Genomic DNA, 56884 nt, shown 5'->3' on the forward strand with positions numbered 1-56884 from the left:
AGAGATAATAAAAGGGTCGTTGCTGCGAGGGAACTCAAACGGGGCAAAGAGACATACATAAGCGAAAGGGCGTCCTGGAGGGGCAGCTCGTCTGTCGGGGCCAATATCGCAAGCGTAATACAAGCGAAGGCCGACTACTTTAGACAGAAACCACAATGAGGTGCGTGTCATTGTGCGACAGGAAGCTGGCTGCTGCGGACGATATTGTTCTTGTCTCATGCTCCATAAATGAAAAAGGCGGGTCGGATCCATGATCCGCCCCGCCTGTCTGAGAAAAGGTGAAGTGTTAGAAACCAGCCTGAATTCGGGCTGCAATAGAGTTTCCAGTGCGACCGTACAGGTTAGTCGCCTGCATGCTGCGGGACACGATGAAGTGGCTGTAATCCAGCATGAAGCGGAAATGACGGTTGGGGTACCAGTTCAGGCCACCCGTCCAGACAGTCTGCTGACCACCGCGGATGACATTGCTTGGATTGGGATCGTTCAGGTTGCTGTTGAGGTCGATCACGCTGTAGTGGCCAACAACTTCAAGAGCGCCCCACTGGTTGAGAGCAGGGTTGAACTCCTCAGAAGACTTGACGCCAGGGGCACCAAACGCGCCTTCCTTATAGTTGTACATGCGTGGGTCGCCGAGGATCGTGTAAGCTGCGGAGCCGTACCAGCCCTGGAAGCCAGCAGACTTCAGGCCAGCGCCAGAGCGCTGAACGCCAACATGATAGTACTCACCCTTGACGATCAGGCGCTTCCAGCGAACGCCAAGTTCAGGACCGGCAGCCCAGACCTGTGCGGCATTGCTGATCGTGCCCGTTCCAGCAAGGTTGGCTTCACCGATATCAAACTCGGGACGCTGACCAAAAGACGTGGAGCGGGAGCAGGAGGTGGTGCTCGATCCAGTGTTGCAGGCTACGCGAAATGCGGAAATGCCTGATACGCCGACGTGGACATCCCAGTCCTTTGTGGCAACCGGACGGCCCGCAACACGAAGTGTTCCGCCTGTCTGGCTGTCAACGGTGTTGCTGCTGCCGCCACCATAATAGGTGCTGCCATTGTCAGAGCCATTGCGGTGGCCCCATTCCTGGCCCGTGAAGTACCCTGCAACCCACCAACGCTTTTCATAATGCAGCCCACCAACACTGAAACGGGCATCGCCAGCAGCGATGTTGCGGACCATGTCGGTAATGCTCGGACGTTCAAGTGTGAAGAAGTCGTTGGAGCTCTCGGAGTCCTCTTCCGTCACGCGAGGCTGGAAGTAACCAGCTGTGAGGATCGTGTTGCGGAAGCCCGTGTAGTTCAGGTTGCCTTCGTACAGTCCGACATAACCGTCGTTATGGTTCGCACCAAAGTCAGGCGTGACGGCTGCAACCCAGTTCTTGTAGCGGAACATGAACGGAATACGCAGACGGCGCATGTTGGAGGTAAAGCTATTGAAAGCGCCACGGCTTTCACCACGGCGTGGGCCCGAATTAAAGAACCCGCCAAAGTCTTCATGGAATGCCAGGCCGATGGAGAGCGCATAAGCTCCATCAGAGGACTGGATGGTGGGGCGGCCTTTCGGGAAGCCGATTTTCACACCGCCGACAGTGACTTCTTCGTCCTGGGAGGTTGCACGCTGGAAGTCAGCCCAGGAGGTGATATCTGCACGATCTGACGCCGGGCGGCCACTGTCCGGACCACCTGTTCCCTGCCGCACGGTGATCAGCGGCGCTGTGGATTGCTGGTGTGAGCCGATGTAGCTGCTGCGCTGACCGTAAGGGTTGTTTTCAGCCTCTTCACGCTGGCGGGCAAGGACGGCTTTGGCCCGCTTGATCTCGTCGTTATGCTCTTTCTTCAGGGCATTCAACTGCGCCTGCATCGCGTGGATCTGACGTTCCATGATTTCCATCTGGTCAGCCGCGTGTGCCTGTCCAGCGAATATTCCAAGAGACATCAGGGTCGAAGTCGCCAGAAGAGCAGTTGTTCTTCGGAGAGAAAAAGTCATTGCCGTGGTGCGTCCTTGCATGAATGGCAGGTGATCCACAGCGGAGGTATCTGATTCCGTTTTTCGAAGAGTGGGAAGGTTTCATGACGGGAAAAAGACTCATTTATGACAAAGCCTGTCATCTCTTTGAAAATATGTGTCTTTTAGGAAAAGACGAATTTCCCCCGTTATTTAGCTCTTTTAGGGAATGAAAAATGGGTGTGATATTTGTGCATCAGGCCCTCTGAGCCTGTCATGAAACTATCATGAGGCTCCCCCTGTTTCCCTTGAAGGGCTGGGGCTAGTACATAACTCCGTTTACCAATGCCCGGTTAGGGATCATCATGATTAAGAACAAGCTTGCGCTTTTCGGTTTTGTCGCAATGACGGCCCTTGGTTCTGTCTCGCTGTCTTCCGCCCGTGCTGCGGAAATCACCGGTGCAGGTTCCAGCTTTGCCGCTCCCATCTATGGGGCATGGGGTGCTGGCGCCAAGACGCAGATCGGCGTCAACGTCAACTATCAGAGCGTCGGCTCCAGCGCCGGTCAGGATCAGGTTATCGCCCGTACCGTCGACTTCGGCGCTTCGGACAAGCCGATGGCTGGCGATCGTCTGGCTGCTGAACACCTGTATCAGTTTCCGACCGTGATGAGCGGCATTGTCGTTGTCGCTAACGTTCCTGGAATCGAGCCAGGCAGCCTGCGTCTGGACGGCCCGACGCTTGCTGCCCTGTATGATGGCGAAATCACGGAATGGGATGACGACCGCATCAAGGCCCTGAACCCGGGTCTGAAGCTGCCGGAAACGGACGTTGCGCCGGTTCATCGCGCGGATGGTTCCGGCACGAGCTTTGTCTTTACGTCTTATCTGTCCCAGGTCTCCCCTGAGTGGAAGCAGAAGCTGGGTGCTGGCACGTCAATCGCATGGCCGGGTGGCTCTGGCGCTCGCGGCAACGACGGTGTGGCAGCAATGGTCAAGCAGACCGAAGGTGGCATCGGTTACGTCGAGTATTCCTATGCTGCACAGAACCATCTGAATATTGCCCAGATGAAGAACCATACGGGTGCATTCGTGTCCCCGACGCTCAAGAGCTTCGTGGAAGCTGCAAACGCTGCTGACTGGGTTCACGCTGATCATTATGCTGTGAACCTGCTCGACACGGCTGGCGCAGGCGCTTGGCCTATCGTGACTGCAACATTCCTTCTGGTTCCGACGAACCCGAAGGATGCAAAGGCAGCCAAGGCCGTTCGTGACTTCTTCGCCTGGGGTTTCCAGAACGGTGACGCGGACAATGCCCGCCTTGATTATGTTGGCCTTCCGAAGAGTGTGAAGGACAGCGTGCTGGCTGGCTGGGGGAAATAATCTTCCAGTCTTCCCTGTTTTCCTGATCGTTTCTGCTTTTTCGGGGATGGTCAGGGCGCATAAAAAGGCGTTGAGTACCGAAACGGGCTTCTCTTTAATGAGGGGCCCGTTTTCCTGTTTATCGCCCTGCCATGACGTGGTGTACTTTTGTCCACTTCCTCCACCCCTGATGCTCCTGTAACGACCCTTTCGCCGGTCGTTCGGATTTTGATCGGTCTTATTTTCATTCTCGGACCGGTTTCGACAGATATGTATCTGCCAGCATTTCCCATGCTGGAACATGATCTGGGGCAGGGGGCGGGTTCAGCCCAGTTGACGCTAACAGCCTGGCTCGCCGGGTTGGCGATCGGGCAGTTTACACTCGGCCCACTCTGTGACCGCTATGGACGTAAATTACCGCTTCTGCTGGGGCTGGTGGTCTATGTGATTGCGTCTGCCCTGCTGGCCGTGGTCACAAACTTCCACCTGTTCTGCATTCTGCGTTTCATCGCGGCCATGGGAGGGGCGACAACGTCGGTAGCGCCACGAGCCATGGTGCGGGACGTTGCCACCGGGCCGGCTGGTGTGAAGCTGATGTCCCAGCTGATGCTGATTTTTGGTCTCGGGCCGCTTCTGGCACCTTCCATCGGCAGTTTTCTGCTGGATCTGGGGGAGTGGAGACTGATCTTCTGGGTTGGCGCAGGGTTCGGAGTGTTGCTGTTCATTGGAACGTGGTTCCTGCTGCCAGACACGTTTCCACCAGAGAAGCGGTTTGCGCTTCCTTTTACAGGAGTGGTCACCCGGTACTGGGGGCTGATTACAGAGCCGCTGTTCTGCTCTGCCGCCATGGTTGCGAGCTTTGGCACCTTTACGATGTTTGCCTATCTTTCCAATGCCCCGGCTCTTTTTGAAGGCATTCTGCATTTTTCGCCGCGTCTGTTCGCCATCTTCTTCGGGCTGAACGCGGTAGGCTTCGTCATTGGATCACAGATCAATGCACGGATGGCGCAGCGCTTTCTGTTTACCAGAGTCATGGAATACGGAATGCTAGCTGTTCTGACTTTCACACTGCTTGGTGTGCTGGTTTGTTCGCTGGGGCTGGTTGGGCCGCAAAATCCCTGGATACTCTGTATCCTGATCTTCTGTACGACGTCGTCGCTCGGATTTGTCGGGCCAAACGCTGGTGTTCTGGCCCTGACGCATCACGGGCATCAGGCAGGAGCAGCATCTGCCCTGATTGGTACACTGAACTGGACCATCGCAGGAGGTGCAGGCGTTTTAATGGCGCTGCTACCGTCACACTGGATCGGGTCCACATCAGTGGGCATGATGATCGGAATCATGGGCTGCTGGATCAGCGACTTGTGGCGTCGTCGTCTGGATCCGAACTCCTATTTATCCGTTCGTCACTGAAGCCCTGCTCGCGAGGAGCCAAGGCGTGACCAAAGGCTGAATGTCAGCCTTTGGAAGAAACGCGGTCAGCTGCAACAGTAGCGATCATCAGAGCGCCGATAACAGGCACGAATGCGACCATTGAGAACTGGGCGAGAAGATTGGTTGGCAGGCCGATCAGGTGGATCAGGGTCATGGACGTCATGGAATTTTTCTCCGTTTTACTTGCCGTTGATGGCGTGGGACGGGAGAAACTCCAGAAACCACTTTCAAAGCAACAAATGAAGATGCGGGATCAGACCTGCGTTTAACGCATAAATCCCTGCCAGAACTTTGCTGCAATTCATGAAATGCACTCCCCTGACCTGAAGCAGCGATTATTTCACGTTTCAGTTCAGGGGTGTTCTATTGTCGCTTCCCTAACAATTTAGGGTATCAAAATTTGGGAACGAGCAAATTCGCGCAATAAAATTGCGCGAGGCCTCAATTTTTCTTGGGGGACGAAAGAGAAAGCCCGTCGCGTCGTAGCCCGTGCCAACTGAGAAGCGTGTCCGCCAGAAAGAAGAAAAGAGCGCCAACAGTGCAGGCTAGAGCTATGCCGAAAAAGGCTAGCAGCCATGTGGATGTGCTTGCATCGCGCAGCGAGCCGACGAAAAGAGCCATTGCCGCGCCGCAGGTCGAGGCCCCGCCGATGGCGTTGAGCATGATGGCTGCGTCCAGAACAAAGATTCGCCGATGGAGTCTGAGCTCGTGGGCTGCCAGCCGTTCCGGTGTATAAAAAGGGTCTGGCGTATCGGTGTCGGAAGGTGGGGCGGCCAGTTTTTTTCGCACGTCTTCTAGGTGGTCTGCCACACGGGCAAGACGTGTGTTGAAAACGTTGATCAGTGTTCCAATGCCAGAAAGCATGAAAACTGGCGTCAGTGCGACTTGAATCAGATGGGCGGCGCTGTCGACCGCATCGGGGTCATAAGAAACAGGAAAAGGCATACCGCTCTCTATACTGTATCTTCCAAGAGCGAAAAGATGGCGTGCTCTGGAAAACATACCCCCGGATGGAGTAGGGAAAGACGACCATTTTCAGAGATGCCTGTCTTATGCCGATTTATTCCCGTCTATTGCGCTCCGCCTGTGTGATGCTTGGCCTGGGGATTGGTATGGCTCCGCTGGCATTCGGGCAGGCCGTGATGCATTGCTCGGGAACGGCGGCACAAGTTGAATTCGCCTGCCACACCTGGACGGAGATCGACCGCTCCGTTCATGGCGGTACGGATACTATTATCATTCCCGTCGGCGGGACGGAGCAAAGCGGGCCTTACATGGCTGTTGGCAAGCACAATGTGCGGGCGCAGGTTCTGGCTGACGAAATCGCCAGACAGGCCGGGCAGACGTTTGTGGCCCCCGTCATTGCTTATGTGCCGGAAGGTTCAACCTCCCCGCGAACCTCTCATATGCGTTTTCCGGGAACAATTTCCGTGCCGCCTGCCGTGTTCGAAGGAATGCTGAAAGGTGCCGCTGAAAGCTTTCGTGTGCAGGGTTTCCGGAAAATCGTTTTTCTCGGAGATCATGGGGGCTATCAGGCGTCCATGGCGCATGTGGCCCAGGAGTTGAATACGCGATGGAAGGGTCAGGCAGCAGTTCTGGACCTGCGCGATTATTATGAAGTTATTCCCCATCAGTATGCTGATGCCCTGAAAGCGCAGGGCCATGCAGCAGAAGTGGGTATGCATGCGGAGCTGAGCGATACGTCCCTGATGCTGGCCGTGGATCCGTCCCTGGTCCGTCAGGAAGCGCTTCGCACCGCTCCAAAACCCAGTGTAACCGATGGCGTTTATGGCGGGGATCCGCGCCAGGCTACGCCCGGACTGGGACGTATCGGCACAGAGATGCAGATACGCACCGCTGTAACGGCACTTCAGTCCTTCAACAGGAGCCATCCATGAATTTCAAGACCCCCCTTCTGGCGGCGCTGACGCTGCTGGGAGCCTCTGCGGCGCACGCCCAGACCACGGCTCCTGCGGATGCAAGTGCACCGATTCCTGTGCCTCCGGCCCCGGCGGCTCCAGCAGCTCCGCCAGCTATGGTGCCTGTCTCAGCGCCAGCACCTGCTGTCGCATCTGTTCCTGTGGCCGCTCCGGTTGCTTCAGATGCGGTGCAGACCATTCCGGGCATGCCAGCCGTGATTGATCCGCACAATATTTATAGCGAGACCACGTCGTCCCATATTTCCCCGGCGATTGCTCATGATCCGGCGCGGGTTTATGTCCCGAATCTGCGTGGAAACAGCGTCTCCGTTATTGATCCGGTGTCTTTTCAGGTTGTGGATACCTACCCCGTTGGTCGCTCCCCGCAGCACGTCGTGCCGTCCTGGGATCTGCGGACGCTGTGGGTGACCAACAACAGTGAGGGACGTCCGGATGGCTCCCTGACGCCGATCGACCCTGCGACCGCAAAGCCCGGCGCAAATATCGCAGTAGATGATCCGTACAACATGTACTTCACCCCGGATGGCAAGTACGCGATCACGGTAGCTGAAGCCCACAAGCGTCTTGATTTCCGCGACCCGCACACGATGGAGCTAAAGGGATCAGTCGAGACGCCGGAGTGCAAAGGCGTCAATCATGCTGACTTCTCCATTGACGGAAAGTACGCGATCTTTACCTGCGAGTTTGGCGGTTATGTTGCCAAGGTCGATACCGTGAACCTGAAGATGATCGGTATGCTGAAGCTGTCCAAGGGCGGAATGCCGCAGGATATTCTGACGGCTCCAGACGGGCATAAGTTCTATGTTGCCGACATGATGGCTGACGGTGTGTTCGTCGTGGATGGTGACTCCTTTACGGAAACCGGCTTTATCCCGACGGGTATTGGCACGCATGGCCTGTATCCGAGCCGTGATGGCAAGGTCATGTATGTGGCGAACCGTGGTTCCCATCGCATTCACGGCAAGCGCGGTGGTCCGGGTGGAGTGTCAATCATCGATTTCGCGACGGACAAGGTCATTAAGACCTGGATGATTCCGGATGGTGGCAGCCCGGATATGGGGAATGTCAGTGCTGACGGCAAACTGCTCTGGCTGTCTGGTCGTTTTGACGACGTGGTTTATGCCATCGACACGGATACAGGTGCTGTCCGCAAGATCCCTGTTGGAGCAGAGCCACATGGCCTGACCGTCTGGCCGCAGCCAGGCCGTTACAGTGTGGGTCACACTGGCATTCTGCGCTGATGTGAGATGAGCGATAATAGAGACGTCAGTTGATCTCTCTATTGTTGAAAGCCCGGCAGAGATGCCGGGCTTTTTTATTGCGGAGATCAGGGCGTCTTTGTCTGCGCTGGCGTTTGGCCGTTGTCGTTTCTGGTTTCACTCCGCGGGATGCTGGGCGCTATAGGCGAAGTCTGTGAGTGTGAATCAATTAGGATCCCTTCGATAGGGCGTCCTGGAAAGATGCTCTGCGTGTCGATCTGATATGAGGCGCATGATGTGCGCACGAATACTTGCAAGCATTTTGCTCCCGGATCCGGTAATGTCCGGAAAGACATGAGAGAAAAGGTGACTCGAAGATGTTGATTGCTTCGATGTTGTGCTTCACTTTGACAGTTATTGCAGGCGTATGGCTCGGCCTCTGCGTTCTCCGAAGCAAGCGTCCGTTGAAGGCTCTGTTGCCAGTCCATGTCGGGTTTGCCCTACTTGGCGCGGTTTTCATGATTGTCGCACTGGCGAATGGTGACAGCCGACTTATGCTGAATGTCGCTTTAGCCGTGGCCGTTGCTGCCTTTGGTCTTCTCATGGGATGGGCAAGGCGGCGGGGCTATGTGATTGCCCCGCTCTACATGTGCCATATTCTGCTGGCAGTGATGTTTTACCTGTCTCTGGTCAGCTTTACGCTCTTCCCAAACTTTTAAAACGCCTTCTGTAGGAATCAGGCTTTCTCAGGTGAGGGCTGAACGGTCCGCGGTCCTGTGTCGTTGGCGACCTTGAACTGCATGGTGTTGCCTGGCGGTGTGGTGGTGTAAGCCGTCGGCGTATAGAATTTGACGCCTTCTTCCGCGAAGCGGTTGGTCACGATACGGTTGAATTCGCGTTTGACCTTCCATTTCATCATCGGCGTGGTTCGGATGCTACCAATCAGGGTAGCGCCTCCGCTGTCGCTCTGATCCACGCCCAGATCTGTGTAGTCGGACAGGATCATCGGCCCGAAAACCGGATCAGCACGCATTTCTTTGACGGCTTTTTCCATGATCGCAGAGACGCGTGGCAGGTCTTCCGACAGATCAAGCTGCTGCTTGATGACGATCTGGTTGTAGCCGCGCGCCGTGTTGGCAATGGAGGACACGGACGAGAACGGAATGATGTGCAGATCGCCTGTAATGTCTCGCACCTTTACAGTCCGGATTGACAGGTTTTCCACGGTTCCCGAGACGCCGCCTGTCGTAACCCAGTCACCGACCTGGATTGCGTCTTCAACGAGCATGAAGAAGCCCGTGATGAAGTCCTTCACCAGACTTTGGGAACCGAAAGCGATGGCTGCGCCAAGGATACCTGCACCGGTCAGAAGTGGCGTTACGTTAATGCCGATCTGCGAGAGTGTCGTCACGGCAACGATGATGATGATGATGGCCAGAAGAACGGTGCGGATGATTGGCATCACCGTACGCAGGCGGGTTGCTCGGGAACGCTGGCCTGAGGTCTCGAAAGACGAGAGCTGCCGGTTCAGCATGATGTTGACCATTTCCCAGATTGCAGCAGCCACAGTCGCTGCAATCAGCATCGTCAGTGCGGTATCCATCAGACGACGGCCCAGGGCGTTCTTGATGAAGAAGCCGAAGGTTGGCAGGCCCCATGCTTCTGTGATGGCAACCAGTGTGAGAAACAGAATGGCCCCCGTTAGCACCATGCGTGCAACAGGGTAGTATCGGTCAGCGCGTTTCTGAAGTTCCGGAAACCGCTCCACAAGCTGTGGATTGACGCGGAAAAACCGGTCTTGAAGCCCATAGGCCAGAACCGCACCCAGACGGGACGCTACCAGCACACCGATCGTGACGCCTGTCGTTTTGAGAATCCAGGCGTAGCCGCCCTGCAGATGGGCTGCCCAGACAATCCAGAGGGAAATATCCAGGAACATGGCAGGCACCCACCACAGGCGCGTGATGGCGGCAATAACCGTCCACATTCCTGTTTTCTTGCCAACGGTGCTGGGCTGGAGCGCATTGCTGACAATGTGACGGATGCGCCAGATGAAGGCGGCGATCAGCACGTGTTCAACAAGAACGACGGCTCTGATCATGGCATCCGTCCCACGGGGGGCCAGATTGAACTGTGCGCCAAGTTCTGAGAGGCAGATGACAATGGCGGGAGCCGCGACCAGTACGTTCCACCACCGTGTCACCATGAAGGCTGTCGGCGTGCTGGCTGGCAGGAGACGGATGGTCGGTGATCGTGGAGTGAGGCCCGTCTCGACCAGAAGGTAGAGTGTGCGTGCCCCGGCATATGAGTATGCGAGCGTCAGGATAACGTTCACCGTTCGCTCAGTCAGGGGCAGAACCAGCACCGCCAGACCTGCCAGAAGCAGGAATGCCATAACAGGCAGGGCTTTGAGCAAAAAGTGCCCCAGAGCGTAAGGAATACGGGACAGGAAACGGAGCGTCTCGACCTGACGTCTCTGGTCTTCTGCGCGGGTCTGGCTGGAGTTGCTGGTGGCGTCGGTGTCTGCTGGAAGAGGTGCCGGATCTGTCTCAGGGAGCGCCTGAATGTTCCGGACTTCCCGCGCCTGTGCCTTGAGCGTTAGGTTCTGGAGCGGTTTGCGCAGCATTAGCGCGATGGTCCGTTCAAGCCCCAGACCACATGCAATAACCAGCGCGGCAATTCCAAATGCATGCAGGATTGGCGCGCGTGTTTCTGCCGACAGCATCTGTGACCTGAACCAGTGACCGACCAGCCCCAGATCACTGAAGAGGTTCAGGAAGTTGTGCACATATCCCAAAGACTGCGTACGAACGCTTTTCAGACCGTTATCAATTTCTGGCGACACGTCCGGCATGGTCGCGGCCTTGGAGGCAGGGCTTGCCGCAGGCGTGTCTGTCTGTTTGACACCACGCGCCATGAGCGAGAGCGTGTGTGTGAAGCTGTCACGCTGTTTGGGGTCATTCAGAACATTCAGAAGCTGCTGGGCTTCCTGAGCCGACAGGGGAGCCGACGTGGGGCTGACTGTCGCCGCTGCGGTCTTTGCAGGTGTTGTTTCAGCCCAGCTGAAGGGTGTTGCCAGCAGGGCCGCCAGGAAAACTAGAAAGGCCATGAAGGAATGGCGTTTCTTTTGACGGGGTGTTCGTGACTGGACTGGCCGTGAAGGGGAACACATCGGTCTGAAATGTCCTTGATATGCCTTGAAGCTGGAGCATGTCCGCGCAAGGTGAGGTCTGTTCTGGCCGGGAGGGCCCTTTTCAAGCAGGAGTGCCACAGGATGAGGCCCTCTGTCCAAAAAGTGATGCGTTATTCTGCGGCTTCCAGTGAAGGGACTGAGGCCGCTGCCCCGCTTTCATTTGCCTCCAGCGCTGCCAGTGCATCTGCATGGTCGATCCCCCACAAGTAGAGCTGTTCAATGGGCTCGACGAAGACCTTCCCGAGAGATGTCAGGCTGTATTCCACATTGGGTGGCATGATCTGGTGGATTTCACGACAGACGAGTCCCTTTTCTTCGAGCTCTCTTAGTGTCTGGGTCATCATTTTTTTTGAAAGACCAGGAATGCTCCGCTGAAGGCGGCCGGGGCGTGAACTTCCTCCCAGAAGATGGAGCGTATGGAGGATCATGGTCGTCCATTTTCCGCTGAAAAGTCTCAGAACCCGGCGTGGCGCGCAGTCTTCGTCAAAGGGAGCCCGGCGATAGTGGGCTGGGAGGGAAGTTGTCATTTTTTGGGAACCTTTTGGTATCCAGGGCACAATATGGTGCCGTCTGGAACTGTTCACGCCAAGGGCTCAAATGGATGGCGAACTACTTTTCGGGAAAGGAGACCCTGATGTCCCGTATTGCTCTTGTTGTCGGATCAACTGGAATTGTTGGCCAGACGCTCGCGACGCGTCTCGTTGCCGAGGGCTGGACTGCCTACGGGCTGGCACGCCGGCCTCGACAGGACATGGCCGGCGTTCTGCCGATTGCGGCAGACCTGTTGGATCTGAACAATCTTAAATTGGCCCTGAAGGATCTGACGCCCACACACGTCTTTTTCTGTTCCTGGCTTCGTCAGCCTACGGAAGAAGAAAATTGTCGCGTTAATTCCGCGATGGTCCGCAATGTGTTTGAGGCACTTCCCGCGCCAGAGAGGCTGGAGCACGCTGCGCTTACAACGGGTATGAAGCATTATCTTGGGCCATTTGAATCTTATGCTTCAGGTGAGCCACCCCAGACGCCATTCCGCGAGGACATGCCGCGTCTGCCCTTGGCCAATTTCTATTACGATCAGGAAGATGTGCTGTTTGCCGCTGCGGAAAAATACGGCTTTTCCTGGAGCGTACATCGTCCCCACACCATCATCGGATATGCAGTTGGGAACGCGATGAATATGGGGAGCACTTTGGCTGTTTACGCGACGATCTGCCGTGAAACAGGACGTCCCTTCGTTTTCCCTGGCTCGCCTGTACAGTGGGATAGCCTTACCGACCTGACTGACGCCCGTCAGTTGGCCAGGCAGCTTCTCTGGGCGTCAACATCTGAAAGCGGACGGAATGAAGCCTTCAACGTGGTGAACGGAGACGTGTTTCGCTGGAAGTGGCTGTGGCCTCGCCTTGCTGCATGGTTCGGTTTGGAAGCAGCACCTTATCCCGGCCACGCGACAGATCTTGAGGAAACCCTGTCGCAAGATGGAGACTTGTGGGCGCAGATTACTGAGAAATATGGCCTGACCGAAAGTCGGATCGATCACCTGGCGTCTGCCTGGCACACGGACGCGGATCTGGGGCGTCCTGTCGAATGTGTGACGGACATGTCCAAGAGCCGTCTGGCAGGGTTTGACGGGTGGCAATATACTCCAGACTCGTTCTTTGATTTGTTTGAGCGCCTGAGAGCGGAGAAACTGATTCCCTGAGACAAAAACCATAAAACAGGATTTATTTAGTCCTGTTTGTGGAAAAGCACTGTTTTCTCAGACATAGAGTGTTATGCAGGCTGTCCTGTTTTGTCCTGAGGGAATGAGACTACCTTGCGTCGTGTGTTAAGTCTGTTGGCCCTGCTTGCAGCGGGGATATGTGGTCTTGGTGTCAATGGGGCCTCTATTGCAGCGGAAAGCCCTGCTGTCGTCTCAGCCAATGATACGGCAACTCTGGTTACTGACCGTGATTCCATCGGTCCGGACCAGTCATTGCGTGTTGGGTTGAGGCTGCAACTCAAACCGGGCTGGCACACATATTGGATTAACCCCGGAGATGCCGGGGACACTCCGACCCTCGATGTAACGGCGCAGGGCGGAGCAACTGGCAAGACTTCGGACATCCACTGGCCGATGCCAGTTCGCCTGAGTGAAGGCGGTCTCATGTCCTATGCCTATGTCGGAGATGTGCTGCTTCCAGCCAGTCTGACCTTGAAAGGGACTGGCGGGACTACACTTCATGCACATGCGGAATGGCTTGTTTGTGCCGAAGTCTGCATTCCTGAAAGCGGTGATTTTTCGCTGACACTGCCTGCGTCTTCCGGTCCCGCTCCTGAAGGCGCTCAGGCTGGTCTGTTTCAGGCCGCAGATGCGAAAATGCCGATTCCTTCTCCCTTCAAGGCGCATGTTTCTGCTGATGGTGTCCTGACGCTTGAAGGCAGAGGACTGTCTGCTACAGCAGTTTCGGAAGCCTGGTTTTTGCCGGAAGACGGTGGCCTGATTGATCAGGTTGCTCCGCAGCCGCTGAGCGTTGGCAAAGACGAGCTTTCTCTTCACCTGAAGTTTCTGAAAACTGCTCATCGGGATGCGCCGCTTAAGGGGCTGGTCGTGTTGAAGGATGAGGCTGGTCAGGAAAGCCCTATCCAGATTTCTGCTGAACAGACGGTGGGTCCAACCAAGGTAGAAGAAGCCGCAGCGGCGCCCGCACCTGGTTCCGCAGACGCCGTACCCACCGGTGCCGGTTGGCTCCGTGTGATGCTGTTTGCTTTTGTCGGCGGTCTGATCCTCAATCTCATGCCCTGTGTTTTCCCGGTTCTGGCCATGAAAGCCTTGTCACTGGCCAAGATGGGCGGCGTGGGGAGGCGTGTGCAGTTGCAAAGTGCACTGTTTTACACGCTGGGCGTTACAGGAGCATTCGCAGTTCTTGGTCTTCTGATGATCGGACTGCGCCTTGCCGGATCTTCAGCTGGATGGGGCTTCCAGTTCCAATCAGCGGGATTTGTGGTTGGTGTATGCTGGCTGCTGTTTGGCATGGCTCTGAACTTACTTGGCGTCTTTGAAATCAGCGCGGGGCGGTTAGGTCAGTTGCATCCACACGGTGCAGGTCATGCTGGCGACATGATGACGGGGCTATTGGCTGTCATCGTCGCGACGCCTTGCACGGCTCCGTTCATGGGGGTGGCCATTGCAGGAGCTCTGGGTGGCCCCGCTGTGATGGGTCTGCTGGTCTTTCTTTCCATGGGGCTTGGGCTGGCAGCTCCCTATGTGCTGGTGGCCAGTGTTCCGGGTCTTGCATCGCGGATGCCCAAGCCGGGAGCATGGATGGGTGTGTTGAAGCAGGCCTTGGCCTTCCCTCTTCTGGCAACCTGTGTGTGGCTGCTGTGGGTGGCGACAATTGAGCGCGGTGTGAATTTCGTAGTTGTGGCAGGCGGCGGTCTTGTGTTGCTGGGCTTTGCGGCCTGGATCTACGGCATAGGACAGCATCGTGCGATGCGGGAAGGTGGACGAGGCACAGTTCTCTTCTGCCGTGTTGTAGCCGTTCTGTGCATGGTCGTATGTGGGGCAGGCTTGTCCCGTAGTCTTGCCGAACCGGTATCTGCAACAGCGACGTCTCCTGTCACGTCAGCTGACAATCAAATTCAGTCGTTTTCAAGTGAGAAGCTGGCAGACCTTCGTGCAAAGGGAGAGCCGGTTTTTGTCGATATGACGGCGTCCTGGTGTATCACCTGCATGGTGAATGAACGGGTGGCTCTCGATGTGGACTCTGTCCGTAAGGCGTTCAGTGCGCGGCATGTCGCTTATCTCAAGGGCGACTGGACCAACAGGGACGCTGGAATTTCCGCTTACCTGAAAGCTCACGGGCGCGATGGCGTCCCTCTCTATGTTTATTATCCGGCGCATGGATCGGAAGTTGTGTTACCGCAGATACTGACGCCAGGTCTGGTTCTGGGAATTATTGGCCACTAAATTCTCAGCTCATTTTGATACAAAAAGCCCTGCTTCACATGTGAAGCAGGGCTTTTTTGTCTGACGGTCTTAACGATTTGTATGCTGCGGATCATCCTGTGGGTTCACATAGGTCATGGTAAATGGACCTGTTCCCGAAACCTGCACAATGGCGCCTTGTGTCCCAGCTTTGAGTGCGTGCGGAACATTGGGAGGGAGATGAACAAACCCTCCGGCTGTCAGGATTTTTTCATCGTTCGCTGTGATGCTCTCGCCAATGTAATGATGCACACTTCCTGCCAAGACCGTGAGCATTTCATCCATGTTGTGCGTATGGGGTGGAATGGTTGACCCTGCGGGCATCATAACACGCATGGTAAAGGGGCCGGGCTTGTCTGAGGCTCCATACAGGAAGGACATACGTGTTCCACTTGGGAACATGGGAGGCGCAGCTTTCCAGACAACATTCTCTCCGCCCTGAACGATTCGAATGTCGGCAGTCGTCTGTGCGAGGGCGCCGCTTCCTGACAGACAGTAGATGAGGGCGCTGGCAGAAAATATCCTGAGAAAAGACATAGGATTGTCCTTAGATGTTCTGGCTTATGCCTGCCCTTCCTAACGCGGTGTAGAGTTTGTCGTTCAGCATGCTGCTTCTGAAGTTATATCTCTGTCGGGTGTAGGAAGGTTTTTTCCACTTCTGCAATCACCAGTCTCGCGGCTCCGGAAAGTTGTCGCGCTTGGTCTACGCACAGAGCCAGGGTCAGTGGGGATACGTCCCGGTTCGAAATGGGGACAAAAGCCAGTTCGCCACTAAGAATTTCCTTCATGGCATCCAGACGACTAAGGATTCCCAGCCCGACGCCCTCCAGAACCAGTGACTTGATCATCTGGATATTATCTGAGGATGCTGCAGGCTGAACGCTGACATTGCTGTCAATTTCCAGAATTTCAATCTGCCGCTGCAGCGCAAGAGGCTGCTGGGGCATAACCATCGGATATTCAGCACAGATGCTGAAGCGGGCGTCCTTGTGGTGGGCAATCGGATGGTCGGGAAGACAGACGAAGCCTAAAGGATAATCGATATGGGTTCGGACCAGCAGGCCACGGGCCTGTGTCGGATTCAGGAGAAGCGCAAAATCAACGTCTCCGCTGATGAGGGCCTGCTGAATGACAGCGTTATCCAGAACGTGAGTGCAGATTGTGATGCCTGGATGGCTTTTTCGGAGATCTTTGAGAATGCGTGGCAGAAATCCGGTCGTCAGAGCATCTGGCAGAGCGATGTCCACCTGTCCCCGTCTCAATCCGCGCATATCTTCCAGTTGCGTGCGGACTTCCTGCATCTCCCGCGTCCACTGCTTGCCTTTGGTATAAAGGAGTTCGCCGGCAGCGGTCAGTCGCAAGCCGCTGGGCAGCCGTTCGAAGAGGGGGGTGCCGAGAGCTTCCTCACCGTGCAGGATCTGACGATCGATGGCAGATGCCGCAATCCGCAGATGTTCAGAGGCCTTCCGGATCGAGCCGTATTGGGCAACGGACAGGAAGTAGCGAAGGAAGCGGGAAAAAACCGGCATGGGATACGCTCTTTTTTCGAGAACGGCAGGGACGTTTTTCTGAGATATACGAGATTACCCCTCTATGAAACACTTCAGAGCGGCAGGTGAACCCTGTCATTTTGACATAGGAAGAAACTCTGGTCATTTCTTATGAAAGACCACGATCCTGTGCCTGTTCTTTAGGATAAGATGCTCATGACACGTTCCTCCTCCCCGACTGACGGCCTGGCCACCCTTTCGGCGCAGGTTCATGAGGATCTGGCGAAGATCAGGTATGCGACGGGGAACTGGAATATTCCGGTTCAGAAAGATGGGGAAGATGTTCTGGATGTTGCCATCATCGGCGGCGGCCAGGGGGGGCTGACGGCCTGTTTCGGATTGCGTCGTCAGGGTGTGACGAATGCACAGGTTTTTGAGCGCGCTGCGAAGGGCGGGGAAGGCCCTTGGGTGACATTTGCTCGAATGATCACGCTGCGGACGCCAAAGCATGTGACGGGGCCGGATCTGGGTGTGCCCAATCTGACGCCACAGTCCTGGTATGAAGCCCGGTATGGCAAGGAAGCCTGGCAGTCGCTTGACAAGATCTCGCGGCATGACTGGCAGTCTTATCTGGACTGGGTGCGTGATACCCTGGAGCTGCCGGTCGTCAACGATCAGGAACTGGTTCATGTGGAGTGGACGGACGGCCTGCTGCGCCTGACCTTCCGGAACGCTGCAGGTGTTGAGACGAAGCGTTGGGCGCGTCGGATGGTTCTGGCTACGGGGATTGACGGTGGCGGAGCATGGTTTGTCCCGCCGTTCATTTCAGACAACCTTCCGAAGTCGGTTTATGCTCATACGCATGAGAATATTGATTTCGCCGCTCTGAAGGGTAAGCGGGTCGGCGTTCTGGGTGCGGGTGCGTCCGCTTTTGATAATGCTGCGACGGCGCTGGAATCCGGTGTGGGGCGTGTGGATCTGTGTCTGCGCCGTACGAAAATTCCGGCCATCAATCCGTATCGCTGGATGGAAAACGCGGGCTTTCTCGCGCATTTCTCGGAGCTTCCGGATCTGACCCGCTGGCGCTTCATGCGCTGCATCTACAATCTGAATCAGCCGCCGCCGCAGGATACGTTCTGGCGTTGCCGCAAGCATGAGAACTTCGCGTTCCATCCCGGTACGCCATGGAATTCTGCGCGGATGGATGGCGATGAAGTTGTGGTCGAAACGCCCAATGGCGAGATGCGCTTTGACTTCCTGATTATTGGTACGGGTTTCTCGATTGATCTGAAGCATCGTCCGGAAACGCAGGACTTTGCGGACTCCGTCATGCTGTGGAGCGACCATTTCACGGCGCCGGAGGGAGAGGAAAGCACACTTCTGTCCAGCCATCCGTATCTGGGGCAGCGCTTTCAGTTCCTGCCGAAAGATCCGGCCGATCCGAAGGCGCCGATGCTGGCGGCAATCTACAACTTTACGTTTGCGTCCATGCCCAGCATGGGTCTTTCCGGGGCGTCCATCAGCGGCATGCGCTTTGGCGTTGAGAAATTGACGCGCGGTATTGCGCGTGACCTGTTTGTTGAAGATGGCGAGAAGCATCTGGAAAGTCTGCTGTCCTACGACACGGAAGAACTGATCAGCCTTGATCCGCCAACGGTTTGAGGGGGGAGCAGCACAGATGAGCACCAACACCTATCCCCGTGATATGATCGGCTATGGCCGCACGCCGCCTGATCCGAAATGGCCAAATGGCGCGCGGATCGCAGTTCAGTTCGTCATCAACTATGAAGAAGGCGCGGAAAACTCGGTCCTGCATGGAGATGCGGGGTCGGAGGCTTTCCTGTCTGAAATGGTCGGGACGAAATCCATCGTGGGCGCGCGTTGTGCGCAGATGGAAAGCCTTTACGAATACGGGAGCCGTGCTGGGTTCTGGCGTTTGCATCGTCTGTTTGAAAAGGCTGGTATGACCACAACCGTGTTCGGTGTGGCCAAGGCTTTGGCGCGCAATCCGGATGCCGTAGCCGCAATGCAGGAAAGCGGCTGGGAAATCGCTACGCACGGTCTGCGCTGGATTGATTATCAGGACTTCCCAGAAGACGTAGAGCGCGAGCATATCCGTGAGGCGATTGCGCTTCATACGGAAGTAGTCGGGGAGCGCCCATTGGGGTGGTATCAGGGCCGCACCAGCCCGAACACGGCCCGTCTGGTCGTGGAAGAAGGCGGCTTTGTTTACGATGCCGATTCCTATGCGGATGATCTTCCCTATTACGATCGTACCCATGGCAAACCGCAGTTGATCTTGCCTTACACGCTTGATGCCAATGACATGAAGTTCGCGGCGCTCAACGGCTTTACCGAGAGCGAGCAGTTCTTCCGATATCTGCGGGATACGTTCGACATGCTGTATGCGGAAGGGGGGCGGATGATGTCTATCGGGCTTCATTGCCGTCTGGCCGGCAAGCCTGCGCGTGCGCTGGCCCTTCAGCGTTTTCTGGAGCATGTGGCGTCTCATGAGGATGTCTGGGTGGCATCCCGGCTTGATATTGCGCGGCACTGGATGAGTGTGCATCCGGCATGAAGATTTCCGATGTGAATGCCATGACGCCGGATGTTTTCATCCAGACGTTTGGCGGACTTTACGAACATTCGCCCTGGGTGGCTGAGGGGGCTTTGGCAGCGCGGTCATTTGCGGATGTGGACACCATGCTTGCGGCGTTTTCTGACGTTGTGCGGAATGCGGGCGAGGAGGCTCAGTTGGCATTGGTTCGGGCGCATCCTGAGCTTGGGCATCGCGCGGGAATTGATCCGGATCTGACAGCGGAGTCCGCATCCGAGCAGGCCTCTGCCGGGTTGGACCGTCTGACGCCTGCGGAATATGAACGGTTCAAGACGCTGAATGCGGCCTATGGGAAGGCTTTTTCCATGCCGTTTGTAATTTGCGTGCGCAAAGTTGCAGCGCCGGGTCAGGTGGCCAAGACGGTCATCATGGATGAAATGGAACGTCGTCTGGGCGGGACGCCCGAGGCGGAACTGAAGGAAGCCCTCTCGCAGATCGATGCGATTGCAGGGTTGAGACTGAAAGATCTGGTGGCATCATGAGCTCATTATCCACGCATATTCTGGATACGGTCTCGGGCCGTCCGGCAGCTGGGGTGTCTTTCCGGCTTTTTCAGGAAGACGCCGTTCTTTTCGAAGGCGTGACGGACCATGATGGGCGTTGCCCCGCCTTGCGGGAGATCCCGCTGGAACGTGGCACCTATCGTCTGGAATTCGAAATTGGTGCGTATTTTCGGGCGGCGGGGCATGTGCTGTCTGATCCGCCGTTTCTGGATATCGTGCCAATTGTGTTCGGTCTGGGTGAGGGCACGCATGCGCATGTTCCGCTGCTCGCTGCGCCTTATGGATATTCCACATATCGTGGAAGCTGAAACCTGATGGCGTCTGATACTTCTGCGGTTCATCCGGTTGATGAGAAGCTCCCGCTCTGGCGGTTGGGGGCTTATGGCTTCCAGCATATTCTTGCGTTCTACTCAGCCGCGGTGATTGTTCCGATCCTTGTGGCAGGGGCTTTGCACCTGCCACAGGAAACGCTGATTCATTTGATTGATGCGGATCTGTTCACCTGCGGGATTGCGTCCTTGTTGCAGTCAGTCGGGTTTGGACCGGTGGGTGTTCGTCTGCCGCTTCTGCAAGGTGTGACGTTTACGGCTGTTGGCCCGATGATCGCCATTGGGTCTGCGGTAGGCGGTGGAACGCCGGGGCTTTTGTCGATCTATGGATCGGTGATTGTGGCGGGGATCGTCAGTTTGCTCATCGCACCATATTTTGCGAAGCTGGTTCGGTTTTTTCCGCCTGTGGTGACGGGGTCGATCATTCTGGTGATTGGGCTAGCGCTTTTGCCGGTGGCTGCCAATGACATCGTGTCTGGCCATGGACCGGGCATGGTGCAGGATCAGGTTCCGCTGCGGAGTCTGTGTTACGGGCTGGGAACACTGGCGAGTATTCTGCTCGTACAGCGCCTGTTTCGTGGCTTCATTTCAACGATTGCTGTGTTGATCGGACTTTGCATTGGTACATTGGCGGCGTGGCTGATGGGCGATGCCCACTTTGGAGGCGTGGCGTCTGCGCCGCTCGTGTCCATCACGCAGCCGTTTTTCTTTGGGACGCCAGCTTTCCATGTAGTGCCGATCCTCTCCATGGTGATCGTCATGGTCATCACCATGGTTGAGACGATCGGCAACGTTTATGCGACTGGCGAGATCGTCGGGAAAACCATTACCCGAGAGGATATCGCGCGGACGCTGCGAGCTGATGGTATTGCAACGCTGTTGGGTGGGGTCTTCAATTCCTTTCCCTACACCTGCTTTGCGGAGAATGTCGGCCTGGTTCGTATGACGGGCGTGAAGAGCCGCTGGGTTGTGGCGTCTGCGGCTGTCATCATGATGATGCTGGGGTGTCTACCAAAACTCGGAGCAATTGTAGCGGCGGTTCCGTTACCCGTTCTTGGCGGGGCCGCTCTTGCGATGTTCGCGACAGTGGCTGTGGTTGGTGTTCAAACCCTGACGCGGGTGGATTTCAACCGTCAGAGCAATGTCATCATCGTGGGAACCAGCATCGGACTGGGAATGCTCGCGACGGCACAGCCTCATATCTCCGATACATTTCCGATGTGGGCACAGATTGTCTTCGGAAGCGGTATTACTCTTGGGGCATTGTCCGCCATTTTTCTGCACCTGTTGTTCAACGTCCGTCGGACACTGGCTGTTGATCCGGAAGCAGAAATTGTAGTGGCTGATCTCCCAGATGAGAGAATTCTGATGGGGCTGCCTGTTGAGTCTGAAGGGCCGGTGACCGATGGGCGGCAGCGCAGATTCGGCTGAAGCCCTTCGGGTCAGATATTAATCCCGGCTGTGAACCTTCTGACCAGCCACATATGTAGCCTCGATGCTACGGTCATCGCCTAGCATTGTGAGGGCAAACAGGAGATCGGACAGGGTCTCAGCCGTCTGGGTCCGGATTTTCCCGAGAGGTGTTGCAGTAGGATCGAAGATACAGAGATCTGCATGCAGGCCGGGTTTGATGGCGCCAATATGATCCTCAAGCCCTAAAGACTGAGCACCTCCGGCGGTTGCCAGCCAGAGACCCTGAGCAGGATGAAGTTTCGTGCCTAACCCCTGAGCGACCTTGTAGCCGTCTGAGAGGACCTGAAGCAGAGACAGGGAGGGGCCAGCTCCCACATCGCTGCCAACGCCGACTTTGACACGTCGCTCGGGTTTCAAGGCATTGAATAGGGGGAATGACCCGCTGCCCAGAAACTGGTTGGAGCCGGGGCAGTGTGCGATGGAGCAGCCTGTATCATGGCAGCGCTGGAAGTCTTCTTCCTGTGCATACACAGCGTGAGCCAGAATGGCGCGAGGGCGCAGAAGCCCCGACTTGTTATACACGTCCAGGTAGGATGAACGGTCGGGAAAGAGTTCCTTGACCCATTCGATCTCAGACCGGTTCTCGAGCAAGTGCGTCTGCATGAAGAGGTCAGAGCGGGTAGCAAGGAGAGATCCAGCCAAATCCAGTTGTTCGGGTGTGCTGGTAGGGGCAAAGCGTGGTGTGACGGCGTACAGCTGTCGTCCGCGACCATGCCAGCGTTCGATAAGAGCGGCAGACTGATCGTAGCCTGTCTGGGCGGTGTCTCGCAGGTTGTCAGGCGCATTGCGGTCCATCAGGACCTTCCCTGCGATCATGCAGGTATTGAGGCGTTCTGATTCCTCAAAAAATGCGTCTACGGATTCCGGATGAACCGTGCAGTACACGGCGGCCGTTGTTGTACCGACGCGGAGAAGTTCTTTCAGGAAACTGCGGGCGATCTGGCGTGCATAGGTGACATCTGCGTAACGGGCTTCAGCAGGGAAGACATAGGTCTCCAGCCATTCCAGAAGCTGTTCCCCATATGAGGCGATCACAGGGAGCTGGGGATAATGGACGTGGGTATCGATCATTCCGGCTGAAATCAGCCGGTTTGGATAATGATCTACAGTGGTGCCATCCGGGATCTGGTGTTTCAGATCTTCCCATGCGCCAGCAGCGGTGATGATGCCGTTTTTGCAAAGAATCAGGCCGTCTGGCTGGTGCGTGAGTGCATCCATAGGGTCGACCGTAAAAGGGTCAGCATGGAAGGTCAGGAAGGGGCCACGGATTGCAGTATGCTCTGTCATGATCCTCTGGGTATCGCATAGCATTTCCGCTCTGGGAACGATCTGTCTTGAACGGGTGAACGTTTCTTTTAATGTCCAAAGATCTTGAGTCCATTTTAACCTTGGCACTGTTTTGTGGCAGACTGTGGAAAGTCTCTTTTCAAGAGATGAATTCAGGTTTGAACATGGTTTTGGACTTTTAATATTGAGCCTGCTTTTGTGGGTGCGGTGGAGGCGGGTTTCTGTCTCTGTACGGCCTGCGGGAACGGTTTGGAGACGCTTTTACTGATGTCTGATGTGACCTCTGTTTCTTCCCAGCCTGCAGAAACTGTAACACCTGCCTCCGGTCTTCCACAGGAAGGCGCTCCTCCTGCTGACGGTAATCCCGTGCAGAAGGAGGACGAGAAGAGCCCCTATCTGGCCATTCCATCTGTTCCCGTTGTGGAAGGAGGGCAGGGCGTCCGCTTTGACTTCAATGATGGTGCCCGTGTCATGGTGCCGGATATTGCCCCGGAACTGGGGCAATGGCATGTGAGACTATCGGACTATTCGACCGGGAATATTCTCTTCGATGCCCGTTTAAAAGGCGGCATGGTCTCATCCACCAAAAAGTACTTTGTTCCATTCCTGATCGATGTCTGGCTGGAAAAGCCTGACGGTACGCGGGAGGACATTCTGCACCACGAGCTATCCCTCACGGGAAGGCCTGTTTTGGTGCAGTTGCCTGTTGGAACCCTTGGAGACACGATTGCCTGGCTTCCGGCAGCTATTCGTCTTGCGCAGCAGACGGGTGCGAAGGTGTCCTGCTCAGTTGCAGATGTCATTCTGCCTCTGGTGAAAGAGGCTAATCCAGACATCACATTGGTCGGGCACGATGAAGCTCAGGCAAACAAGACGTTTACGTCCGCTTTCTACGCTTCATACAATATAGGTCTGTTTTTCACGGATACGGAGCTGACACATCAGCCAACGGACTTTCGGCATGTAGGTTTGCACCGGACTGCAGCTTATATTCTGGGTGTTGATCCCTGGAACGATAACCCTCCTGGCATCACAATCCAGGATGGGGATACCCCGCCTATTGAGGGGCCGTATGTGGTGATTGCGACGCAGGCCAGTACTCAGTGCAAGTACTGGAATAATCCGGCTGGCTGGCAGGAGGTAATTGGTTTCCTGAAATCTGCCGGATACCGTGTGATCTGCATTGATCAGAAAACGTTCCATGGAACAGGGTATGTGTACAATCATATTCCCCATGGCGCGGAAGACGAGACTGGCAGCCGCCCGTTGTCGGAACGTGCGCGTTGGCTGAAGCACGCCAGTTTTTTCATTGGTCTCTCCAGTGGGCTGGCTTGGCTGGCGCATGCCTCGGGCACACCTGTCGTCATGATTTCGGGCTTTACGCATCCGAATAATGAGTTCTTTACGCCCTATCGCATCATCAATTGGCACACCTGCAATTCGTGCTGGAACGACCCGAGACATCAGTTCGATCACAAGGATTTCTTCTGGTGCCCCCGCCACAAGGGAACGGAGCGGCAGTTTGAATGCACGCGTCTGATTACTGGATCGCAGGTCATCCAGACGGTGCGTCGCGTGATCAAGGATCGCGGACTACCTCTCGCAGAAGCAGCAACCGCCTCAGTCGCCTGAGGCCCAGGTTCAGGAGTTTTCTGGAATTGAAGGCGCGAGCCTGATATTGGCGGGAGCACATTATCACCTGATCGTGGGTCTGCCTGCGGTCGCAGAGCTGGATGGTTGCCCCTGTGTCTGATGCTCTTCCGCCGATCCGTATCGTCGCGCTTTACAACTTCACGCCGTTTGAAGACATCGTTGCGTTGCGCGGGCCTTTGCAGGAGGTCTGCGATCGCGAGGGGATCAAGGGCATTCTGCTTCTGGCACCAGAAGGTATTAACGGAACGATTGCCGGGTCAGATGACGGAATGGAGCAGGTTCTGGAGCATATTCGGGCGATGCCAGGATGTGAGGAGCTTGAAATCAAGGAGTCCCGTGCGCCGGAAATGCCCTTCCGCCGCATGAAGGTGCGTCTCAAGAAAGAGATCGTTACCATGGGGCAGCCGAATATCGATCCTCGCAAGGATGTTGGTCAGTATCTGGCACCGGATGAATGGAATGCTCTGATCTCTGATCCGGATACGATCGTGATTGATACCCGGAATGACTACGAAGTCGCGATCGGGACATTCAAGAGGGCTGAAGACCCCAAAACACGGTCATTCCGGGAGTTTCCGGAGTGGTTTCGAAACCGGCGCAAGGAGCTTGAGGCCAAAGGTCGAGTTCCAAAGATTGCCATGTTCTGCACAGGCGGAATTCGCTGTGAGAAATCCACGTCTTTTGTGAAGGCAGAGGGACTGGAGGAAGTTTACCATCTCAAAGGCGGTATTCTGAAATATCTGGAGACTGTTCCAGAGGAAGAAAGCCTCTGGGAAGGGGAATGTTTCGTCTTTGACCAGCGGGTTTCCGTGAAGCATGGTCTGGAAATCGGCAGCTACGATGTCTGTCACGCCTGTCGTCGCCCTGTCAGCGAGAAAGACAAGGCTTCTCCGATGTTCGTACAAGGCGTCTCCTGCCCCCATTGTCATAACGAACGGACAGAAGAGCAGCGCCAGCGATATGCTGCCCGTGAGCTACAGGAGAAGCTGGCGCGCCAGCGCGGGAAAGAGCATCTCGGTACTCAGCAGAAATAACTGCCGACCAGTTAGCTGGTAATTCTTCTTAGAAGGGAGAAAATGGATTGTTCTGGTGAGGATAATCCGGACCGCTGAGCGCTGATAATTGCTCTAATCTGGCTGCCGCCTCGTATGTTGATTGCCGCCGCGGGGTCTGCACCAGCAATACCCGATTGGAAAGGGTACGGCTGCGTTTTTTGCGATTACTGTTCTGGTGTCGCCTGTCGGGGGGCTGAATTTCTGGCTCCCGATCACTCTGGTCCGGAAGGCATTGTGACGACGGCCTTTGACACCTTTTTGTAGCCTGGCTTGCGTAGCGTCCTTTGTTGTCCTGAAGAGTGGGGCTCTTCAGGACTTGATCAGGAATCAGACTTTGGTTTTGTTGCGGGAGCCTGAGGGGCGGCCACGAGGTTTCTTGTCCGCCACTATTTTTGCCTTAGGCACTTTTGTCGTTTTGGCTGGGGTTCGCTCTGCTTTTTGGGGCAAGCTGGCGGCAATCATCGCCTGAGTGATTCTTTTGCCTGTAGGCTCACGGTGCTGCCTAACACCGGGCGCATCCAGAAGGGGAGCCAGGAAGCGGCCAGTATGGCTTGCTTTGCACGCAGCAATGTCTTCCGGTGTTCCTGCTGCTACGATCTTGCCGCCGCCATCACCGCCTTCTGGTCCTATATCGATCAGCCAGTCTGCTGTCTTGATGACTTCCAGATTATGCTCGATCACCAAAATGGTGTTGCCCTGATCAACCAGCGTATGCAGCACTTCCAGCAGCTTACGGACATCTTCAGTGTGCAGACCGGTGGTGGGCTCATCAAGAATGTAGAGCGTGCGACCCGTAGCCCGTTTGGCGAGTTCCTTGGACAGTTTGACGCGCTGGGCTTCACCGCCTGAAAGCGTGGTTGCCTGTTGGCCCAGGGCGACATAGCCGAGACCAACCTGCTGGAGAATGGCGAGGCGGTCCCGAATTCTGGGCGCAGCCTGAAAAAATGGCAACGCCTCGTCCACAGTCATGGCAAGCACATCAGCGATGGAGTTGCCGCGGAACTTCACTTCCAGCGTTTCACGATTATACCGCGCGCCTTTGCAGGTATCACAGGTGACAAAGACGTCAGGCAGGAAGTGCATTTCGATTTTCAGGACGCCATCGCCCTGACAGGCTTCGCAGCGGCCGCCCTTTACATTGAAGGAGAAGCGGCCTGGTTTGTAGCCGCGTGCCTTGGATTCCGGAAGTTCGGCAAACCAGTCCCGGATAGGGGCGAACAGGTCCGTGTAGGTGGCGGGGTTGGAACGGGGTGTACGGCCGATCGGAGACTGATCGATTTCGATGATTTTATCGAGGTTCTCTACGCCTTCCAGTCGGTCATAAGGGAGTGGAGACTGGCTCGATTTCATGAGCTGCCGAGACAGCGCTTTGTAAAGGGTATCCACGACCAGGGTAGACTTGCCGCCGCCTGATACACCGGTGACCGCAATAAAGGTCCCCAGCGGGAAATCGACGGTCAGATCCTTGAGATTGTTTCCTTTGGCCCCAACCAATGTGAGTGTTTTGTCCGAGGTGCGTCGATTTTCCGGAACTGGAATAAACTTCCGACCCGAAAGATAGGCACCGGTCAGGCTTTCTTTATTCTTGGCTACTTCCGCAGGTGTCCCGATGGCGATGACGTTTCCGCCCCGCGTGCCAGCACCAGGCCCCATATCGATAAGGTAATCAGCAGCACGGATGGCATCTTCGTCATGTTCGACGACGATGACAGTGTTTCCAAGGCGCTTGAGACGCTCCAATGTGCCGAGAAGGCGCTCGTTATCGCGCTGATGCAGGCCGATGGACGGTTCATCCAGCACATACAGAACGCCGGTCAGACCCGAGCCAATCTGGGATGCCAGCCGGATACGCTGACTTTCACCCCCAGAAAGTGTGGCCGATCCTCGGGAAAGCGTGAGGTAGTCCAGGCCAACATCATCGAGGAAGTGCAGGCGATCCGTGATTTCGCGAAGAATGCGGCGTGCGATTTCCGCACGTTGTGGGGTGAGGGTAACCTCAACACCGGAAAACCAGTCCAGTGCCTTCCGGATCTGCATATCTGACGCTTCGGCGATGTTCAGGTCATTGACCTTTACGCAGAGGGCTTCAGGTTTCAGGCGTGCGCCATGGCAGGTGTGGCAGGGCTTTTCTGACTGATAGCGCGACAGTTCCTCGCGGACCCACATGCTATCTGTCTGCGCCATGCGCCGCCGCAGGTTTTTGAGCACGCCTTCAAAGGGCTTCGTAACGGTATGGACCTTGCTGCCATCACGATACGGAATGGCGATGGCCTCTTTGGAACCATACAGGATCAAATTCCTGGTTTCGGCTTTCAGGTCTCGCCATGGCGTGTTCATAGTATCGCCGCAATGGCGGCCAAGGGCTGCAAGAGTCTGGTCATACCAGTCCGTGCTGGCACCACTCCAAGGGGCAATCACACCTTCAGAAAGTGTCAGCGTATCGTCACTGACAATCAGGTTCTCGTCAAAATGGGTTTCCGTACCAATACCATCACAGGTGGGACAGGCGCCCATCGGGGCATTGAAGGAGAACAGACGGGGCTCGATCTCCTCAATCGTAAAACCTGAAACAGGGCAGGCGAAACGTGAGGAGAAAACGATGTGGGCGGGGGCAGCTGTTTCTCCCGCACGCCTGACTTCTTCCGCGTAGGCGAGACCGTCGGAGAGTTCGAGGGCTGTCTCAAAGCTGTCTGCCAGACGGGATTCGAGATCAGGTTTGACGACAATCCGGTCCACCACGACTTCGACATTGTGGCGGGTCTTGCGATTGAGTTCGGGGGCTTCGGCAATTTCGTAAAGCTCACCGTCAATTTTGACGCGCGTGAAGCCCTTGCGAGCCAGGTCTGCCAGTTCGCGTTTGCAATCCCCTTTACGGTCCCGGACGACCGGCGCCAGCAGCATGAGACGCGTGCCTTCAGGAAGCGCCATGACGCGATCTACCATCTGGCTGACCGTCTGGGCTTCAATAGGGAGGCCGGTTGCGGGTGAATAAGGAACACCTACGCGCGCCCAGAGAAGGCGCATGTAGTCATGGATTTCCGTGATGGTGCCGACGGTGGAGCGGGGGTTCTTTGAGGTCGTTTTTTGTTCGATCGAGATGGCCGGGGAGAGGCCCTCAATGGAGTCCACATCCGGCTTGCCCATCAGTTCAAGGAACTGGCGGGCGTAAGCGGAAAGACTTTCCACATATCGGCGCTGACCTTCGGCATAGATCGTATCGAAGGCGAGAGACGACTTTCCGGAGCCAGAGAGACCCGTGATGATCGTCAGGGAGTCACGGGGAATCGTGACATCGATATTCTTGAGATTGTGGGCGCGGGCACCACGGACACGGATCGAATGATTGTCTGGAAAGCTCACGAAAACCCCGAAGACTATGCAGAAAGTAGAATGTGAGATGGGAACGCATCCAAAGGGATGCTAGATCATTTCATAGATGGGCTTTCTGAGCCGCATGAAAAGAACAATTCGAGAATAAATGGTTGGTACGGAATGGCAGGTAGCGTCAATAAGGTGATTCTGGTCGGGAATCTGGGCAAGGACCCGGAAGTCCGGAACACGCAGTCAGGCGGGAAGGTTGTCAATCTGACGATCGCCACGTCTGAAACATGGAACGACCGTCAGTCCGGTGAGCGCCGCGAGCGTACGGAATGGCATCGCGTCGTCATTTTCAATGATCGCCTGGGCGATGTGGCTGAGCGTTTTCTGCGCAAGGGGCGCAAGGTTTACCTCGAAGGTGAACTGCGGACCCGTAAGTGGACCGACCAGTCTGGTCAGGAGCGTTACACGACGGAAGTAACGATTGATCGCTTCCGCGGTGAGTTGGTGCTCCTCGACAGTAACCGTAGTGGCGGTGATGAAGGCGGTGGCTTCGACGGTGGTGGTTCGTCCTACGGTGGCGGAAGTAACAACGGCGGCGGCTTTGGTGGTGGAAGCCGGAGCGGTGGCAGTGAAGGCGGCTTCGGCGGTGGCTCTCGGAGTAGCGGCGGTAGCGCAGGTAGCGCGTCGGGCAGTCGTGGCGGTGGCTGGGATGCTCCGCCAGATAACGATCTGGATGATGAAATCCCGTTCTAAGGGATTTTCCGGAGAACCGGGCTGGCAGTGTCAGTCCGGTTTTTTTATGCGCGAAAGGCCCGTTTTTAGAGCGACAGATGAAGGAACTGGTTGAACTTAGAGGCCTGATAGTCAGCGAAGGGTTCGCCGAGTTGAAAGCCTCGGGCCTTGTAGAGCTTTAGTGCGGGTTCGAAAGAGGAATTCTGGCCGGTTTCAAGGCTGAGCTTTTTCAGGCCCAGAGAGCATGCCCTGTGAATGAGATGATCCAGAAGAGTGCTGGCGATGCCCTGTCTTAAAAAATCTGGATGAGTCCGCATGGATTTGAGTTCACCGTTCTGAGCACTCAATCGTTTTAGCGCACCAATGCCAGCAATGTGACCGTGGTGATGGACAGTCCAGACCTCGATATCTGATGAGGTGAGAGCAGCCAGATCCAAGGCGAAGACGTGTCCAGCAGGGGTGTTTTCGTGCATTCCGGCAAGGTGAAAGGCCAAAAGGTCGCGTGTTTCTTGGTCGGAAAAATCGGCTGGGCGGAGAGTGTAGTTCGGGTTCATAGGGTGGAATCCGGAGTGGCCGTGCTTCTGGACAGAATGACGAGTTTATAGCCCGCATGAGCTGTCGGGATGAACGTTGTTTGATCGTAGTGGAGAAGGCCTTGTGTTGGATGCTGAAAGCTCCGTTGCCCTCCTTCTCTGGGGAGGACGCTCTGGTCTTCCCAGAAACGATTAAATTCCGGACTTTCTCTCTGAAGGGTTGAGACAAGTGTCTGAAAAGGTTCGGTACGGGCACTCGAAACTGTATCGGCCCGAAATTCGGCCAGAAGCCGCTGGGCGCGGGTTAGCCAGTCCGTAAGGAAAATTCGGGCATTGGGGTTCAGAAAAACATAGCGCAACTGATTGGTCTCTGAGCTGTTCAGCCAGGCATCGAAAAGGATTTTGGCTGCGGAATTTGCGCTCAGAACATTCCACAAGGGATCGAGCAAATAAGCAGGGCTGTAGATCTGTTCCGGGAGGCTGAGCAGTGTGGCCGGTGCAGTTGGCGCAGTGTGATCCTGCTGAGGGTCTCGCAGTTCTGCCAACGTGAAAAGGTAGCGTCTTTCCGTCATGGACAGTTTCAGAGCCGTGGCAATGCGCGACAGAGTGGCGGACGAGCATGAGACGTCGCGTCCCTGTTCCAGCCACGTGTACCATGTCGTGCTGATCCCGCAGAGTTGAGCTGTTTCCTCGCGGCGTAGCCCTGGGGTGCGTCTGCGTCGTAATGGAGTCAGCAATCCTGCTTCTGACGGGGGAAGCCTTTCGCGGTGCGTGCGAAGAAACAGACCAAGAGTTTTACGGCTAGACGTAGGCATGGTGCAATTTATACCATGATAAAATAGGATCTTATACCTGACTGTTTGTTGTCTGATGATGATCTCCAAAGGAGAAAAATCAGATGGTTAGGCAGGCAGGACAATTTGCTGCGAAGCATTATGAAGACAGGGCATCATCTTACGTAAATAGCGTGGTGCATAATCAGGGCGATGATCTGGACGTGATGGTTCAGGCTGTTCAGGGTCGCGGGTTTGAACGTGTGCTGGACCTTGGCTGTGGCGGGGGGCATGTCAGCTATGCTGTGGCGCCACATGTCGGGCAGGTTGTCGCCTGCGATGTCACGGCCGGAATGTTGGCTGCTGTAAGCAGGTCCGCTCAAGACCGTGGCCTTGGCAACATTGTTGTTGAGCAGGGCGCCGCAGAAGCACTTCCATTTGAGGATTGTGTGTTTGACGCTGTTTTATGCAGGTTTAGTGCCCATCATTGGGAAGGCTTTGAGGCTGGTCTGAGAGAAGTGCATCGCGTTCTGAGGCCCGGAGGTCTGGCTATTTTCGGCGATGTTACCGCTCCTGAAGACGCTATGTCCGATAGTTGGCTCCAGACGTTGGAATTGATGCGGGATATCTCTCATGTGAGGGACTATGCCGTGACAGAATGGGTGTCTGCTCTCGGAAGATCCGGTTTTGTTGTGGATGGCCTGATGCGCAGCCGTTTGCGGATGGAATTTGAGAGTTGGGTATCGCGAACACGAACGTCGACGGAACGTGTAGAGGGCATCCGGTCGTTGCAGCGTGGTGCGCCTGTAGCTGTCCGTGAAAGACTGGAGTTGGAAGAAGACGGCAGTTTCCTGCTGGACGTGACCATTTTTCAGTCTCACAGGCCATAATGGGGTGGGTGTGGCATGTAGGCCGCGCATGGGCTATGCTGTGCGGACTGTATTTTAGCGTGGTGGACCTGTCTTGACCGAGCTGAACGAGCCGACTGATATTGTACCTTCCGATCGTCTTCCGGTGACGATCGAGGAGGAGATGCGCTCCTCCTATCTGGCCTATGCGATGTCGGTGATCGTCTCGCGTGCCTTGCCGGATGTGCGTGACGGCCTGAAACCCGTCCATCGCCGCATCCTGTACGCGATGCGCGAGAGTGGGTTTACGTCTGATAAGCCTTACCGCAAGTCTGCGCGTGCGGTCGGTGACGTGATGGGTAAATACCATCCGCACGGTGACAGCTCGATTTACGATGCCATGGTTCGTATGGCGCAGCATTGGTCAATGCGCGTCAAGCTGATTGATGGACAGGGTAACTTCGGTTCGGTCGATGGCGATAGCCCGGCTGCCATGCGTTACACCGAAGCTCGTTTGGCCAAGTCTGCGTCGTTCCTGCTGGATGATATTGAGCGGGACACGGTTGATTTTCAGCCGAACTACGACGAGAGCGAGCACGAGCCTAAGGTTCTGCCAGCGACGTTCCCAAATCTTCTGGTGAATGGCGCTTCGGGTATCGCGGTCGGTATGGCCACGAACATCCCGACGCATAATCCTGGCGAAGTTATTGATGCCACGCTGGCGATGATTGCCAATCCGGCGATTGAGCTGGATGAGCTGATGCAGATCATCCCCGGCCCGGATTTCCCGACCGGCGGCATCATTATGGGCCGGAGTGGCATTCGCAAGGCGTTTGAGACAGGCCGTGGGTCCGTTCCGGTTCGTGCGCGTGCTGAGATCGAGGAGATCCGCAAGGATCGTCAGGCGATCGTCATCACCGAGATCCCGTATCAGGTGAACAAGGCAACCCTTCAGGAGAAGATTGCCGATCTCGTTCGTGCGAAGGAAATCGAAGGCATCTCGGATATCCGGGACGAAAGTGATCGTTCTGGAATGCGCGTTGTCATTGAGCTGAAGCGCGATGCGACGCCGGAAGTCGTGCTGAACCAGCTCTATCGCTTCACGCAGCTTCAGACGTCCTTCAGTGTCAATATGCTGGCGCTCGATGAGGGCAAGCCGCGCACGATGGGGCTGATGGACGTTCTGCAAGCGTTCATTCGTTTCCGCGAAGACGTCATTCTGCGTCGCGCACGCTTCGATCTGAACAAGGTTCGGGATCGCGGGCATCTGCTGGTTGGCCTTGTGCTGGCTGTTGCCAACATCGATGAAGTGATCGCACTGATCCGTTCTGCCCCGGATGCAGCAACGGCGCGTGAGCTGCTCATGGCACGCGAGTGGGATGCGAGCGAAGTTGTGCCGTTGCTGGAACTGATCCAAGACGAAGGCAATGTCATTTATGATGGCAAGGTTCGCCTCACAGAAGCGCAGGCTCGCGGTATTCTCGAACTGCGTTTGCAGCGTCTAACTGGTCTGGAACGTGAGAAGATCCAGGGTGAGCTGAGTGAAGTGGCGGCCAAGATTGCCGACCTGCTCGACATCATTGGCAGTCACAGTCGTCGCATGGATGTCATGCGCAATGAATTGCTGGCGGCTCGGGCTGAAATTGCCACCCCACGAATGTCGGAAATCTCCGATGCGCTGGGCGATCAGTCTGACGAAAGCCTGATTGAGCCGGGGCAGATGGTTGTGACCATCACGCGTGACGGTTTCATCAAGCGGACGCCGCTTGAGATGTTCCGTTCGCAGAACCGCGGTGGGCGTGGTCGTACGGCGTCTGGCCGTCGTGGCGATGACGTTATTATTCGCAGCTTCAATGCCCATACCCATCAGTGGGTGCTGTTCTTCTCTTCGGGCGGCAAGGCGTATCGCACCAAGGTCTGGCATCTGCCGGAAGCGTCTCCGACGTCCAAGGGGCGCGCGCTGGTCAACCTGCTTCCAGAGCTTGGTTCGGACGCTATTACAGCGGTGCTGCCGCTGCCGCAGGACGAGGAGCTGTGGGAAGATCTGCACCTCACCTTTGCGACGGCCAGCGGCAATGTTCGTCGTAACCGCCTGAACGACTTCCGGAATATCCGGGCGTCCGGTCTGATTGCGATGAAGCTGGATGAGGGCGATTCCCTCATTGGTGTGGCGACGTGTCGTGAAGGTCAGGACGTGTTCCTGGCCACGAAGAACGCGCGCTGTGTCCGCTTCCAGATCACCGATGATACACTGCGTGTGTTTGCCGGCCGTGGCAGCTCGGGCGTGCGTGGTATCCGCCTTGGTGATGGGGATGCGGTGATTTCACTGTGCATCCTCAACCATGTGGATGCCAGCGTTGAAGAGCGTGCGGCCTATCTGCGGATGGCCAATGCAAAACGTCGTGCCGAGAATGCTGCGTTGGCAGAAGGTGCTGAAGAAGAGGTGGTGTCCGGTGACGAAGACACTGTGGAGATCGCTGGCGATCTGACGCAGGAGCGCTTCGAGGAGCTGGAACAGCAGGAGGAAATTCTTCTGACTGTGACGGATGGCGGGTTTGGCCGTCGTTCCTCTGCCTATGATTATCGTGTGTCGGGCCGTGGCGGTCAGGGCATCACGAACATGACCTTCTCGGCCAATCGTCGTGGCAAGGAAGTGGTTGGGACGCTTCCGACTCTGGATGGCACGGATGTCATGCTCGTGACGGATACGGGTCGTCTGATCCGTCTGCCGGTGTCTCAGGTGCGTGTCATGGCACGTCAGGCCAGTGGTGTGACCCTATTCCGCCTGAATGACAGTGAGACAGTGATCTGTGTCTTCCCGGTTGTGGAAGATGATGGGGAAGAGGGCGACCTGATCGAAGGGGATGTCGTGGCAACGCCGGACGGTACAGCGCCTGTTGATGGCACTGTGACGGACGGTGAGGCTTCTGTGGGTGACGCAGCCCCTGATGCCTGAGTGGCAGACTGATCCGCGTGTCGGGTTTTATCCCGGCACGTTTGATCCGGTGACGTTCGGTCATCTGGATATTATCGACCGTGCGTCCTCTCTTTTTGACCGCCTGCTGGTTGGTGTGGCGGTCAATGAGGGGAAACAGCCGCTTTTGACGCTGGAAGAGCGTCTGGAGATGATGCGGCAAGAGGTCTCGAAATTGCCTCATGCTGACCGGATCAGGGTTTTGGGGTTTGATACCCTATTGGTCGATGCCGTACGTAAGGCTGGCGCAGGGACGGTTGTGCGCGGCCTTCGCTCTGCGGGCGACTTTGATTTTGAGAGCCAGCTTTCCGGTGCGTTGCGTCGTCTGGCGCCGGAAATTGAGACGGTCTTTCTGCTGTCTTCTGAAGGGCATCGCACGACGGCCAGTCGGATTGTGAAGGAAATTGCCCGTCTTGATGGCGATATTTCCTCCTTTGTCAGCGAAGATGTTGCAAGTCTCGTCTTGTCGAAACTGGGTCGAAGGGCGACATAGGAACCTTCATTGATTTCTGGAAGGTTCCAAGATGTCTGAGACCGCAGTACCCGACGGCAACAAGCTGGTTTTCGAACTCAAGAGCGGCAAGGTCGTCATTGAGCTGCGCCCTGATCTGGCGCCGCTGGCTGTGGAGCGTCTGAAGCTTCTGGCGAGCGAAGGTTTTTACGACGGTGTGAAGTTCCACCGTGTGATCGAAGGCTTCATGGCACAGGGCGGCGATCCGACTGGCACAGGCACCAGCGGTAGCAGCTACCCGGACCTGAAGGCCGAGTTCACGGACAAGGCAAAGTTCGAGCGTGGCACACTTGGCATGGCCCGTACGATGGCTCCGCACTCTGCAAACAGCCAGTTCTTCATCATGTTCCAGGATGTGCCGTCTCTGAACGGTCAGTACACGATCGCTGGCAAAGTTGTTGAAGGCATGGAGTATGTCGATCAGATCAAGCGTGGCGCTGGCTCGTCAGGCGTCGTTAAGGATCCGGACACCATCGTTAAGGCTTATGTAGAAGCCTGAAGCTGTTTGGGCTGTTCTGAGTGTCTTACGGGCCCCTCAGGCAGCTTGCTGCTTGTTCTCTGGTGTTCGCAGGACAGTCACTCCTGCGGCATCATGAGGGTAGGGCGAGCCGCATTGAGCGGTGTAGCGCTCTGAAAAGGCCTCGCGTTCGAGGCGTTCACAATAATCCAGATATTTGATCAGGGCTCGCTCGGCACGCGGAGTGCGGCCGTAAATGCGCTTGTAGTGCTTCCACAGGATCAAGGCGTTGACGGACCAGGCATCATAGACGTGTTCGTTCAGGCGTCTGCGAATGGATGCTGGAAGCTGGTCGAATGCATCCCACTCGTTCCCCTCAAAGCGTTGCCAGATTTCATGCCGTACAGTGCGATCGTTTAAGGCGGAGTGATTAGTCAGGTTGCTATTTTTGGAGCGCATACGGGGGGCTTTTTCAGGCTCTGAATCGGTAGTATTTAATACGTTATAACATAACTAAAAAAATTCTAGTGCTGTTTTCCGGCTGCTGGAGGTTGACCTCCATAGTGGTTGTGGGGTAGCCATCCGCTCGGATGAACCGGTAGCTCAGTTGGTAGAGCATTCGACTTTTAATCGAATGGTCCTGGGTTCGAGTCCCAGCCGGTTCACCATTTTCCTTTTAGATCAAATATGTTTGGAAAACTTCGCCTAGGGCGAAGCATATTTGATGATGGGCTCCGTTAGCCCTGCGCCATTAGCAAGCAACGCTTTCAAGCTAATGATTTCGTCCCAAGCCAATATGCGATGTCAGCCTCACGGCACGAAAGAAGCTTTGCCACGGAGTTGGTCCGCACAGCGTGGTTTCATTTTTTTCCGGATGCTGAGTGCTTTATCAAGATGCGTCAGATGGGCATCCATGATCTTTATGGCATCTTTTACCTTGTTTTTGCGGAGTGCGCTTACAAGTCGACGGTGGTTGTCGCAGGATTGCTGCGCGTCTGCCTTGGATTGATACAAGGTGGCGATCAGCACGATCCGGGTTGTCAGTTCTTCAAGAATGTTGGCCAGAATAGAATTCCCAAGCGCTGCGGCAAGGTGAACGTGGAAGTGGCCTAGAAGGTAGCTCCGACGACCCAGGTCATTCTCATCGATGGCACGCTGTTGCTCCAGGACATGTGCTTCGAGCTGCTTGATCATCTCTGCACTAATATTTTTCTGAGTCATGAGAAGACCGATTTCAACAGATCGGCGTGCTTCGATTGTTTCCCGGGCTTCTTCGACGGTAGGTTCAATAACGAACCAGCCTCTTCTCGGTGAGACTGCCACAATGCCTCGGCTACTGAGGCGCATCATTGCTTCTCGCACTAGTGTTCGCGAGACCCCGAAGATCTCGCCCAGGTCTTTTTCTCCCAGCCGCTCTCCTGGTGAAATCTCTTCAGAAAGAACGGCCTGTATGATTCTGTTCTCGATGACATTGCTGCTGGCTGGCTGCATCGATTTTTTCCGGTCTTCCATGGCAGCTTTTATGCGCCTCCTTTTTTAAGGGAACAAGCACAACAGAAGATCCGAAAAAGGAATATTCCGGCTTCGATTATTTTTAATGTGGAACAAGAACGGTTTGTATTCTATCTGGTATACAAGATTCGCCGACATGGTGAATTGCGACACATCCTGACTGCTTCACATCGCCGATCTGGAAATGCCCGATGTCCCTTGTTTCGCCCTGCCGCTCCCATTCTGCTCTCTCGTTGCGCGTCACGCTTCTGTCCACAGCTCTTCTGTCCTGTGCAGGAAGCGCGGATGCTGCTGTAGTGGCAGCGAAGCGGAGCTTGCATCCCATTGCCAAACATGGCTCTGGAACAGTACGGCATCGTACAGTTGATGCTTCCGCGGCGAGTAATGAGGTCGTTCACGTTAATGCCCGACGCGGTGTGACGGGTGCAGGCCAGCACGAGGCGCATTCTGAAACGGTACTGTCCCGTCAGGAGCTTCAGAACCGCAACGTCCGTCAGTTGACAGACATCGTTCGTGTTGCGCCAAATCTGACTATTCAGCCGTCTTTCGGAAGCTCTGCACTGAACTTTGCATTGCGCGGTGTCGGGCTGATGGATTTCACCCAAAACAACACCCCGTCTGTCATGCCGTATGTCGATGGTGTGGCCTATCCGGTGAGTATTATGACGTCGGGTATGCTGTTTGACATGGATGACATTTCTGTTGCGCCTGGTGCGTCCGGTTTCACGCATGGACAGTCCACCACCGGGGGGGAGATTAATTTCCATACCGGTGATCCTACCCCAGAGTTTCATGCGGGCCTGACGGAAGACATTGCCAGCTATGGTCGCAATCGGGTCGAGGGGTTTGTCTCCGGGCCAATTTCCAAGTCGGTTTCGTTCCGTTTGGCAGGGCAGTCCATGACGGGGGGCGGCTTCCAGCACAATTCGCAGGGCGAAGGGTACGGCAACTCCAATATCGGAGCTCTTCGCGGCAAGCTGCGCTGGAAAATCGACGCTACATCGACACTGGACATTGGTGGGCACTGGACGACGGACCAGTCCGAGACGTCTTCGGGGCATAATTTCTATAACAGCTACGGCGTTCCTGTGACGTCGGATATCATGCAGACCGAATGGGGACTTGATCCGCGGTTTGCGAAAATTATCGGTATCAACGGAGCCAATCAGAAGCCAAGGGAAGACAATATCTTCTGGGGAGCGAATGTCCGCTATACGAAGGACTTCAGCTGGGGCCGGTTATGGACGCTGAGTGCTTTTGAAGCTGTCGACGAGCATGAACTGACCAATCAGACGAACTCGGTCGCGTCCTATGGCAATATGTTCCGCAATAACCAGACGAATGTCTTCTCTCAAGAAGTTAAGCTTGAGTCCCGGGATCCGCATGCTCGCTTCCACTGGGAAGTCGGCATGTATTACAGCCGTGCACGGATGGCGCAGAATTTCTGGTATGATTCATCTGACCGCCCTGGGACGACACCGCTGAATGAGACGTCCTATCGTCAGAATCAGCAGAACTTCAATCAGTATGTTCAGCTTTCATATCGCATTCTGCCGAAGCTGACCCTGATCGGGGCGATCAGCCATGAGTCGGACGACCGGCAGATGCTGAATGTTGTCAGTGCTGATTACGACCTGAATACGGGTGCCAGAACGCATGTGCAGAACTTCGGCAATTCAGGGGCACTGACAAATCAGTTCGCTGGACGTGTCGGGGCACAATACCAGTTCAATCCCAGCGTGATGGGCTATGTCATGTTCTCGCGTGGCTTCAAGCCAGGGGGATTTTCGGCCAACATCACCCAGCAGGCCAGCCAGCTAAAGCCGTTCAAGGCCGAGCAGGTTCTGACGTATGAGGGTGGTTTCAAAACGATGCTGTTCAACCGGCGTCTGCGCTTCAATGCAGCCGGTTTCTATTATGATTATCGGGACCAGCAGTTGCTCGGGACCATCCTTGTGCCACCGTACGGTGTGCTGGGCGGCTACGTAAATGCACCGCGCTCCAACATTTATGGCGCTGAGTTCGATATGGAAGCACATCCGTTTCATGGGCTCGTGCTGACACAGAATTTTGGATACCAGAACGGCTCTTACTCGCAGTTCCAGAGTTTGAATCGCAGTGCCACAACCGCCCAGTTTGCCTCAACGGGTGTCTGGTCGCCTGTGAATACGAACTATAATGGCTACAACATGGGGCTGGCCAATCTGACTCTTTCAGGAGCGGCTACCTACACCTGGTCCATGTTCCATGACTACAAAATGACTTTTGACGTCGATTATAATTATCGCGGCGCACAGACGCAGCCGCAGCATATTGGAGATGGCGGGATCTACCGTGCTCCGGCCTATTTCCTTGTGAACTCGTTCCTGACGTTTGCGGCGCCGAAACAGCATTGGTCTGTATCGGTTTATGGGCAAAATCTTGCTGATCGCCGTTACTGGCTTTCTGGCGGGACGCAGGCCACTTTCTATGGTGTCATGCCGGGTCTGCCACGTTTCGTAGGCGCAAAAATGAACGTAACGTACTGAACGAATAGTCAGGACCTGAGCCGGAGCGCAGAACCTCTAGCCGGCGTCAGGTTTCCTGAAGGAACGACGGGAAGAAGGTCTGGATGACGAGCAATACGAGCCTTTCGAAGGATGCGAAACGCAGGTTTCGTCCAGGGATTTTCTCTCAGGTTGTGGTTGCAACTCTGATCGGGATTCTGGTTGGTCTGTTCGCCCCGCATGTGGCAGGGCAATTCCGATGGCTCACCGATCTGTTCCTTCGTCTGATTCTGATGGCGGTCGGCCCGCTGCTATTCTGCATTGTCGTGACGGGTATTACGGGTGCGGGATCGCTAGGTGCTGTGGGACGACTGGGGTTTCGGTCCCTGATTTATTTCGAGGGTATGACCACGCTCGTCCTGCTGCTGTCGGTTGGGGCAGCAATGCTTATTCGGCCCGGACAAGGACTGACTTTTACACCCAGCCCTGAGGATGCCCATATCGTGGCATCCTATGCTGCGAATGCTCACCTTCTGCACGGGCAGGGTTTTACCGGGTTCATCCTGAGTCTTGTCCCACGGTCTCCGGTTGCGGCTTTCGCCGAAGGGAACATTCTCCAGATTCTGTTTTTCGCTATTCTGACAGGATGTTGCCTGAGCCGGATTGGTGACGCTGGTGCACCTGTTACACGCCTGATTGAAAGTCTCTCGACGCTTTTTTCAAGAATGATGCGCCTGATTATCGCTCTGGCACCGCTAGGAGTTTTCGGGGCTGTTGCGACGACGGTAGCAGAGTACGGACTGGATGCCATCGGTCGGCTTGCGTCGTTCGTTGTGCTCTATTTCGCAGCTATTGCAGTTTTCATTGTTGTGCTTCTGGGTGGCTGCCTTTTGGCGTGCGGTGTTCATCCGTGGCGCTTTGCCCGTTATTTCCGTGAAGAGATCCTTATTGTCACGGCGACGACCAGCTCTGATTCAGTTCTGCCAAGCATCATGGCAAAGCTCGAAGCCATGGGCGTTTCCAGGCAGGTGGTCGGGTTGGTCGTTCCTGCCGGGTATTCGCTCAATCTGGATGCACTATCGATCTATCTCGGCTTTGCCATTGTGTTTCTGGCCGATGTGACTGGAACGCCTCTGACGCTGACGCAAATGCTCTCTATGTTGGCGACGGCACTGATTACGTCCAAGGGGGCTCATGGAGTTCCGGGGATTGCGATCGTCGTTCTGGCTGCCACGTTGGCTGCTGCTCCTTCCATTCCGCTCTCCAGTCTTGTGCTTCTTCTGGCAGTAGACTGGTTTATCGGAATTGCCCGGGCTGTTGGTAACCTGGCAAGAAACTGTGTTGCTCCTGTTGTTATGGCGGCGTGGACTGGGGCGCTGGATCGTGAGCAGGCCCGACATATTCTGGCTCCCCGTGCGAAAATTGAGCTTCCGTCATGAGCAGCATGACAAAGCTTTTGTATTATCCGGAAGCGTTGCTGTCTGAGCGTGTTCACGCGTGTCTGGTGGAAGCCGGAGCGCAGGATGCAGACGCCGAAGCCACGACCCGGGCCTTGCTTCATGCGTCTCGTATCGGGGTCGATAGTCATGGTGTTCGGCTGGTGGGCCATTATGTGCGGCTTCTGCGGTCTGGTGGTGTGAATTCTCTGCCTGTTCCTGTCTTCACCAGAACAGGGCCGGCAACTGGGCAATTGAATGCTGATGGCGGCCTGGCTCATTCTGCGGCCTATCGCGCCATGGATGAAGCCGTGGCGTTAGCTCGGGGTGCTGGAATTGGCGCGGTTGGAGTGCATCATTCCTCGCATTTCGGAGCAGCTGGCGCGTATGTCGTTGAGGCTGCAAGACAAGGAATGATCGGTTTGATCATGAGCAACTCTGACGCAGCCGTGTCCCTGTTCGGGGGCGCCAAGCCATTTCACGGAACAAACCCGATTGCGATGGCTGCCCCGACCAGTGGTTCTGATCCGTGGCTTATGGACATTGCGACGTCTTCAATTCCATTCAACCGCGTTAAGCTCTACCGCTCTCTTGGCTTGTCGTTACCATCAGGTGTGGCTGCGAGTGATGACGGACGACCCACACGGGATGCACAGTCAGCTGCGTTTCTTCAGCCACTCGGTGGGGAAGAGTTTGGTTTCAAGGGGGCTGCACTGGCTGGGCTTGTTACCATACTGGCAGGCGTTCTGACGGGGGCGGCACTGGACCCGGTTATGGTTGGCACTGATGAAGAGCAGAGCGACCGGAAGCGGCAGAACGTTGGTCACTTTGCAATCGCCATAGATCCAGCAAGGTTTATCGGCAAAGCGGCCTATGATCTTGCAATGGGCTCTTATCTCGATCTTTTGAGAGATGGCCCGTCCGTTAATTCGCATAACCCTGTTATGGCGCCGGGTGACCGGGAGTGGCAGGAAGCTCGAAAACGTGCCGAGATAGGGATTCCGGTTGATCCCGATACACAGCGAATTCTTGGCTTAATCTGAGAACATAACTTATTCCCGAAAAACAGTGATCGGCACGTCTTGGTTAGGACGTGCCGTTTTTTTTGGGGCGGAGAGGAGGCAGTTAAACCAAACTACACCCCTTCCCATGTCATCAGTTTGCGCCCGTGCTGCTTTTTTCCTGGTCCACTTGTCCTTTTGGTGGAGAAGGGGGCGAGATTGTGAGAAGGAGACACCATGGTTGCGCTCACTCCTTCTCAGAAAACGGCTCTCGATGAAATCATCAAGGCGCATGCTGAAAAGCGGCCTACGCATTTACTGACGGGGTATGCCGGGAGCGGTAAGACGACCCTGATGCAGGAAGTGGCCAGGCATTTCCTTCGTTTGAATGTTGTGACCGTGATTACGGCGCCGACACACAAGGCCACGGCTGTACTGCGAAGCAAGGTGGACAAGACCGTCGAGTGCCGGACCATCCAGAGCCATTTGAGCCTTCAGCCGTTATCTCAGGGGGGTAAAACCACTCTTGTCCGCGCGAAGCGCCCGCAAACCATTCCGGATGGCGTGGTGATTGTGGATGAGTGTTCCATGATTTCGCGTGAGCTGATGGGGTGGATCCGGGATCTGCTCAAATACTGCTTCGTGCTGTTTGTAGGTGATCCAGCGCAGCTCCCGCCGGTGGGGGAAGACGCTTCGCCGTCTTTTTCTGTTCCATCGACATCGCATCTTGAGACAGTGGTTCGGCAGGCTGCGGGGAATCCCATTCTGGAGGCTGCTACGATCATCAGGCAGAGTCAGGGTGGCGATGTGGACTGGAGCTGGGTTCAGGACGCCCGGAAAGGCTCCTCCGGGTTATTCGTTCCCAAGGATGTGGAAAGCTGGGTTCGCAAGGCCTTCACGTCTGATGCATTTGACGCGGACAATGATAGTTTTCGTTACCTGTGCTGGACGAATGACCGGGTTCATCAAGTGAACCAGATGGTTCGACAATGGCGGTATGGGGAGACAATTGATCGTCCCTTTATGCCCGGGGAACGTGCCGTCGCGCGCGCGCCTTTTAGTCGACAGAACGAAGACAAGAGCCGACAGCAGATTGCGACCAATGAAGAAGTTCTGGTCATGGATATTCAGGCGTCTCGTTTGTCGTACCGTTTTGAAGCCTGTGGATCTCTGGCGGCATGGATAACGGATTTACCAGCGTGGGAACTGACTGTGCTTACGCTGGCAGGAGAAGAAATTACCGCGCATCTGGTGCAGGATCCGCGGGATCTTCAGAATGTGGACCGTCGGCTGGTTCAGGAAGCCAAACAGGAGCGCAAACGCTGGCAGCAGCGGTTTGCGTTTCAGAGTGCGCTGCTTAATTTGCAGGCCATTTATGCCATGACGGTGCATACGTCTCAGGGCAGTACGTTCCGGAATGTTTTTGTGGATCTGGGTGACATCCGACGTCGGGCAGGAGGAAACCCTCTTGAGACCCAGCAGCTTTGTTATGTAGCCCTGACCCGCGCGAAGGATATGGTCTTTCTCGTCAATACTGGCTCTGCGAACTGAAGACTGACGGTTGATTTACTGAGATTTCCGTTGGTGAGCTCGAACGAAACAAGGAATAGGGCGATGCGGGTAAAAGTTGGTCTGGCTCTGGCACTTCTGATGGCTCTGGCTGCTTGCGGGCCGGATTATGGTGGACAGGGTTCACGCCAATATCGGGGAGATGGGTTCGGTAATACGGGTTCAGGTCGGAGCAGTTATGGATATCAAGGTGGCCCAACCTGAGAAGCGTTTGCTGGCCTGAGCGTCAGGCCAGCGCGTCCTGCACCAGTTTTTCCTGCTGCGCCGCATGTGCACCAGGAAGACCGGTTGCAGGAGAGGCAGCACTTTCACGGCCCACATAATCAGGGCGCTGTACCTTGTGACCGCACTCCCGAAGAGCGCGCTCGATCCGACGATCAACAAAAATCCAGGCACCATTATTCTGGGGCTCTTCCTGGCACCAGACAATCTGTTCAGCATCCGGATAAAGCTCCAGTTGCTGGATCAGGGCGTGATGAGGGAACGGATAGAGCTGCTCCAGCCGGATGATGGCCACGTCCGCGCAGGACTTCCGCGCCCGCTCGGCAGTCAGGTCATAGAAGACCTTACCGGAACACAGGATAATTTTTCTGGGGTTGGTAATGGTTTGCGGGTCTGCCAGGACTGGCTGGAAACGCGTGTGCGGCCCCATCTCAGCAAGCGCAGAAACGGCTTCCTTATGGCGAAGCAAAGACTTGGGCGTGAAGATGATCAGCGGCTTGCGGCAGCGGCGCGCAATCTGGCGGCGCAGAGCATGGAAATAATTGGCCGGGCTTGTGATGTTGCAGACGCGCAGATTGTTTTCTGCACACAACTGAAGAATGCGCTCTGGTCGCGCGGATGAATGTTCAGGCCCGCCACCTTCATACCCATGAGGGAGAAGGAGCGTCAGGCTGGATGTGCGAAGCCACTTGGTTTCCCCTGAGGCGATGAACTGATCCAGAATGACCTGTGCGCCGTTGGCGAAGTCTCCAAACTGGGCTTCCCAGAGTACCAGTGTGTCCGGGTCACCGAGGGAATAGCCGTATTCGAAGCCTAGCACCCCGAACTCGGAGAGGGGGGAATTCCAGAGGTGCAGTGGGGCCTGATGGGGGGCGATATGGGCGAGGAGCGTTTCTTCCCGTCCCGTTTCCTGATCAAACAGCACAGCATGACGCTGGCTGAAGGTGCCGCGTCGGCTATCCTGACCTGACAGGCGCACAGGATGCCCGTCCATTGATAGGGTGCCAAACGCAAGGGCTTCGGCTGTTGCCCAATCGAGAGGGCCACCGTCCGCGACGCCCTTACCGCGGGCGATAATCTGCCGTGCAAGGCGGGGGTGAACGTTCAGGCCTTCTGGAATAGTGCCGATGGCCTCTCCGATCATGCGCAGACGTTCCATCGGAACGCCGGTCATGGGTTGGATGCGTTCGGGTTCATCCTGGAGGCGGGTGGAATCCTGCGGTCCGTCCAGCCAGTCAGTTGCGTTTGGCCGGTAATGCTCGGAGGCTGCGAATTGCTCTTCCAGTCTTCTTTGGAAGTGCTGCCACATTTCCTCAACCTGATCCGACGTCAGAATGCCTTTACGGATCAGGGCATCGGCATAGAGGCGACGCGTCGTGGGGCGGGACTGGATGGCATGGACCATGGCAGGCTGGGTGAAGGCGGGTTCGTCGGTTTCATTGTGGCCATGGCGACGGTAGCAAACGACATCCAGTACGACGTCTGCGTGAAAATCGCGGCGCCATTCATGTGCCAGCAAGGCTGCCCGCGCGACCGCGTCCGGGTCATCGCCATTGACATGCAGGATGGGGGCCTGAACGGATTTGGCGATGTCCGTGTTGTAGACACCGGAATGAGCGTCGGATTGAACGGTCGTGAAGCCGATCTGATTGTTGATGATGACGTGGACGGTTCCGCCTGTGCGGTAGCCTTCAAGTTTGGAAAGGCCCAGCGTTTCATAAACAACGCCCTGCCCGGCGAACGCAGCGTCTCCATGGACAAGAATACCAAGATGGCGATCGCGGTTCTTGTCTTTTTCACGATCCTGATCAGCGCGGACGCGACCGAGAACAACAGGGTCTACGGCTTCAAGATGAGACGGGTTTGGCAGGAGGGAAATACGCAAGGTGTGGCCTGCGTGTTCCATCGTGGTGGCGGTGCCGAGATGGTATTTGACGTCCCCAGACCCTTGGATGTCATCTGGCTTGAAGGATGCACCAGAAAATTCGCTGAAAATTGCCGCGAAGGGCTTCCGCAGGATATTGGCCATAACGTTCAGTCGGCCGCGATGTGGCATACCCAGCGATACAGATTTTGCCCCATCGCGTGCAGCGGCATCGATCAGGGTCCGGAGGGCGACAATAACGCTCTCTCCACCTTCCAGACCAAAGCGGCGCATTCCCATGAAGCGCTTTTGACAAAACCCTTCAAAGCCCTCTGCACGGGTCAGGGCCAGAAGAATGCGTTCCGGCTCCATCGCTGGCGTCGAGGATGACGTCTCAAGCCGGTCAATCCACCATTGTCTCTGCTGTGGGTCCTGAATGTGCATGAATTCGGCACTTAAGGTGCCCGAATAGGCGCGGCGCAGGCGAGCAAGCAGATCACGGTCTGCGTCGGGTGGGCTAAGCTCAGGGATGTGCGGCGTTGGTGCGAGACCGAGTGGATCCAGGCGTGCAAAAGCGTGGCCGCGCAGACGATAGGCGTTTTTCAGGGCCTCAGCGCTACTGTCCGACGTGTCAGTTGTCGGACGTTCAGCACCAAGGGTTTCGAACAGGGCGGCGAAAGCTGGGTCCACGGACGCAGGATCGATCTGCCAGCGGGCATGAAGCTCAGCCAGATAGACAGTGTTTGCGCCGTTGATGGCATCGCGGTCGTCGCGGTGATCGCCCATGAAAAATCAGTCTCCAGTCACAGGGGCGCGAACTCTAGCCCATCAGAGCAGGTGGGGAAACGCATTTGGATAATGCATTCCGTGTCAGTCTCTAGATGGGGTGAAGAACCGCTTCATGGAAGTGATTCGTCTGTCGAGGGTACGTTTTGCCACAGGAGTTTCTGTCACATCAAAGGCATGGAAGGCCCCGGGGACGATCTCCAGTTCCACGGAGACCCCGCTTCGGATCAGTCGTTGGGCGTAGAGCAGGTCTTCTTCGAGAAACAGATCCAATGAGCCGATCATCATAATGACAGGAGGTAGCCCAGAAAGATCGCTGGCGCGGGAGGGCGCGGCATAGGGAGAAATATCGTCAGCGCCGGGCAGGGAGGGTGCGAGAAGAATTCCCCAGGCGTAAGTGTTACTGGCGCGCGTCCAGACGAATTCGCCTGCGACGGGAGAGGGGTTTGCCTCGTTGTCGATCGTTCGGTCATCCAGCATCGGATAAATCAGGTTCTGAAAGAGAATGGCTGGCCCATTGCGGTCTCTGGCCAGCAGGCAGACAGCCGCCGCAAGATTCCCGCCTGCGCTTTCTCCGGTAACGGCGATCTGATCGCGGCGGATACTCAGGGCGTCAGCGTTGTCATGAATCCAGCAGAGCGTCGCGTAGGCATCTTTAATGCCACCAGGAAAAGGTGTTTCTGGTGTGAGGCGGTAATCCGGGGAGATGACAAGGCAGTTAAGATCCTGGGCGAAGCGGCAGAGCTCGGCAGTGTTCTGTTCGGGGCGTCCAGCGCAGTGACCTCCACCATGGAAGTGCAGCAAAACCGGACGTGGCGTGGAGCTTGTCTCTTTAGGTTGAACGGCCAGAAGGCGGATAGTTCTGTCGCCCTCAGGGGGGACAGGGATGTGACGTTGTTCAACAGTAACCTGAAAATCTTCAGCTTTCTGAAATGCTTGCGCGGCGCGGTTCTCAAGGGCGTTTCTCAGGTCCGGAAGTGTTTCTGGTGTCAGGTCAGTGGCAGGAAACTGGTTTAGGGTCGGAAGGAGTTCCGGAAGGACAAGTCGCGCTGTATTCATGAGAGCATTCCTGAAAAATGGGAAACCTGATCTTTTGGTGGCTTCAACGTCTGCCTGAAGGGGAGGTTTGAGGCATCATGTTTTAAGGTAGAGCGAAGTTTGCCATAAAATTGCCGCAACTTTTGAGCGACACGCAGCGTCATACAGGCAGTGCCTTCTGGCAGTTTCTGGAAATTGCGAAGGACATGTCGAGGAGTTCAGCTCATGCGTGCTCTGCTTGTCTGTCTATTTTTGACTGTCACGACCCTTATGACTCCGGATGCTTCGGCTCAGGGTCTGGAAAGTGGTATGCTGTCCGTACGGATGAGACTTGCTGAAGATGCAGGGATGTCTGGTGTGGATCGGCGGTTGATTGTTTGTCGGATCAATCCGCGCCTGTTGCATACGGTCTGGGTTCCGAACGTGAAAGAACCGCGTCAGCCGCAGGTTTGCACGGGCGGTGCTAACCGGCTTGGAGCTGGATATGTCCGCTATCTGTCAACCAGCCGCGTTTCAAAGGCGCAGAAGCCACTTCGCGGGTAAGTTTCTTTCGTGAGAGTTGGTGTTGGCGTTTGTGGAATAGGTCTTGCCGGGTCGTTGGGGCAGGGCTAGCCTCGGCCACTATGTCCAACATTTCTCTCGATTATGATGCTCTGGCGCATACGCCGATTGCGGAGAAGCCTTTCCCGCATGTGGTTGTGCCGCATTTCATCAGCAATGATGATCTTCAGTCCATTGTGGCTGATCTGCCGGACATGCAGTCCGGCGGATCTTTTCCGCCGGAGGCGCTGGAGCTTACACCTCGTGTGAATAGCATGATCGAGGAATTGCAGGGTCCTTTGCTCAAGGACCTGATTGCGGAGAAGTTTGGCCTGGACTTGGCGGATGCACCGACCATGCTGACGGTTCGTGGTCGGACGCGTGAAAAAGACGGGCGCATTCACCGGGATTCCGAAGCCAAGCTGGTTACCGTGTTGCTGTATCTTAACCCGCGAGACGAAGACTGGTCTTCGCGGGATGGGTGTTTGCGTCTGTTGAATGGCCCGGATGATGTCGAGGACTATGACGTCGAAGTCACGCCGGCTGAGGGAACGCTGCTGGTGTTCCCTAATGGTCCGACAACGTGGCACGGACATCGGCAGTTTATCGGGACGCGGTATGCGATCCAGCTCAATTATATGGCAACGGGCCGGAAGGCTCGGTACGAACTGGGGCGGCATCGTCTTTCGGCGCTGGTCAAGCGCCTGCCTTTCGTAGGCTGATTTTTTTACAAGGGAACGGAAAACATCATGGGTTATCGGGTTGCGGTTGCGGGCGCCACGGGAGCGGTGGGGCGCGAGCTGCTGCGGATTTTGGCAGAGCGTAATTTCCCTGTGGACGAGGTCGTGGCACTCGCGTCGCCGCGCTCTGTCGGACGGGAAATTTCCTTTGGCGACAAGGCAGTGCTGAAGGTTCAAAACCTTGAGACGTTTGATTTCAAGGGGTGGGATCTGGCGCTGTTTTCGCCGGGCGGAGAAGTATCGGCGATTTATGCGCCGAAGGCTGCCGCTGCGGGTTGTGTCGTGATCGACAACACGTCCCATTTCCGTATGGAGCCTGGTATTCCTCTGGTGGTGCCAGAGGTGAATGCGTCTGCGCTGAAAAAGGCGCGTCGCGGAATCATCGCCAACCCGAACTGCTCAACGGCGCAGATGCTTGTCGCGCTGAAGCCACTGCATGATCTGTTCAAGATCAAGCGGATTGTCGTCTCGACCTATCAGGCCGTTTCCGGTGCGGGCAAAGACGGAATGGACGAACTGTTTGGGCAGACCAAGGGCACCTTCGTGAACGACCCGCCGACGGTGGCTCAGTTTACCAAGCAGATCGCGTTTAACGTCATTCCGCACATTGATCGTTTCATGGAAGATGGAGCGACCAAGGAAGAGTGGAAAATGGCGGTTGAAACCCGCAAGATTCTGGATCCGGACATTCAGGTTCTGGCGACCTGTGTCCGTGTTCCGGTTTTTATCGGCCATTCCGAAGCGATCAGCATTGAGTGCGAGAAGCCGATTGACCTGAAGAAAGCTCGTGAGGCTCTGCGCAAGGCTCCTGGCGTCATTCTGCGCGATGTACGCGAAGACGGCGGCTATGTGACGCCGATTGAATGTGTCGGGGAGGATGCAACGTATGTGTCTCGCCTGCGCATTGATCCGACAGTCGAGAATGGTCTGGCACTTTGGTGCGTCTCGGACAATCTTCGCAAGGGTGCAGCACTGAATGCCGTGCAGATTGCGGAAAGCCTGGTTGAACAGGGTCTTTTGAAGAATGGAGCCTTGTTTCCTGTAAAGGAATAAGGGAGTTTTCTGAAGTTCTGGCGCGTCTGAAGGGAAACTTTCAGACGCCTTTTTTATGTCGAGATGAAAAGGGTCATTCGTGACTGTTCCCCGCACAGAAACGGTTCTTGAAGCCAATCAGACTATTGAACTTCTGCCTTTGAATTCGCTTCTGGGACGGCTGTTGGACTCTCAGAAAGAGGCCTTAGAGCGGGTCGGAGAGGCACTCCCGTCCATTGAAGCCGCAGTTGAGGCGAGTGTGCCCCGTCTTCAGGCTGGCGGTCGGTTGATTTATGCTGGGGCTGGAACGTCTGGTCGTATTGGGGTTCAGGATGGGGTGGAACTGACACCAACGTTTGGACTGCCCCCTGAGCGGCTGGTTTTGCTACTGGCTGGTGGCGCCGGTGCAGGGACGCAGGCTGTCGAAGGTGCAGAAGACAGGGAAGATCAGGCGCGCGTTGATCTTGGAGCATACGGGCCCACGCCGAATGACGTGGTCATTGGTGTCGCGGCGAGTGGCAATACGCCCTACACCTGTGCTGTTGTTGAAGCCGGGCGTGAGGTCGGGGCTTTGACAATTGGGGTAAGTGGAAACGCGCATTCACGTCTTTTACGCAGTGCTGAAATCGGGATCAGTATTCCGACGGGCGCTGAAGTTTTGGCTGGCTCCACGCGGATGGCAGCAGGGACGGCCCAGAAGGTTGCGCTTAACCTGTTTTCTACCGCTTTGATGACGCGCCTTGGGCATGTCTATCGCGGGCGTATGGTCGATATGCGAATTAGCAATGACAAGTTGCAGTTGCGTGCCGAGCGCATGGTGTTCGAATTGGCTGGGGGAACGGACGAGGAAGTTCGTGATGCGTTGCGGTTGGTTGGCGGTAATGTAAAGCGGGCAGTTCTTGTGAGAAAGGGGGTGTCTGTCGAGAAGATTGAGACGCTTCTTCAGGCGCATAACGGCAATCTGCATACGGTCCTGGCTTCTCTCTGAAGGTAAAAACCTGATGTCTTTCGAGAATATGCAGTGGGCCATTGGTCTCATGAGTGGCACGTCTCTTGATGGGGTGGATGCAGCTCTGGTACAGACGGATGGGGAGCGAATTGCTCAGTATGGGCCAGCCGTGACGGTTCCCTACGACCCTACTTTGCGGGCTCGGCTGCGCCATTTGCTGGATCATGCTGCACATCTGGCAGAAGATGATCCGGATATTCTGGCTGCCGAACGGGACGTGACGCTACGGCATGTGGATGCTGTTCGGGAGCTTATGACGCTGGCTCCAGATATTCGCCCTGATATCATTGGCTTTCATGGGCAAACTGTCCTGCATCAGCCGGAAAAAGGGCGAAGCTGGCAGATTGGTGATGGAGCGCTTCTTCAGGCGGAGTGTGGCGTCCCGGTTGTTTATGATTTCCGTGCACGGGATCTGGAATGTGGTGGTGAAGGCGCGCCATTGGTGCCCGTTCTGCATGCCGCACTTTTGGAAAGCGAGACGCAGTCTGTCGCTGTTCTGAATATTGGTGGCGTGGCAAATGTCACCTTGCTCGGGCCGAACACAGAGGGGCAGCGTCAGGTCTGGGCGTGCGATACCGGACCGGGAAATGCTCTTCTGGACGACTGGGCGGAGCGCCATACTGGCGTTGCGTGTGACGTCGATGGTGCGTTAGCGAGAAAAGGAAAGGTAGATCGAGCTGTTTTAGAAAACTTGCTGGCAATGCCGTATTTTCAGCGTGAAATGCCAAAGTCATTGGACCGTTTGAGCTTTCATGCTTCTGCCATGCAGGCCGTTGAAACGCTTTCTGCCGAAGACGGCGCTGCGACACTGCTGGAGTTTACGGTTGAAGCGATTGCTCGAACACCCATGCCAGTCAAACCCGCTAAGTGGTTTGTCGCTGGAGGGGGACGCCACAATCCGGTTTTGATGGAGCGTTTGCGCTCACGTTTGGGATGTCTGGGGTCCGTCGATGATCTTGGGTGGGACGGAGACGCACTGGAGGCCCAGTGCTTTGCACTTCTCGCCGTCCGTTATGTACGTAATCTTCCTTCGTCGTGGCCACAGACGACTGGGACGGAAAAGCCTTGTGTGGCAGGCCGGTCAGCACGCTGAGCGGTCTGCCTGTCTGCTCGGATTTTAGACTGATGCAAGTTCCGGCCAGCCCGTTTCCGGACGGTCCAGATGCTTCAGCAGTTCATGATCCGGGGTGTTCGTAAGATCTTTTGTCAGGCTTTTGAAAAGCTTCTTGGACGTTGGCTTGTCCAGGCTTTCACGGATGTCGTGAAGAGACTGTGCCGGAGCTATAAGAAGGATTCCCTCAACATTGCTGTCCTGTGCAGCCTTGTTGATGTGAGCCGCCAGATCTTTCGCGAAGTGCGTCTTGAGCTGCTCCTTCGGGCTTGTATGAGCAGCCTTGAGCGAACCTACATCCTTGGCTGCGTCTGAGCCCTTATGGATATCGAAGTTTTCGATGGTTCTGAGCTGTGAGCCTTCCAGACGAAGGAAACGGGCTTTTTCACCATCAGCGACGACGTAGATGACGGGGTCTTGGGTTGCCATTGTATCAGATCCTTTCCCGATCAATCAGATTGGTCAGGACCTAAACGTGGGCGGAGCGCTGGGGTTGCCCTTCCAGAAGGGCTTACTTCGATTCTTCAAGGCTTAGGATTATGATAAAAAAGGATATTTTTCAGTGGAGGTTATTTTTTTGACGTTTGGATGAATTTTTCTCTTGAATACCGACGGCGATATGATCACTCTCAGTATTGAGCCCACGGAAAACTTTCCCAGAGGGTTCAAGGAGGCAAATATGGCTCTGATGAATACTTTCATGCCGTATATCGGATCGATCGGTGCTGTAATGGCGGTGATCTTTTACAATGCTTCCCGCCGGGTTGAACAGCCAAGTCTTTCCTATGCACGTGTAAAGCGCCGACGATAGCGTCCCGAAAGGGACGCGCATCCCTCGGTTAATGTGTTTTTTCTCTTTCGCCATTTGTAGCCCTGTTTCACACTGAAGGGTACTATGGCCTTCTTTTTTAAAAAACCCCAACATGCCTCTCCGCCTCATGGACGGACAGGCATCCTACTTCTCAATCTCGGTACGCCTGATGACACCAGCTATTTGGCGGTGCGTCGGTACCTGAGCGAGTTTCTCTCCGATCGGCGCGTTATCGAAAGTTCGCCGCTGATCTGGCAGCCCATCCTGCAGGGTATCATCCTTACAAAACGACCTTTCGCCAGCGGTGCAAACTATGCACGAATCTGGGATCGGGAAGAGAATGCTTCTCCGTTGCGGGTCTATACTCAGCGTCAGGCTGAGAAGCTTCGCCTTCGGTTAAAAGCAGACGGTGTCCCTGTTGAGTGGGGCATGCGCTATGGCCGCCCATCTGTTGCGCAGGCTGTTGAAAGCCTGATGGACCAGGGATGCGACCGTATCGTCAGTATTCCGCTTTATCCGCAATACTCCTCCGCAACGACTGCCACGGCTAACGATCAGCTTTTCCGGGCATTGATGAAGCTGAGAAAGCAACCAGCTGTTCTGACGGTTCCGTCTTTTCCAGATCATCCGGCATTTGTGCGGGCATTGGAAACATCTGTGTTGAAGACGCTGGAAAGCCTTTCCTTCAAGCCCCAACGAATTGTGGCGTCGTTTCATGGATTGCCAAAAGTCTGTATCGAAAAGGGCGACTCGTATCAGGACGAATGTGTTCGTACGATTGCCGCCTTGCGTCAGGCGTTAGGGCTTTCTGAAGAGCAGATGCCGTTGACGTTCCAGTCGCGCTTCGGGCCGCTTGAATGGATTCAGCCTTATACGGCCCCTTATGTAAGTGCTCTCCCGAAGCAGGGCATCACGAAAATTGCAGTTATCATGCCAGGCTTTATGGCGGACTGTATTGAAACGCTGGATGAAATTGGGAATGAACTTCGAGAAGAGTTCATGGAAGCGGGCGGCGAAGAATTTGCCCTTGTGCCCTGTCTGAATGATTCAGACGAGTCGGTTGACCTTCTGGAGGCATTGTCTCGTACAGCCCTGAGAGGGTTCGGAGTAGGTTGAAACTGTTTGGATACTCATGAAAAAGGCCCGGCTGTTACCAGCCGGGCCTTTTTTGTTTTTAGTGCTGCGGCGCCTGCGGAGCTGGCGCATTTGTGCCTGGCTCGGGGTGTTCTGCGTCGTACCACTGAGCCTTCTGGTTCACGGACGTCGCATCGTGGTGGCTCTGCCACCAGCCGCCGGTATTCGGGGCTGCCGGATGCTCCTTGTCCCACAGAGCAGCCTTCTCGCGCAGATCCTTGCGATACAGATGGCGGCGATACATGCCAGCGGCGCATCCACCAACGGCGCCAATAACACCATGGTGGTTGGCCAGATGTCCGCCTACGGCACCGGCTGCACCGTATTTGATGCAGCCGCCCGGTTCGGCGAGGGCCGGGGTAGCGGTAAGGAGGGCGGCCAGAGCCAGAGCAGAACGCATTGAGCGTGTCATGGAAGTTTCGTCTCTCTTATCGGTCTCTTGGAAGAAAGAGACTTTCTGAATGTCGAAACTAGGTATGTGGGGGGAAGGTTTCAACTCTCTGGCGAGCAGAGATGGTTTTTAGGGTTGTGTTGCGGCCAGGTTTTTCATATAACTGTGGCATTGAGCCATAAATCGTTAGGCAGATGGCTCAATCATCAATATCAGAAAATGATTTTCATAAGAGGCTGACCCCACGAGGGGGCAGCCTCTTTTTTTTATGAGCCTATTAGGATTTCAGGCTGTGGATATTTCGGGTTTTGATCTTTCGGGTCTGCTTGCCGACATTCCGGCCCGCTATGAACTTTGGGTGGCTCTGCTGATTATTGGCTGCAAGCTGATAACGGTTTTCTTGCCTCCTCCAAAAAATACATCACGGTTCGGCGGAATTTACCGCGTCATTACTCTTCTGGGGCTGAACTTTGGCTGGGCTGCCAATCGTCTTGAGCGGCAGGTGGGTAAAGTGACTTCAGCTTCTGGGAGTGGAGAAAGCGTAAAGAAGGACGCTTCTCCGAAAGCGTAAAATACTCTGGCTCCCGAATTACTTGGAATTTTTTCCTGAGAGCCAGAAATTTTTTCAAATACTTATTCAGTATGGATCAGTAAAATTATGAATGCTATTTCCTCCCAGTCTCTGGTGCAGGCAAATTTTTCGCGTCCTGTTCCAACCAAATATCCTGTTTCTCGCTGGACGATTGCGGATGCGCTGAAGGTTCGTACAGACGATCCGACGACGACCATGCCGGTGATCGATTACCAGTTTCCCATTATGTCCAATGACGTCATGATCTGGGACAGCGGTGCGCTGCGTGACATGCACATGCGTACCGTCACGTTCAAAGGCTGGTTCGTCCTGTGGTCGCTTGCCGTGGACAAGATGGATAAGACCAACGCCAAAATTTATGACGAATGGCACTCCCGCAATGACCGCGCTTATATCGGCTACTGGTATAGCCGCGATGGTGTGGAGTGGACCTGGGGCGGACGACTATTCCAGACCTCTGCCGATCTGCGTCCGTGGGAATGGTCCGGTTCTCTGGTGATGCGTGAGGGCACCGAGAACAAGGTGGACATGTTCTACACGTCCGTCGGTGCGCCTGATGGCAACTCTGTTCCGGCGGTCAGCTCCGGCACCATTCATGCAGATGATAAGGGTGTCTGGTTCGACGGCTTCGCCACAAGCACGGAAATGTTCAAGGCAGATGGTGTTCATTACGCCAATGCGTCTGAAGATCCATATTTTGATTTCCGTGATCCGCAGCCGTTCATCAATCCGGGCGATGGCCAGCTTTATACGCTGTTTGAAGGCAATGTTCCGGGTGCGCGCGGCCAGTTTGTTATCGGCACCGATGAAATGGGTGCTGTTCCGCCAGGATATGCGGTGGATGCTGGCGCACAATATGGTGCAGCAGCGATCGGTCTGGCCCGGTGTGTCTCCGGCTGGCGCAAGGGGGATTACTCCCGGTGGGAACTGATGCCAGCTCTGGTAACGGCTCTTGGCGTGAACGATCAGACCGAACGTCCCCATTTCGTTTTCAAGGATGGTCTGACCTATCTGTTCACGATCAGCCATCATTCCACGTACACGGGCAAGAGCACGGGACCTGATGGCGTCTATGGCTTTGTGTCCGAGAAGGGTATTTTTGGCCCATACAAGCCCCTGAATAGCTCAGGGCTTGTACTCGGTAATCCGTCTTCGCAGCCGTATTCGACGTATTCGCACTTTGTGGATGCGGAGGGCTATGTTCAATCCTTTATCGATACCATTCCGGCTGCCGGTCAGGATGCAGAAAATCCGGATACTTACCGGATTGGCGGTACACTGGCACCGACGGTTCGTCTGGTTCTGGATGGTGATCGGACATTCCTGACGGAAGTCCATGATTACGCGCAGGTTTTTGCCCAAGCTGCGTGGCCGGCCTCTCTGGCGTATGACGTCAGAACCTGAGTGTCAGAGGCTCAGGTTAAAAAGACCTGAGATTTTTTGATAAGGCGTTAATGAAAGCCACTCCCGTAGAGGAGTGGCTTTCATTTTTTTCGGAGCGTTTTGGCATGTGCCTTGGCTTTGCTTCGATCACAACGAAGAACTCCCTGCAAATACGGCATGCCGCTCTGGTTTCTTCATTCTCTGTTCGTGGAGTGTTGATGAATGATTGAGCGTAGACTGGGCAAGTTGCCTCCGCGCCATGATGTACGAACCTATCGGCTTTCGCCCGTTCTGACGGCGCGGGTTCCAGACGTTCCAGAGCACCAGGACTGGTCCCAGGGGGTGCCCTATCAGATGTGGGGTAATGATCGGTTCGGATGCTGCGCTTTTGCAGCTCATGCGGCTTTGACAGCAACCTGGACAAAAGTGGCTCAGGGGCTGGTATTGCTCTCCAGCGAACAGGTTCTTCAGAACTATGGGGCTGTCACGGGATTTAATCCGGTAACGGGTCAAAATGATAATGGCACGATTTTGCTGGAGCAACTGCAATACTGGAAGAGCACTGGATTTGTTCGGCCGGGGCAGACACGAGATTATCTGACGGCTTACGGTATTATTGATTCCCATTCAGTGAGCGGCATCAA

Annotated in this window: 51 protein-coding genes and 1 tRNA gene (2 of these 52 cut by a window edge); 34 read left to right on the top strand and 18 right to left on the bottom strand. The window is 55.5% G+C overall.

The window, feature by feature from the left end; genetic code table 11:
- Together M2305_RS07120 and M2305_RS07125 are read right to left on the bottom strand one after the other, a co-directional pair.
- Positions 1-59, bottom strand: partial view of an OprO/OprP family phosphate-selective porin gene (locus M2305_RS07120; RefSeq protein WP_264648968.1) — the beginning only. The gene continues 1597 nt to the left of window position 1, outside the view; the window shows 59 of its 1656 coding nt (coding positions 1-59); its start codon is at positions 57-59; its stop codon lies off the left edge, out of view.
- Positions 60-286: 227 nt separating this feature from the next.
- On the bottom strand, positions 287-1978 hold the full coding sequence (locus M2305_RS07125) for an OprO/OprP family phosphate-selective porin (RefSeq protein WP_264648969.1): 1692 nt from the start codon (positions 1976-1978) through the stop codon (positions 287-289).
- Positions 1979-2301: 323 nt separating this feature from the next.
- Between M2305_RS07125 and pstS the strand changes: the two genes are divergently transcribed.
- Positions 2302-3318 (top strand): phosphate ABC transporter substrate-binding protein PstS, encoded by a 1017-nt coding sequence (pstS, locus tag M2305_RS07130; protein WP_264648970.1) that lies wholly within the window; start codon positions 2302-2304, stop codon positions 3316-3318.
- Between the two features lie 147 nt (positions 3319-3465).
- Entirely contained in the window at positions 3466-4710 is a 1245-nt protein-coding gene (locus M2305_RS07135) for a multidrug effflux MFS transporter (protein ID WP_064275263.1), read from the top strand.
- Between the two features lie 43 nt (positions 4711-4753).
- Here the strand turns inward: M2305_RS07135 and M2305_RS07140 are convergent, their stop codons facing one another.
- The gene (locus M2305_RS07140; RefSeq protein WP_157091237.1) at positions 4754-4894 is read right to left on the bottom strand and encodes a hypothetical protein; all 141 of its coding nucleotides are present in this window, start codon (positions 4892-4894) and stop codon (positions 4754-4756) included.
- Between the two features lie 278 nt (positions 4895-5172).
- Positions 5173-5676, bottom strand: a complete 504-nt coding sequence (locus M2305_RS07145; RefSeq protein WP_064275264.1) for a DUF2721 domain-containing protein — start codon at positions 5674-5676, stop codon at positions 5173-5175.
- Between the two features lie 107 nt (positions 5677-5783).
- Between M2305_RS07145 and M2305_RS07150 the strand changes: the two genes are divergently transcribed.
- From M2305_RS07150 to M2305_RS07160, 3 genes are all read left to right on the top strand, one after another.
- The gene (locus M2305_RS07150) at positions 5784-6629 is read left to right on the top strand and encodes a creatininase family protein (RefSeq protein ID WP_264648971.1); all 846 of its coding nucleotides are present in this window, start codon (positions 5784-5786) and stop codon (positions 6627-6629) included.
- A complete protein-coding gene (locus M2305_RS07155) occupies positions 6626-7912 on the top strand; it encodes a YncE family protein (RefSeq protein ID WP_264648972.1) in 1287 nt (428 codons plus the stop codon). Before M2305_RS07150 ends, M2305_RS07155 begins: the two co-directional genes overlap by 4 nt.
- Before the next feature lie 335 nt (positions 7913-8247).
- Complete coding sequence (locus M2305_RS07160) at positions 8248-8589, top strand: hypothetical protein (protein WP_064275267.1); 342 nt, start codon at positions 8248-8250, stop codon at positions 8587-8589.
- Positions 8590-8606: 17 nt separating this feature from the next.
- On the opposite strand, the gene M2305_RS07165 is transcribed toward M2305_RS07160, so the two are convergent.
- Both M2305_RS07165 and M2305_RS07170 read right to left on the bottom strand, forming a co-directional pair.
- Positions 8607-10979: a mechanosensitive ion channel family protein gene (locus tag M2305_RS07165; RefSeq protein WP_264648973.1), complete on the bottom strand. Its 2373-nt coding sequence runs from the start codon at positions 10977-10979 to the stop codon at positions 8607-8609.
- A gap of 194 nt (positions 10980-11173) precedes the next feature.
- On the bottom strand, positions 11174-11590 hold the full coding sequence (locus tag M2305_RS07170) for a winged helix-turn-helix transcriptional regulator (RefSeq protein ID WP_211509548.1): 417 nt from the start codon (positions 11588-11590) through the stop codon (positions 11174-11176).
- A gap of 107 nt (positions 11591-11697) precedes the next feature.
- Between M2305_RS07170 and M2305_RS07175 the strand changes: the two genes are divergently transcribed.
- Together M2305_RS07175 and M2305_RS07180 are read left to right on the top strand one after the other, a co-directional pair.
- The gene (locus M2305_RS07175) at positions 11698-12762 is read left to right on the top strand and encodes an SDR family oxidoreductase (protein WP_264648974.1); all 1065 of its coding nucleotides are present in this window, start codon (positions 11698-11700) and stop codon (positions 12760-12762) included.
- A gap of 123 nt (positions 12763-12885) precedes the next feature.
- Positions 12886-15009 carry a protein-disulfide reductase DsbD family protein gene (locus tag M2305_RS07180; RefSeq protein WP_264649947.1) on the top strand — a complete coding sequence of 708 codons (2124 nt, stop codon included), beginning with the start codon at positions 12886-12888 and terminating at the stop codon, positions 15007-15009.
- A 69-nt stretch (positions 15010-15078) separates the two neighbouring features.
- Here the strand turns inward: M2305_RS07180 and M2305_RS07185 are convergent, their stop codons facing one another.
- Positions 15079-15564, bottom strand: coding sequence for a cupin domain-containing protein (locus M2305_RS07185; RefSeq protein WP_264648975.1), 486 nt, complete (start codon positions 15562-15564; stop codon positions 15079-15081).
- An 83-nt stretch (positions 15565-15647) separates the two neighbouring features.
- Positions 15648-16556, bottom strand: a complete 909-nt coding sequence (locus M2305_RS07190; protein ID WP_203547991.1) for a LysR family transcriptional regulator — start codon at positions 16554-16556, stop codon at positions 15648-15650.
- Positions 16557-16727: 171 nt separating this feature from the next.
- On the opposite strand from M2305_RS07190, the gene M2305_RS07195 reads away from it, so the two are divergent.
- From M2305_RS07195 to M2305_RS07215, 5 genes are read left to right on the top strand one after another with little or no spacing between them, the layout of a single operon-like run.
- Complete coding sequence (locus M2305_RS07195; protein WP_264648976.1) at positions 16728-18179, top strand: SidA/IucD/PvdA family monooxygenase; 1452 nt, start codon at positions 16728-16730, stop codon at positions 18177-18179.
- Positions 18180-18195: 16 nt separating this feature from the next.
- Complete coding sequence (gene puuE / locus M2305_RS07200) at positions 18196-19095, top strand: allantoinase PuuE (RefSeq protein WP_215766603.1); 900 nt, start codon at positions 18196-18198, stop codon at positions 19093-19095.
- Positions 19092-19616 carry a 2-oxo-4-hydroxy-4-carboxy-5-ureidoimidazoline decarboxylase gene (uraD, locus tag M2305_RS07205; RefSeq protein WP_086634616.1) on the top strand — a complete coding sequence of 175 codons (525 nt, stop codon included), beginning with the start codon at positions 19092-19094 and terminating at the stop codon, positions 19614-19616. The genes puuE and uraD overlap by 4 nt, the downstream gene beginning before the upstream one ends.
- The gene (gene uraH / locus M2305_RS07210; protein ID WP_215766604.1) at positions 19613-19945 is read left to right on the top strand and encodes a hydroxyisourate hydrolase; all 333 of its coding nucleotides are present in this window, start codon (positions 19613-19615) and stop codon (positions 19943-19945) included. Before uraD ends, uraH begins: the two co-directional genes overlap by 4 nt.
- A gap of 6 nt (positions 19946-19951) precedes the next feature.
- Complete coding sequence (locus tag M2305_RS07215; protein WP_264648977.1) at positions 19952-21397, top strand: nucleobase:cation symporter-2 family protein; 1446 nt, start codon at positions 19952-19954, stop codon at positions 21395-21397.
- Between the two features lie 18 nt (positions 21398-21415).
- On the opposite strand, the gene guaD is transcribed toward M2305_RS07215, so the two are convergent.
- Positions 21416-22726: a guanine deaminase gene (gene guaD, locus M2305_RS07220; protein ID WP_264648978.1), complete on the bottom strand. Its 1311-nt coding sequence runs from the start codon at positions 22724-22726 to the stop codon at positions 21416-21418.
- Between the two features lie 267 nt (positions 22727-22993).
- On the opposite strand from guaD, the gene M2305_RS07225 reads away from it, so the two are divergent.
- On the top strand, positions 22994-24358 hold the full coding sequence (locus M2305_RS07225) for an autotransporter strand-loop-strand O-heptosyltransferase (RefSeq protein ID WP_211500409.1): 1365 nt from the start codon (positions 22994-22996) through the stop codon (positions 24356-24358).
- A 101-nt stretch (positions 24359-24459) separates the two neighbouring features.
- Complete coding sequence (gene trhO, locus M2305_RS07230) at positions 24460-25413, top strand: oxygen-dependent tRNA uridine(34) hydroxylase TrhO (protein ID WP_264648979.1); 954 nt, start codon at positions 24460-24462, stop codon at positions 25411-25413.
- 348 nt (positions 25414-25761) lie between these two features.
- On the opposite strand, the gene uvrA is transcribed toward trhO, so the two are convergent.
- Positions 25762-28794: an excinuclease ABC subunit UvrA gene (uvrA, locus tag M2305_RS07235; protein ID WP_264648980.1), complete on the bottom strand. Its 3033-nt coding sequence runs from the start codon at positions 28792-28794 to the stop codon at positions 25762-25764.
- A gap of 132 nt (positions 28795-28926) precedes the next feature.
- Here uvrA and ssb point away from each other — a divergent pair, with 132 nt between their 5' ends.
- A complete protein-coding gene (gene ssb, locus M2305_RS07240) occupies positions 28927-29508 on the top strand; it encodes a single-stranded DNA-binding protein (RefSeq protein ID WP_264648981.1) in 582 nt (193 codons plus the stop codon).
- Between the two features lie 65 nt (positions 29509-29573).
- Here the strand turns inward: ssb and M2305_RS07245 are convergent, their stop codons facing one another.
- Entirely contained in the window at positions 29574-30041 is a 468-nt protein-coding gene (locus M2305_RS07245; RefSeq protein ID WP_264648982.1) for a GNAT family N-acetyltransferase, read from the bottom strand.
- A complete protein-coding gene (locus M2305_RS07250) occupies positions 30038-30835 on the bottom strand; it encodes a helix-turn-helix transcriptional regulator (RefSeq protein ID WP_264648983.1) in 798 nt (265 codons plus the stop codon). The genes M2305_RS07245 and M2305_RS07250 overlap by 4 nt, the downstream gene beginning before the upstream one ends.
- Positions 30836-30918: 83 nt before the next feature.
- Here M2305_RS07250 and M2305_RS07255 point away from each other — a divergent pair, with 83 nt between their 5' ends.
- From M2305_RS07255 to M2305_RS07270, 4 genes are all read left to right on the top strand, one after another.
- Positions 30919-31683 (top strand): class I SAM-dependent methyltransferase, encoded by a 765-nt coding sequence (locus tag M2305_RS07255; RefSeq protein WP_264648984.1) that lies wholly within the window; start codon positions 30919-30921, stop codon positions 31681-31683.
- 73 nt (positions 31684-31756) lie between these two features.
- Positions 31757-34597 (top strand): DNA gyrase subunit A, encoded by a 2841-nt coding sequence (gene gyrA / locus M2305_RS07260; protein ID WP_264648985.1) that lies wholly within the window; start codon positions 31757-31759, stop codon positions 34595-34597.
- Positions 34590-35108, top strand: coding sequence for a pantetheine-phosphate adenylyltransferase (gene coaD / locus M2305_RS07265; RefSeq protein ID WP_264649948.1), 519 nt, complete (start codon positions 34590-34592; stop codon positions 35106-35108). The genes gyrA and coaD overlap by 8 nt, the downstream gene beginning before the upstream one ends.
- A gap of 31 nt (positions 35109-35139) precedes the next feature.
- The gene (locus M2305_RS07270; RefSeq protein WP_099211491.1) at positions 35140-35625 is read left to right on the top strand and encodes a peptidylprolyl isomerase; all 486 of its coding nucleotides are present in this window, start codon (positions 35140-35142) and stop codon (positions 35623-35625) included.
- Positions 35626-35661: 36 nt separating this feature from the next.
- On the opposite strand, the gene M2305_RS07275 is transcribed toward M2305_RS07270, so the two are convergent.
- Positions 35662-36042 carry a DUF6525 family protein gene (locus M2305_RS07275; protein ID WP_264648986.1) on the bottom strand — a complete coding sequence of 127 codons (381 nt, stop codon included), beginning with the start codon at positions 36040-36042 and terminating at the stop codon, positions 35662-35664.
- A 133-nt stretch (positions 36043-36175) separates the two neighbouring features.
- On the opposite strand from M2305_RS07275, the gene M2305_RS07280 reads away from it, so the two are divergent.
- Positions 36176-36251, top strand: a tRNA-Lys gene (locus tag M2305_RS07280).
- Positions 36252-36393: 142 nt separating this feature from the next.
- Here M2305_RS07280 and M2305_RS07285 read toward each other — a convergent pair.
- The gene (locus tag M2305_RS07285; protein WP_264648987.1) at positions 36394-37074 is read right to left on the bottom strand and encodes a GntR family transcriptional regulator; all 681 of its coding nucleotides are present in this window, start codon (positions 37072-37074) and stop codon (positions 36394-36396) included.
- A 212-nt stretch (positions 37075-37286) separates the two neighbouring features.
- Here M2305_RS07285 and M2305_RS07290 point away from each other — a divergent pair, with 212 nt between their 5' ends.
- The 5 genes from M2305_RS07290 (at position 37287) to M2305_RS07310 (ending at position 43791) form a co-directional block, all read left to right on the top strand.
- Positions 37287-39623 (top strand): TonB-dependent receptor, encoded by a 2337-nt coding sequence (locus M2305_RS07290; protein WP_264648988.1) that lies wholly within the window; start codon positions 37287-37289, stop codon positions 39621-39623.
- Positions 39624-39706: 83 nt separating this feature from the next.
- Complete coding sequence (locus M2305_RS07295; RefSeq protein WP_264648989.1) at positions 39707-41020, top strand: cation:dicarboxylate symporter family transporter; 1314 nt, start codon at positions 39707-39709, stop codon at positions 41018-41020.
- Positions 41017-42060 carry an Ldh family oxidoreductase gene (locus M2305_RS07300; protein WP_264648990.1) on the top strand — a complete coding sequence of 348 codons (1044 nt, stop codon included), beginning with the start codon at positions 41017-41019 and terminating at the stop codon, positions 42058-42060. Before M2305_RS07295 ends, M2305_RS07300 begins: the two co-directional genes overlap by 4 nt.
- Before the next feature lie 195 nt (positions 42061-42255).
- Positions 42256-43569: an ATP-dependent DNA helicase gene (locus tag M2305_RS07305; RefSeq protein WP_264648991.1), complete on the top strand. Its 1314-nt coding sequence runs from the start codon at positions 42256-42258 to the stop codon at positions 43567-43569.
- A gap of 63 nt (positions 43570-43632) precedes the next feature.
- On the top strand, positions 43633-43791 hold the full coding sequence (locus tag M2305_RS07310) for a hypothetical protein (protein WP_264648992.1): 159 nt from the start codon (positions 43633-43635) through the stop codon (positions 43789-43791).
- Between the two features lie 22 nt (positions 43792-43813).
- Here M2305_RS07310 and M2305_RS07315 read toward each other — a convergent pair whose 3' ends face one another.
- Both M2305_RS07315 and M2305_RS07320 read right to left on the bottom strand, forming a co-directional pair.
- Positions 43814-46459: a 2-oxoglutarate dehydrogenase E1 component gene (locus M2305_RS07315; RefSeq protein ID WP_264648993.1), complete on the bottom strand. Its 2646-nt coding sequence runs from the start codon at positions 46457-46459 to the stop codon at positions 43814-43816.
- Positions 46460-46543: 84 nt separating this feature from the next.
- Positions 46544-47518 (bottom strand): alpha/beta hydrolase, encoded by a 975-nt coding sequence (locus M2305_RS07320; protein WP_264648994.1) that lies wholly within the window; start codon positions 47516-47518, stop codon positions 46544-46546.
- A 204-nt stretch (positions 47519-47722) separates the two neighbouring features.
- On the opposite strand from M2305_RS07320, the gene M2305_RS07325 reads away from it, so the two are divergent.
- The 5 genes from M2305_RS07325 (at position 47723) to M2305_RS07345 (ending at position 51911) form a co-directional block, all read left to right on the top strand.
- On the top strand, positions 47723-48040 hold the full coding sequence (locus tag M2305_RS07325; protein ID WP_249202804.1) for a hypothetical protein: 318 nt from the start codon (positions 47723-47725) through the stop codon (positions 48038-48040).
- Between the two features lie 80 nt (positions 48041-48120).
- Positions 48121-48759: a 2OG-Fe(II) oxygenase family protein gene (locus M2305_RS07330; protein WP_264648995.1), complete on the top strand. Its 639-nt coding sequence runs from the start codon at positions 48121-48123 to the stop codon at positions 48757-48759.
- Positions 48760-48786: 27 nt separating this feature from the next.
- Positions 48787-49830 (top strand): aspartate-semialdehyde dehydrogenase, encoded by a 1044-nt coding sequence (locus M2305_RS07335; RefSeq protein ID WP_064275290.1) that lies wholly within the window; start codon positions 48787-48789, stop codon positions 49828-49830.
- A 79-nt stretch (positions 49831-49909) separates the two neighbouring features.
- On the top strand, positions 49910-50797 hold the full coding sequence (locus M2305_RS07340; RefSeq protein WP_264648996.1) for an N-acetylmuramic acid 6-phosphate etherase: 888 nt from the start codon (positions 49910-49912) through the stop codon (positions 50795-50797).
- 13 nt (positions 50798-50810) lie between these two features.
- Positions 50811-51911 (top strand): anhydro-N-acetylmuramic acid kinase, encoded by a 1101-nt coding sequence (locus M2305_RS07345; RefSeq protein WP_408871463.1) that lies wholly within the window; start codon positions 50811-50813, stop codon positions 51909-51911.
- Between the two features lie 24 nt (positions 51912-51935).
- Here M2305_RS07345 and M2305_RS07350 read toward each other — a convergent pair whose 3' ends face one another.
- Positions 51936-52358 (bottom strand): host attachment protein, encoded by a 423-nt coding sequence (locus M2305_RS07350; RefSeq protein WP_046900557.1) that lies wholly within the window; start codon positions 52356-52358, stop codon positions 51936-51938.
- Between the two features lie 466 nt (positions 52359-52824).
- On the opposite strand from M2305_RS07350, the gene hemH reads away from it, so the two are divergent.
- Entirely contained in the window at positions 52825-53856 is a 1032-nt protein-coding gene (hemH, locus tag M2305_RS07355) for a ferrochelatase (protein WP_211508160.1), read from the top strand.
- Between the two features lie 58 nt (positions 53857-53914).
- Here the strand turns inward: hemH and M2305_RS07360 are convergent, their stop codons facing one another.
- Positions 53915-54286, bottom strand: coding sequence for a hypothetical protein (locus tag M2305_RS07360; RefSeq protein WP_046900560.1), 372 nt, complete (start codon positions 54284-54286; stop codon positions 53915-53917).
- Between the two features lie 247 nt (positions 54287-54533).
- Between M2305_RS07360 and M2305_RS07365 the strand changes: the two genes are divergently transcribed.
- From M2305_RS07365 to M2305_RS07375, 3 genes are all read left to right on the top strand, one after another.
- Positions 54534-54836 (top strand): hypothetical protein, encoded by a 303-nt coding sequence (locus M2305_RS07365; RefSeq protein ID WP_264648997.1) that lies wholly within the window; start codon positions 54534-54536, stop codon positions 54834-54836.
- Positions 54837-54923: 87 nt separating this feature from the next.
- Positions 54924-56261 (top strand): glycoside hydrolase family 68 protein, encoded by a 1338-nt coding sequence (locus tag M2305_RS07370; protein ID WP_264648998.1) that lies wholly within the window; start codon positions 54924-54926, stop codon positions 56259-56261.
- A gap of 201 nt (positions 56262-56462) precedes the next feature.
- A protein-coding gene (locus M2305_RS07375; protein WP_264648999.1) for a C1 family peptidase crosses the window boundary here: on the top strand, positions 56463-56884 show its 5' portion. Its footprint extends 331 nt past the window's final position; 422 of the gene's 753 nt are visible here — the first part of the coding sequence; the start codon lies at positions 56463-56465; the stop codon falls past the right edge of the window.

The organism is Gluconobacter cerinus (assembly GCF_025961355.1).
Lineage (GTDB): Bacteria > Pseudomonadota > Alphaproteobacteria > Acetobacterales > Acetobacteraceae > Gluconobacter > Gluconobacter cerinus.

Excerpts from the sequence above, each read along its gene's own strand:
- M2305_RS07125 (WP_264648969.1), bottom strand. The coding sequence starts at position 1,978 with ATGACTTTTTCTCTCCGAAGAACAACTGCTCTTCTGGCGACTTCGACC.
- M2305_RS07175 (WP_264648974.1), top strand. The coding sequence starts at position 11,698 with ATGTCCCGTATTGCTCTTGTTGTCGGATCAACTGGAATTGTTGGCCAG.
- M2305_RS07345 (WP_408871463.1), top strand. The coding sequence starts at position 50,811 with ATGTCTTTCGAGAATATGCAGTGGGCCATTGGTCTCATGAGTGGCACG.
- M2305_RS07335 (WP_064275290.1), top strand. The coding sequence starts at position 48,787 with ATGGGTTATCGGGTTGCGGTTGCGGGCGCCACGGGAGCGGTGGGGCGC.
- M2305_RS07140 (WP_157091237.1), bottom strand. The coding sequence starts at position 4,894 with ATGACGTCCATGACCCTGATCCACCTGATCGGCCTGCCAACCAATCTT.
- M2305_RS07160 (WP_064275267.1), top strand. The coding sequence starts at position 8,248 with ATGTTGATTGCTTCGATGTTGTGCTTCACTTTGACAGTTATTGCAGGC.
- M2305_RS07165 (WP_264648973.1), bottom strand. The coding sequence starts at position 10,979 with ATGGCCTTTCTAGTTTTCCTGGCGGCCCTGCTGGCAACACCCTTCAGC.
- M2305_RS07190 (WP_203547991.1), bottom strand. The coding sequence starts at position 16,556 with ATGCCGGTTTTTTCCCGCTTCCTTCGCTACTTCCTGTCCGTTGCCCAA.
- puuE (WP_215766603.1), top strand. The coding sequence starts at position 18,196 with ATGAGCACCAACACCTATCCCCGTGATATGATCGGCTATGGCCGCACG.
- M2305_RS07365 (WP_264648997.1), top strand. The coding sequence starts at position 54,534 with ATGAGCCTATTAGGATTTCAGGCTGTGGATATTTCGGGTTTTGATCTT.
- M2305_RS07290 (WP_264648988.1), top strand. The coding sequence starts at position 37,287 with ATGTCCCTTGTTTCGCCCTGCCGCTCCCATTCTGCTCTCTCGTTGCGC.
- uraH (WP_215766604.1), top strand. The coding sequence starts at position 19,613 with ATGAGCTCATTATCCACGCATATTCTGGATACGGTCTCGGGCCGTCCG.
- M2305_RS07320 (WP_264648994.1), bottom strand. The coding sequence starts at position 47,518 with ATGAATACAGCGCGACTTGTCCTTCCGGAACTCCTTCCGACCCTAAAC.
- pstS (WP_264648970.1), top strand. The coding sequence starts at position 2,302 with ATGATTAAGAACAAGCTTGCGCTTTTCGGTTTTGTCGCAATGACGGCC.
- M2305_RS07195 (WP_264648976.1), top strand. The coding sequence starts at position 16,728 with ATGCTCATGACACGTTCCTCCTCCCCGACTGACGGCCTGGCCACCCTT.
- M2305_RS07250 (WP_264648983.1), bottom strand. The coding sequence starts at position 30,835 with ATGCCTACGTCTAGCCGTAAAACTCTTGGTCTGTTTCTTCGCACGCAC.
- M2305_RS07300 (WP_264648990.1), top strand. The coding sequence starts at position 41,017 with ATGAGCAGCATGACAAAGCTTTTGTATTATCCGGAAGCGTTGCTGTCT.
- M2305_RS07350 (WP_046900557.1), bottom strand. The coding sequence starts at position 52,358 with ATGGCAACCCAAGACCCCGTCATCTACGTCGTCGCTGATGGTGAAAAA.
- M2305_RS07275 (WP_264648986.1), bottom strand. The coding sequence starts at position 36,042 with ATGCGCTCCAAAAATAGCAACCTGACTAATCACTCCGCCTTAAACGAT.
- M2305_RS07310 (WP_264648992.1), top strand. The coding sequence starts at position 43,633 with ATGCGGGTAAAAGTTGGTCTGGCTCTGGCACTTCTGATGGCTCTGGCT.
- M2305_RS07315 (WP_264648993.1), bottom strand. The coding sequence starts at position 46,459 with ATGGGCGATCACCGCGACGACCGCGATGCCATCAACGGCGCAAACACT.
- M2305_RS07215 (WP_264648977.1), top strand. The coding sequence starts at position 19,952 with ATGGCGTCTGATACTTCTGCGGTTCATCCGGTTGATGAGAAGCTCCCG.
- ssb (WP_264648981.1), top strand. The coding sequence starts at position 28,927 with ATGGCAGGTAGCGTCAATAAGGTGATTCTGGTCGGGAATCTGGGCAAG.
- M2305_RS07185 (WP_264648975.1), bottom strand. The coding sequence starts at position 15,564 with ATGTCTTTTCTCAGGATATTTTCTGCCAGCGCCCTCATCTACTGTCTG.
- uraD (WP_086634616.1), top strand. The coding sequence starts at position 19,092 with ATGAAGATTTCCGATGTGAATGCCATGACGCCGGATGTTTTCATCCAG.
- guaD (WP_264648978.1), bottom strand. The coding sequence starts at position 22,726 with ATGACAGAGCATACTGCAATCCGTGGCCCCTTCCTGACCTTCCATGCT.
- M2305_RS07370 (WP_264648998.1), top strand. The coding sequence starts at position 54,924 with ATGAATGCTATTTCCTCCCAGTCTCTGGTGCAGGCAAATTTTTCGCGT.
- trhO (WP_264648979.1), top strand. The coding sequence starts at position 24,460 with ATGGTTGCCCCTGTGTCTGATGCTCTTCCGCCGATCCGTATCGTCGCG.
- M2305_RS07150 (WP_264648971.1), top strand. The coding sequence starts at position 5,784 with ATGCCGATTTATTCCCGTCTATTGCGCTCCGCCTGTGTGATGCTTGGC.
- M2305_RS07270 (WP_099211491.1), top strand. The coding sequence starts at position 35,140 with ATGTCTGAGACCGCAGTACCCGACGGCAACAAGCTGGTTTTCGAACTC.
- M2305_RS07245 (WP_264648982.1), bottom strand. The coding sequence starts at position 30,041 with ATGAACCCGAACTACACTCTCCGCCCAGCCGATTTTTCCGACCAAGAA.
- M2305_RS07285 (WP_264648987.1), bottom strand. The coding sequence starts at position 37,074 with ATGCAGCCAGCCAGCAGCAATGTCATCGAGAACAGAATCATACAGGCC.
- M2305_RS07295 (WP_264648989.1), top strand. The coding sequence starts at position 39,707 with ATGACGAGCAATACGAGCCTTTCGAAGGATGCGAAACGCAGGTTTCGT.
- M2305_RS07305 (WP_264648991.1), top strand. The coding sequence starts at position 42,256 with ATGGTTGCGCTCACTCCTTCTCAGAAAACGGCTCTCGATGAAATCATC.
- M2305_RS07145 (WP_064275264.1), bottom strand. The coding sequence starts at position 5,676 with ATGCCTTTTCCTGTTTCTTATGACCCCGATGCGGTCGACAGCGCCGCC.
- M2305_RS07360 (WP_046900560.1), bottom strand. The coding sequence starts at position 54,286 with ATGACACGCTCAATGCGTTCTGCTCTGGCTCTGGCCGCCCTCCTTACC.
- coaD (WP_264649948.1), top strand. The coding sequence starts at position 34,590 with ATGCCTGAGTGGCAGACTGATCCGCGTGTCGGGTTTTATCCCGGCACG.
- M2305_RS07255 (WP_264648984.1), top strand. The coding sequence starts at position 30,919 with ATGGTTAGGCAGGCAGGACAATTTGCTGCGAAGCATTATGAAGACAGG.
- M2305_RS07155 (WP_264648972.1), top strand. The coding sequence starts at position 6,626 with ATGAATTTCAAGACCCCCCTTCTGGCGGCGCTGACGCTGCTGGGAGCC.
- M2305_RS07330 (WP_264648995.1), top strand. The coding sequence starts at position 48,121 with ATGTCCAACATTTCTCTCGATTATGATGCTCTGGCGCATACGCCGATT.
- hemH (WP_211508160.1), top strand. The coding sequence starts at position 52,825 with ATGGCCTTCTTTTTTAAAAAACCCCAACATGCCTCTCCGCCTCATGGA.
- M2305_RS07225 (WP_211500409.1), top strand. The coding sequence starts at position 22,994 with ATGTCTGATGTGACCTCTGTTTCTTCCCAGCCTGCAGAAACTGTAACA.
- M2305_RS07325 (WP_249202804.1), top strand. The coding sequence starts at position 47,723 with ATGCGTGCTCTGCTTGTCTGTCTATTTTTGACTGTCACGACCCTTATG.
- M2305_RS07170 (WP_211509548.1), bottom strand. The coding sequence starts at position 11,590 with ATGACAACTTCCCTCCCAGCCCACTATCGCCGGGCTCCCTTTGACGAA.